This window comes from Echinicola rosea (assembly GCF_005281475.1).
Taxonomy (GTDB): Bacteria; Bacteroidota; Bacteroidia; order Cytophagales; family Cyclobacteriaceae; genus Echinicola; species Echinicola rosea.
In genome coordinates, this window is the sequence record NZ_CP040106.1 from 4,087,282 (window position 1) to 4,144,952 (window position 57,671).

General features: G+C 45.0%; 32 protein-coding genes (2 of these 32 only partly in view). 5 read left to right on the plus strand and 27 right to left on the minus strand.

Translation table 11 applies throughout. The features are described from left to right. The 15 genes from FDP09_RS16080 to FDP09_RS16150 all read right to left on the minus strand — a co-directional run. Positions 1 to 2,041 carry the 5' portion of a glycoside hydrolase family 2 protein gene (locus tag FDP09_RS16080; RefSeq protein ID WP_229683414.1) on the minus strand. Its footprint begins 887 nt before the window's first position, so the window shows 2,041 of its 2,928 coding nt (coding positions 1-2,041); its start codon is at positions 2,039 to 2,041; its stop codon lies beyond the left edge, outside the window. Positions 2,042 to 2,272: 231 nt separating this feature from the next. Then, the gene (locus FDP09_RS16085) at positions 2,273 to 3,823 is read right to left on the minus strand and encodes a sulfatase-like hydrolase/transferase (protein WP_137403643.1); all 1,551 of its coding nucleotides are present in this window, start codon (positions 3,821 to 3,823) and stop codon (positions 2,273 to 2,275) included. Further along, positions 3,813 to 5,222 carry a glycoside hydrolase family 28 protein gene (locus FDP09_RS16090; RefSeq protein ID WP_137403644.1) on the minus strand — a complete coding sequence of 470 codons (1,410 nt, stop codon included), beginning with the start codon at positions 5,220 to 5,222 and terminating at the stop codon, positions 3,813 to 3,815. The genes FDP09_RS16085 and FDP09_RS16090 overlap by 11 nt, the downstream gene beginning before the upstream one ends. Beyond that, on the minus strand, positions 5,219 to 6,613 hold the full coding sequence (locus FDP09_RS16095; RefSeq protein ID WP_137403645.1) for a glycoside hydrolase family 28 protein: 1,395 nt from the start codon (positions 6,611 to 6,613) through the stop codon (positions 5,219 to 5,221). The genes FDP09_RS16090 and FDP09_RS16095 overlap by 4 nt, the downstream gene beginning before the upstream one ends. Then, positions 6,610 to 8,007 carry a sulfatase family protein gene (locus tag FDP09_RS16100; RefSeq protein WP_187328695.1) on the minus strand — a complete coding sequence of 466 codons (1,398 nt, stop codon included), beginning with the start codon at positions 8,005 to 8,007 and terminating at the stop codon, positions 6,610 to 6,612. Before FDP09_RS16100 ends, FDP09_RS16095 begins: the two co-directional genes overlap by 4 nt. Before the next feature lie 7 nt (positions 8,008 to 8,014). Continuing rightward, a complete protein-coding gene (locus FDP09_RS16105) occupies positions 8,015 to 9,688 on the minus strand; it encodes a sulfatase-like hydrolase/transferase (RefSeq protein WP_137403646.1) in 1,674 nt (557 codons plus the stop codon). A gap of 111 nt (positions 9,689 to 9,799) precedes the next feature. After that, positions 9,800 to 11,380 (minus strand): alpha-L-fucosidase, encoded by a 1,581-nt coding sequence (locus FDP09_RS16110; RefSeq protein WP_137403647.1) that lies wholly within the window; start codon positions 11,378 to 11,380, stop codon positions 9,800 to 9,802. Positions 11,381 to 11,641: 261 nt separating this feature from the next. Next, complete coding sequence (locus tag FDP09_RS16115) at positions 11,642 to 15,805, minus strand: hybrid sensor histidine kinase/response regulator transcription factor (RefSeq protein ID WP_137403648.1); 4,164 nt, start codon at positions 15,803 to 15,805, stop codon at positions 11,642 to 11,644. 178 nt (positions 15,806 to 15,983) lie between these two features. Further along, a complete protein-coding gene (locus FDP09_RS16120; RefSeq protein WP_137403649.1) occupies positions 15,984 to 18,107 on the minus strand; it encodes a thioredoxin domain-containing protein in 2,124 nt (707 codons plus the stop codon). 11 nt (positions 18,108 to 18,118) lie between these two features. After that, entirely contained in the window at positions 18,119 to 21,418 is a 3,300-nt protein-coding gene (locus tag FDP09_RS16125; RefSeq protein WP_137403650.1) for a VCBS repeat-containing protein, read from the minus strand. Between the two features lie 148 nt (positions 21,419 to 21,566). Continuing rightward, positions 21,567 to 23,126 (minus strand): RagB/SusD family nutrient uptake outer membrane protein, encoded by a 1,560-nt coding sequence (locus FDP09_RS16130; protein WP_137403651.1) that lies wholly within the window; start codon positions 23,124 to 23,126, stop codon positions 21,567 to 21,569. Between the two features lie 20 nt (positions 23,127 to 23,146). Further along, on the minus strand, positions 23,147 to 26,221 hold the full coding sequence (locus FDP09_RS16135) for a SusC/RagA family TonB-linked outer membrane protein (protein ID WP_137403652.1): 3,075 nt from the start codon (positions 26,219 to 26,221) through the stop codon (positions 23,147 to 23,149). 198 nt (positions 26,222 to 26,419) lie between these two features. Further along, complete coding sequence (locus tag FDP09_RS16140; protein ID WP_137403653.1) at positions 26,420 to 28,063, minus strand: sodium/sugar symporter; 1,644 nt, start codon at positions 28,061 to 28,063, stop codon at positions 26,420 to 26,422. Positions 28,064 to 28,092: 29 nt separating this feature from the next. Continuing rightward, a complete protein-coding gene (locus tag FDP09_RS16145) occupies positions 28,093 to 30,648 on the minus strand; it encodes a glycoside hydrolase family 2 TIM barrel-domain containing protein (protein WP_229683413.1) in 2,556 nt (851 codons plus the stop codon). 5 nt (positions 30,649 to 30,653) lie between these two features. Continuing rightward, positions 30,654 to 33,185, minus strand: coding sequence for a glycoside hydrolase family 2 TIM barrel-domain containing protein (locus tag FDP09_RS16150; RefSeq protein ID WP_137403655.1), 2,532 nt, complete (start codon positions 33,183 to 33,185; stop codon positions 30,654 to 30,656). A gap of 39 nt (positions 33,186 to 33,224) precedes the next feature. Between FDP09_RS16150 and FDP09_RS24210 the strand changes: the two genes are divergently transcribed. Next, complete coding sequence (locus tag FDP09_RS24210) at positions 33,225 to 33,359, plus strand: hypothetical protein (RefSeq protein WP_262710625.1); 135 nt, start codon at positions 33,225 to 33,227, stop codon at positions 33,357 to 33,359. Between the two features lie 150 nt (positions 33,360 to 33,509). On the opposite strand, the gene FDP09_RS16155 is transcribed toward FDP09_RS24210, so the two are convergent. The 7 genes from FDP09_RS16155 to FDP09_RS16190 all read right to left on the minus strand — a co-directional run bounded on the left by FDP09_RS16155 (position 33,510) and on the right by FDP09_RS16190 (position 44,916). Then, positions 33,510 to 35,285, minus strand: a complete 1,776-nt coding sequence (locus tag FDP09_RS16155) for an arylsulfatase (RefSeq protein WP_229683412.1) — start codon at positions 35,283 to 35,285, stop codon at positions 33,510 to 33,512. Between the two features lie 7 nt (positions 35,286 to 35,292). Further along, positions 35,293 to 37,776, minus strand: a complete 2,484-nt coding sequence (galB, locus tag FDP09_RS16160; protein WP_137403657.1) for a beta-galactosidase GalB — start codon at positions 37,774 to 37,776, stop codon at positions 35,293 to 35,295. A 177-nt stretch (positions 37,777 to 37,953) separates the two neighbouring features. Continuing rightward, a complete protein-coding gene (locus FDP09_RS16165; protein WP_222840291.1) occupies positions 37,954 to 38,940 on the minus strand; it encodes a LamG domain-containing protein in 987 nt (328 codons plus the stop codon). A 709-nt stretch (positions 38,941 to 39,649) separates the two neighbouring features. Further along, the gene (locus FDP09_RS23840) at positions 39,650 to 39,886 is read right to left on the minus strand and encodes a hypothetical protein (protein WP_187328696.1); all 237 of its coding nucleotides are present in this window, start codon (positions 39,884 to 39,886) and stop codon (positions 39,650 to 39,652) included. Between the two features lie 760 nt (positions 39,887 to 40,646). After that, positions 40,647 to 42,944, minus strand: coding sequence for an FdhF/YdeP family oxidoreductase (locus FDP09_RS16180; protein WP_137403659.1), 2,298 nt, complete (start codon positions 42,942 to 42,944; stop codon positions 40,647 to 40,649). 26 nt (positions 42,945 to 42,970) lie between these two features. Then, on the minus strand, positions 42,971 to 43,795 hold the full coding sequence (locus FDP09_RS16185) for an alpha/beta hydrolase (protein WP_137403660.1): 825 nt from the start codon (positions 43,793 to 43,795) through the stop codon (positions 42,971 to 42,973). Next, on the minus strand, positions 43,795 to 44,916 hold the full coding sequence (locus FDP09_RS16190; protein WP_137403661.1) for a Zn-dependent alcohol dehydrogenase: 1,122 nt from the start codon (positions 44,914 to 44,916) through the stop codon (positions 43,795 to 43,797). The genes FDP09_RS16185 and FDP09_RS16190 overlap by 1 nt, the downstream gene beginning before the upstream one ends. A gap of 193 nt (positions 44,917 to 45,109) precedes the next feature. On the opposite strand from FDP09_RS16190, the gene FDP09_RS16195 reads away from it, so the two are divergent. The 4 genes from FDP09_RS16195 (at position 45,110) to FDP09_RS16210 (ending at position 48,939) form a co-directional block, all read left to right on the plus strand. Next, positions 45,110 to 45,952: an AraC family transcriptional regulator gene (locus FDP09_RS16195; RefSeq protein WP_137403662.1), complete on the plus strand. Its 843-nt coding sequence runs from the start codon at positions 45,110 to 45,112 to the stop codon at positions 45,950 to 45,952. A 201-nt stretch (positions 45,953 to 46,153) separates the two neighbouring features. After that, positions 46,154 to 47,305, plus strand: a complete 1,152-nt coding sequence (locus tag FDP09_RS16200; protein WP_137403663.1) for a cytochrome P450 — start codon at positions 46,154 to 46,156, stop codon at positions 47,303 to 47,305. Positions 47,306 to 47,398: 93 nt separating this feature from the next. Further along, positions 47,399 to 47,707, plus strand: coding sequence for a 2Fe-2S iron-sulfur cluster-binding protein (locus FDP09_RS16205; protein WP_137403664.1), 309 nt, complete (start codon positions 47,399 to 47,401; stop codon positions 47,705 to 47,707). An 8-nt stretch (positions 47,708 to 47,715) separates the two neighbouring features. After that, a complete protein-coding gene (locus FDP09_RS16210; protein WP_137403665.1) occupies positions 47,716 to 48,939 on the plus strand; it encodes an NAD(P)/FAD-dependent oxidoreductase in 1,224 nt (407 codons plus the stop codon). Between the two features lie 35 nt (positions 48,940 to 48,974). On the opposite strand, the gene FDP09_RS16215 is transcribed toward FDP09_RS16210, so the two are convergent. The 5 genes from FDP09_RS16215 to FDP09_RS16235 all read right to left on the minus strand — a co-directional run. Beyond that, positions 48,975 to 50,447 carry a vanadium-dependent haloperoxidase gene (locus tag FDP09_RS16215; protein WP_222840292.1) on the minus strand — a complete coding sequence of 491 codons (1,473 nt, stop codon included), beginning with the start codon at positions 50,445 to 50,447 and terminating at the stop codon, positions 48,975 to 48,977. A 116-nt stretch (positions 50,448 to 50,563) separates the two neighbouring features. Continuing rightward, complete coding sequence (locus tag FDP09_RS16220) at positions 50,564 to 52,342, minus strand: arylsulfatase (protein ID WP_137403666.1); 1,779 nt, start codon at positions 52,340 to 52,342, stop codon at positions 50,564 to 50,566. Between the two features lie 16 nt (positions 52,343 to 52,358). Continuing rightward, positions 52,359 to 54,161: a sulfatase-like hydrolase/transferase gene (locus FDP09_RS16225; protein WP_137403667.1), complete on the minus strand. Its 1,803-nt coding sequence runs from the start codon at positions 54,159 to 54,161 to the stop codon at positions 52,359 to 52,361. Positions 54,162 to 54,278: 117 nt separating this feature from the next. Further along, entirely contained in the window at positions 54,279 to 56,378 is a 2,100-nt protein-coding gene (locus FDP09_RS16230) for a T9SS type A sorting domain-containing protein (RefSeq protein ID WP_137403668.1), read from the minus strand. A 169-nt stretch (positions 56,379 to 56,547) separates the two neighbouring features. Beyond that, positions 56,548 to 57,671, minus strand: partial view of a VPS10 domain-containing protein gene (locus FDP09_RS16235; RefSeq protein ID WP_137403669.1) — the end only. Its footprint extends 1,663 nt past the window's final position; only the last 1,124 of its 2,787 coding nucleotides appear in the window; the start codon falls outside the window, past its right edge; its stop codon occupies positions 56,548 to 56,550.

Sequence of the window (57,671 nt, forward strand, 5' to 3'; positions counted from 1 at the left end):
TATCTGATCCATCTGCGGTAAAATCCCTTCCTACAGTATCCACCTCCAACACAATCTTGCTTGCCTTTTTGGGTGTCCTCCGGACAAAGGAAACAGGGTCTCCATCGCTATTGGCTGCTACTGCTTTTAATGTTCCCTCTTCATACGTGACATCATTGAATACAAACGGGGCATGGTGCAGACCAATGAAGGCAGTGTCCTGAGAAGGCTTCTTTCTAGCTATTTCTTTTTCATTCACATACAGCACCACTTCAGACGCATTACTGAATACGGTGATACTGTCCGTTCCCGCGGTCCAATCTTGTGGAATATAGATAAAAGGCTCCTCTTTCATCTCTGCTTTATACCAATGCAGATCTGGCCGTGGATACCTAAAAATGGTCATAGCTCCACTTCGTGTCCTGTCTATGGGGTCATTGGCCTTATCATGGCTAGGGTGAAAAGTATAGTAGGCATGCGCCGTCCAAGAAATCAGTCCCGTCATCAAGGAATCAGCCCGAAAAGGAGCCAGGGCTTTAGGACCTGCATGGCCTTCCATCGCAAACATCGGTTCAGACCGGTCCCAAATAAAAGGCCCATACAGCATATTGGCATTGATATCTGTAAGGCCAGAAGACTGCCATCCGGTCCACCGGGCTCCTTGTGAGGCCGTTAAACGCGTAGGGTCTTCTTGCTTTGCGGTATTGTGCACCCTTGGCACATACCCGCGGTGGTTGATCCCTCCTCCCCAAATCACTACGGATGGATGGTTGCGGTGATTACGGATCATGGTCCGCTCGGCTTTTTCGAAATTCTCCCACCATTGTGGGCTTTTGCTCATATCAATCCAAGAAGGAGCCTCCTCATACACCAAGATCCCTAACCGGTCACAAGCATCCAAAATAGCATCATCCTGTGGGTAGTGGGCCGTCCTCATGACATTAAAACCAAACTCCTTGAATTGGAGCATGTCCTTATAGTGTAGAGAATTGGGCACCGCATCACCGACATACGGGTATTGCTGATGGCGGTTAAAACCAATGAGCTCTATGGGTTTTCCATTGAGGATAAAACCCTGCTGCGGATCCAGCTCGAATTTCCTAATGCCCAGATTATTTTCTACATAATCCACCGTCTGGTCATTCACCACCACCACGGAGTTGACCCGATATAGGTAAGGGTTATCGATATCCCACAACTGAACATTATCTTCCAAACTTCCTATTTGATTATACTGATAGGATTGCCCTGCAGGAATCTTGGCAGTTTGGGTCAAACGCATCACGACCATGCCTTCTTGATCTATAATCCTTGTCAAAACCTTGGTTTCTACAGGTTCGGGCAGGTCATTTTTTACGGATGTCTTTACATTGATCGTGGCATTCCTATTTACAGGATCCACTGTAGGCGTGGTAATGGTCACCCCGGAAGTCATCGATTCCCAATTGAATCCTACGTGAACGGAGTGGGTCTGGACAAGGTAAACATCCCGATACAAGCCACTGAACTTTACGTAATCAAATGGCCCTGGATCTGGCGGAACCGCCTCGTTGCGGCGGTTGTCGACCAAAAGGGTAATTTGATTGGAAGTCCCCTTCTCCACATGATCTGTAATATCAAAATGAAACGGTGTATATCCGCCTACCTCATGTTTTCCCACATGCTTTCCATTCACCCATAAATCCGTCACCTGATGGGCTCCCTCAAACTCCAGGTACACTTTTTTGTCATTTTCGGGAACATTGACCTGCCTTCTGTACCAGCCCACTTCCCGGTGAAATTCCAACTGTGTTTTTTCATCCTGCATCCCATCCAATGAAAGGGAAGTCAAGGATAAGGTGTGGGGCAAGGTGACGGTTTCCCAAGAGCTGTCATCATAGCTTGCTCCGTAAAAACCTCCCTCTGGATCACCTAAATGAAATTTCCAATCCTGATTGATAGTGCTTTTGCTGCGGTCAGTGGACGGAAAGCCATGGGGTAGGGTTTGTGCCTGAACACCATTGTCCCAAATACCCCAGGTCAATATCAGCAAGACCAGCATGCTATTTTTCAAATCTTTCATCTGCCGTTTTATGTTAACTCGTTTATTACTTGTTTTTTAAACCCGGATTATGCGTTGGGAATCGTAGTGAGAGCTGAAAGTGCAAGAAAATCAGTTAGTTTGGAGGCATTAGCGTAGCACCGCTACGCTAATGCCGAAAACTAAAGTGAAACGACTGATTTTGAAGCAGTTTCAGGTCGCAACAGATAGGCTAATGCATATTCCGGGTTAAATCCTTTCTTCTGGCCGTATTCACTGGTAATAATCCCAAAAATCATATTCCATACCCAGCTGGGATTTGTTGTCATTCAGCTTTTCGGCCATTGCTTTCATTTCTTTTTGAAGCTCTTTGACTTTATCAGAATAGTTGGGGTTTATCGCTAAATTATTTATCTCCCAAGGGTCTTTGGCGATGTTGAAGAGTTGGGTCACCTTAGACCCCGCCTGAAATCCCCCTAATTCCTTATTGCTATCTCTTGCCCTGACATACTCAATTAATTTGTAATCGCCTTTTCTGTATGCCCTTTGAAATTGCCGATAGGCATGGTAGGTATGATCCCGCACACTTTCTTCTTCTCCTATGATGATAGTGGCTAAACTTTTGCCGTCTATGTTCTTTGGTACGGGGACGCCTGTAAGCTCTCCCAGGGTGGGTAAGATATCATGGATATAGGCAAAGGCCTGCTCCCTTCTGCCTCTTGCCCGAACTGCCCCTCCGCTGAACACAAAAGGCACGTGAATTCCATCTTCATCGTATAGATTTTGTTTTCCCATCAAGCCATGATTGCCTACTGCCAATCCACTGTCACCTACCAACACGATAATCGTATTCTTATACTTTCCATTGGCCTTTAAGGCATTTACTACTTTCCCTATCTGGGCATCCATGTGACTAATGATGGCGTAATAGTCCGCTAGCTCCTCTTTCATCCTATCCTCTGTCCTTGGCCAAGGGGCCAATTCCTCATCCCGCAAAAACATATGGCCATTATCAAAGCCATGCATGGGCATATAAGAGGGAAGGAGATGGATTTGATCAGTAGGATAGGCATTTCTGAATTCCCTAGGTGCTTGTCTTGGGTCGTGGGGTGCATGAAAAGCCAAATACATTAAAAAGGGGGGCTTTTTATCGTACTCTTCCAAGAACTTTTTGGCTTCATGTGCATATATCTTGGAAGTATGGGGACCTTGATCCTCGGTAGCAATAGGTCCACGAGGCCCTACCCCTTCCAGCCCTTTCCGGTACCACTTGCCTTGATGGTCGGTCTTGATCACATATCCCTTCTCAAGCGGGTACTCTCCACTAGGATCCCAGTCCCACAGGGGCATACGAAAGTGGTCTTCCAAATACATGCCTCTGCTCATCAATGCCGCCCCACTATCAAATGACCTTACCAAAGAAGCATTGTCTTGGTGCCACTTGCCTATGATATAGGCATAATAACCTGATTTCCTGAACACCTCTCCTAGGGTGGGATGATTTGCCGGAATCGTATGGCCCGCTCCCTTTAGGTTAAAAACATTCCGGCCAGTCAACAGCATGGCCCTGCTCGCAACGCAGGTAGCTCCCGTAAATGCCCCCATCAGGTACGCCCTGTCAAAGGACACCCCTTCCTCCACCAGCCTATCCATATTTGGCGTATCGACCTGCCCATCCATCAAGGCTCCTACCCCAGAATACCGATGATCATCCGTATAGATAACGACCACATTAGGCCTGTTCTGCCCCTGCAAATCGAATGCAACCAGCAAGCCGAAGCTAATCAAGAGCCCGATATAATAACCAGTTCCTTTAGTCTTCATCTTTAATTGTTTTTATAGTAGGTCTGATGACGTTATTTAACCAGACGGCCTCCCTATATTCATACCCTTTCACCTCGAAGGTCAATCTTTTGGCTTTTAGGGATTCCACATGCTGCGCCACCAGCCCAAATGAAGGAAGTACCCCGAAAAAACTAAATTCCGGATATCGCTCTGGCATAGTGGGAATTTCCAATTGGCGCTGCGAATATTTTCCACCTCCAGGTGTGGATATATGTATATTTTTTAATTTGACTGATTCTATTAGGTGGTCTTTTGTGCCAGTTATAAAAATTGCCGTTGGTGGGTCTATCCTTAACGAGTCATTTGACCGTATTCCTGCTTCAATATTCTTGATAGATACCTTCCTTACACTTCCGGTAGACTGGGGCGGTGCACCCCGATAGGTACGGCTGCGCTCGCCCAACCTTATAAAAACCGGCATCTCGGTATTGATCATTTTTACGCTATTGATATTGATGTGGTGAATATTGGCGCCATCTACTGATAATATTTTTATTCCACCACCCTTGGTATCAGCAATGGTACAGTTTTTAACTGATATATGATGAAAATCCCCCATGGACTCAGTACCAAATTTTAAGGCTCCCCAATCGCTCTTCAACCAACAATCTCGTACTTTGATATGATGTGAGGGGATCAGACTGGTAGACTTTATGCAGATAGCATCATCCCCTGTATCTATTTTACAGTTTTTTATCTTCACCCTATGGCTAGAATCCAAGTCAATTCCGTCGTTATTTTTATGGGCATGGCTATAGATGGTTACATCCTCTACGTGGATTTGGGAAGACTGATAAAAATGGCAGGTCCAAGCAGCTGGCTGTCGCAGGTGCACTCCTTCGATTTGGATATGCTTACTCTGTACAAATCGCAAAAGAAATGGTCTATTCCCCATTAACTTTCCAAAATCAACTCGATCAACTCCTTGGTCCGTCATGTAATTTTCCAAAATTGTTTTTTGGAAATTCTCTCCCCTACCATCAATGGTCCCTTCCCCCACTATGGCCACATTCTCCACCCCAAGGGCTCCAATCAAACATTTCCCCCTGGTCTGTCCAGTGGCGTCTACAAAAGTATCGATGCTTTTGTAATCCCTTGGATCTTGGCTACCCCATATTTTGGCACCTTCTTGGAGCATTAGCGTAATGTCATCCTGAAGGATTAAAGTCCCGGTGACAAAGTTTCCTCTAGGCACCACCACGATCCCGCCTCCATTCTTTGCCTGATGGTCGATGGCTTCTTGGATAAATACCGTGTTGATGGTCCCACCATCTCCTATCGCTCCAAAATCCAAAATGGACACGATGCCATCAGCATACAATCCTCCGGGGAAATGCATCCATAACAAAACTCCCATTAGCACTTTACAGGCCTTCATCTTATTTCCACTCCTTTTTCGTTGGTCACTAAATCGTAATTTTGATAAACACTATCTATGTGGTAATGCCGGACGTCCTCCAGAACTACCGCCGGTCGCTGTTCGGGTGATTTCACTTGTAGGTTTACCCCTTCCAACCTCACCCCACTTACATGACGCAAATAAAAAGCAGATGCCGGTAAAGTGCCTACCAAGTGGAACTCTGGCCACCATCCATCCAACACTTCCAATGTATATTCTGGCAAATCGACCCGATTGGCATCTTCTTCATTTCCACCGCCAGGGTGGACAAAATGGATATTTGAAAAACTTACATCTTCGATCGGGTGCCCGGGCATCCCCGTAATAAAAAAACATGAATTTTTATCCATTTCAGCATTATCAATGGTCAAATGATCAAATGAAAACCCCTTCATCGCTTCCATAGGGTACATCTCCTCTGGTGCATCCACATAGGCTTTTTGCTGGGCAAAAGTCATAAAAACTGGCCTTGGTACATTTTTCATCACCAAGTTGTTAAACACCATGTTTTTCATGGCACCACCTTCATTCATTTGAATTTTCAAGCCCGCATCCTGGATATTTCTAAAGGTACAGTTGGAAACCGTCACCGATTCAAAATCTCCTCGGGACAATAATCCAATGCGCATTCCCGCCCACTTTGATGTAAACACACAATTGGTAACGGTGATGTCTCGACAGGGGACATCAGGCCGGGACGCTTGAAGGCAGATGGAATCATCACTGGTATCGAAAGAGGAATTGGATACGCGCACATTTTGGCAGCCATCGAAATCCAATCCGTCTCCGTTATGGTTGACTCGGCTAGTGATGGTAATGCCCTCCACCACAATATTTTTACAATATAACCAAGCAGAAGTCCAAGCTGCGGGGTGTTGCAGCGTGACTGCCCTCATCGTAATGTCCTTGCAACTTAAAAACCTGATCAGCATGGGTCTACCTGTCTTCCGGTTGAAGTACCGGGGATGCCCATTTCCATCAATGGTCCCGTTACCTTCGATCCCAAAATCCTCCGCATCCTTTGCAAAAATGAGACAACGATCCATATGAGGTTCGTTTTTGTACATGTTTTTATGGGTATCTTCACTATAATCCGCTATATCAGGACTTCCCAGCAATACAGCCCCCCGCTCTATGTAAAGGGTGACATGGCTTTTGAGAAAAATGGTACCCACCAACACCGTATATCCACTGGGTATAATGACTTTCCCTCCACCATTCTTATGGCAGCTATCTATTGCCGCTTGTACGGATTCCGTATCCAGCTGCTTCCCATCACCAATGGCGCCATGATCTCGTACATCATAGTCTATGGCATAGGCTGCCAAGCACAGGAAAAAGCTGCAATATATTGACAATACCACTTTCATCTCTCCCCGCTTTTTGCCTTATCGATGATCCTCTGTCTTTGGGCCTCTTCCTTTAGCACGTTTTCTGCGTGGGGATCTTGCCACATTGCCGGTACGGTGCCCTCGTTCCAGTTGGCATAACTTTCCTTCAGCAGCTGTGTTTTTTCAGGAAAAATTGCTTTGATATCCTGCTGTTCGTAGGGGTCTTCCTCTAGGTCAAACAGGAAATAGTCCTCCTTGTAGCCTGAATATACCAGCTTATAATTCCCATCTCTCACGGCATATCCTGCCCCATCCGAATACCTCCAGTATAACATTCTTTGGGGCTTTTTCTCCATTCCGGTGAGGAAAGGCAGCAAGTTCACGCCGTCAAGTGGCTTCGAAGGGCTAGGGATGTCTGCCGCTGCCAATACCGTGGGGAAAATATCCAACGCAGAGATAGGATGATCGTAATGTTGGCCTCCTTGAATGCCTGCTGGCCAGGATACCAAAAACGGCACCCTTATCCCTCCTTCAAACAACATCCCCTTATGCCCACGAAAAGGAGCATTGCTGGCACCATGTAGATGTCCTCCATTGTCGCTGTAAAAAAATATCAAGGTGTTTTCATACTGGCCAGTATCTTTCAGTTTTTGAATTACCCGGCCTATCCCTTCATCCATTCCTATCACCATGGCTGCATAGGCGGCCCTGTCTCCATCTTCGATATGGTTGACCTTATCAAGGTACTTGGACGGAGCTTGTATGGGGGCATGGGGAGCATTATAGGCCAAATACATAAAAAATGGACGTTGGTCTTTACTGAATTGGTCAATATACGTTGCTGCCTCCTGCGTAAAGTCATCGGTAAGGTAGCTCAGCTGCTCCTTTGGTACTATTTGACCATCCCTCAATACCCCATGGTTTTCTGGCTTGTTACCGGTATCTCCCCAATAATTCAACCCTCCACCAAAAAAACCAAACCAATGTTCAAAACCACGGTTGATCGGCCAGAATTTTTCATGGTCTCCCAAGTGCCATTTTCCAATGGCAGCCGTGGAATACCCTTTCTCCACGAGGTACTCGGACAGCATCTGCTCACTTAGCGGCAGGCCATCATCATCAGTGGCAGACTCATAGGGAATGTTGTTTTCATGACCAAAACGCTGTTGGTATCTTCCCGAAAGTAAGCCCGCCCTGCTGGGACTGCAATAGGGATGGGAGGCATAACCCTGGTCAAACACTACCCCATCTGCAGCCAAGGAATCTAAATACGGAGTAGGGATATCAGTACCGCCGTTAAAGCCAACATCATTCCAGCCCTGGTCATCCGAAACGATGATCAGGACATTGGGTTGCTGAGCATTTACTTGCCCATAGAAGTACATGCAAATAAATAGAATTTGAGGGGCAAGACGTTTAATAGATTTGGTCATGGATTGGTTATTTGGAATTGTATTTTCGGTTATGTTCGATTTCACTATCATAGGTATACCTCAGCACCCGGGGATATCCGGTGCCTGCAGCTTCTATAATCTCCTCGCTCCACACCTTCCTAAAATGCCTCAACACTTCCTGTGCTTCAGGATCCCCGATCCGGTTATAAAGTTCATCCGGGTCTTTGGCAAGATGATAAAGTTCTTCATAGACTGGTGCTTCCGATCGCTGGTAAGCTGTCGCAAAATAGCCGTACTGTACCATATCAAAATCATGCACTTGGTACAGCAGTGGATTTAGTGGCATATCAAATTTTTTGGCCGCCTTTACTTTTTCCCTAGCAGGAATCGTATTGTTTTCATAATACCTGATGTATTTCCATTCCTTATTCTGGACAGCTTCACATCGTGGATTACCGAATTGGGTAGACCATAGATTTTCGGTAAAAATATACTTTCGAATTTCCTCTTGGCCTGCCAAAAGAGGCCCTAAAGATTTCCCCTGATAGCTATCAGGCACATTAATTCGTGCCCGCCCCAACATCGTCGGCGCTATATCAATGGTTTGAACCAGTGCATTGGACCTCATGCCAGCAACCTCATTTTTCAGCGATGGATCATAATAAATCAAGGGGACATGAGTGGTCTGTTCATAGCAAAGTGCCTTTCCCCCCAGCCCATATTGCCCCATAAACAGTCCATGGTCTGAAGTGAAGACAATAACCGTATTTTCCGACAAACCCTCCTTTTCCAATACTTGGCGAAGATTTCCCACAAATCGATCTATGCCTGTGAGCGCCTGGAGCTGTCGGGTATAGATCTCCCGCGTGTCGGCTGGTGTATCCACATAGTCATAGCCGGATTGCCTGTCCTCCGTCCTTAGGAGTTCTTCTGGTAATTTAGGCTTGGTGATGTCTTTTTTTTCTATGTAGTGATCGGGAAGAGGGATTTCTAACTCCCGATAAAGGGACTTATATAGATCATCATCAGTTGCACGCATCTCCATACTTCTGGTCCCAGCACTGTGGGGCAAATTGAAGCATACCGACAACATAAACGGCTGATCTGCTGGCCTGTCCTTCAAAAACCGCATGGCACCATCTTCCTTTTCGGAACTGCTTAAAAAATAATCTACTCCTTCTCCGATGATTTCTATTTGGGTATCCTGCTCTGCATTGCTGAATATCTCATGTCTGTCCTTGGGATAAAATCCCAAATGGCCATGACCGGCATACCAAAAGTCAAAAGACTTTTCCATCACCCCACTTTCATAGCCGCCTTCACCGACGGGAACGTGGTTTTTACCTATCCATCCAGTAAAATATCCGTGGTCACGAAACCGTACAGGGTAACTGTCCTCCCAGGCAGCAGGAGAAAGGCTCGTTCCGGAGTTGAAGTTGATCCCGTGCTGCCGTTCATATTGGCTCAGTAGGATACTGGCGCGGCTCGGTGTACAGATGGCACTGGTCACATGGGTGTTGGTAAAAAGTACTCCCTCCGATGCCAACTGATCTAGATTTGGGGTATTGACGATGTCGTTGCCCGTACAGCCCATGTATCCATATGGCTGGTCATCCGTCAGGATAAATATAAAATTGGGCCGAGTAGTGTTTTGTGCCTTGACTGTCTGGCAAACAAACCATACACTTAGCGTCAGAAATAAAATCATCCGAATCTTCATGGTGGCTATTGGGTTATCGTTATCAAAGATTGGAATTGGGCAACAAAAAACCCCAAACAAATGTTGAAGTAACTACTACAAATGTTTGGGGAATCATTATTAATGGAAGTCTTAATCTATATGGTCTTCCACATCTCCTCCTATGTCATTTTCGACATACCCTTCCAGGGTCAATTTAAAACAATGGGCATAACCTGTAGGAAGTTCAGCTGGTTTTTTAATTATCAGCCCCTTTTCATTTCTCTCCCATTCCAACTTTTCTTCTGATCCAACGAGGGATACCTCCAGAATTTTGGAATTGAGCGCTCCAATATCAGTACTCAGTGTTTTCAAGACGATGTCTCCATCAGGTTTGTCCATTACAATAGCATAAACCAGCTGATCGGATTTCTTCACGTATCGTATATCTTCGGCGGTATAGGAAATTTCCAGCTTTTCTATCTTGTGCCCACCTTCAGGCAATCTGGTAGGTCCCTCACCAAATACTGCCCAAGGCCGGGTTCCATAAATCGCTTCACCATTCACTTCCAGCCAACTTCCTAGATCTGTTAATAGGTCTACCATTTCTGATGGGATACTTCCGTCTGGATCAGGTGGTACATTTAATAGCATTACTCCGTTCTTTGCCACTATATCCACCAAGATATCCACCAATTCATTGGGAGATTTGAATTTGGCCCCTGGACGATAAAACCAAGCACCCGGAGATGTATCTGTCAGCCAAGCTGGGCTTTTGGGCTGATTGGGTCGGCCACGTTCATAATCCTTCACTGCCGTACTGGTGGTAAAAGTACTCTCTTTGTAGGCTACAGCCACTTCCTTGCCCCATTTCTCGGCTTGGTTATAATAGTAGGCCAAGAATTTTAATCGGGTTTCTTCGTCCATGTTTTCCAGCCACCAATCAAACCAAATCAAATCAGGTTGGTAGGTATCAATATATTCTTTGAGCTTAGCCCACCAAGATTTATAAAAGTCCTTGTCCGGTGTGTCATCATCCAGTTCATGAGGATTGGTATATAGGTCATAATCCTTTGGATCAATATCCCCATAAGCATGTGCCGGGCCAAAATATTTCCAGGTAAACGCATGGTGAAAAGAAGCCATAAACCGCATACCTCTGTTCTCAATGGCCTCCTTTAGTGCTGCAGAAGGATCAATTCCTCCATAGTTCATGGAGTTCCAGCGGGTGGCCTTACTGTCCCACATCGCAAAGTTATCATGGTGCATCGCCACAGGCCCCGCAAATTTAGCTCCGGATTTGGCAAACAATTCTGCCCATACTTCCGCATCAAAGCCACTTGGGTCAAACTGTTCAATGATATATTTATATCCGTACTGTTCAGGATCTCCATATTTTTCCGCATGGTGCAGATAATTATTGGAAGGTTTACCGTTTCCGTTCAGGGAAACTTTTTTTCCGTCATCATACATGATCATCCCATGCCATCCACGATAATATTTATCCGGATCGGTTCCTTCAAATGCCGAAGAAACAGGTCCCCAGTGAGCATAGATCCCAAACTTGGCATCTTGGAACCATTCGGGGATTTCATATCGCTCCAGAGACTCCCAAGTAGGCTTGTAAGGTGACTGGGCATTCAAGAGAGGTGAATAAGCCATTAGGCAGACAAATACTATGGCAAGAATTTCTTTTTTAAAACAAATAAAATGACGAGTGTTTATATTTCTCATGTTTAGCAATAGGTAAATGGTTATAGCAAAGGCCAAACAACGAAAGTCCATGATTCCCAAAACAAAAATGTTTTTTGAAAAGGCCTTTTATTATTTCGCCCCGATTATCACAAGTAAAAGTATTTAAAATACAATCAGACACTTATCACAAATGTTTTTGATTGTACTACAAACGCCCAAAATGTAATAAAGGCCAAAGGGATATTGCTTCCTTTGGCCTTTATGGTTACTGGTTTGCCATAAACCGATAGCTGTTTCCCGCTAATTTAAATGATCTGTTATTGATTGGTTTTTCTTCTTATTGAGATAATCCGTAGGTGACATTCCAAACTGCTTTTTAAAGCATTTGGAAAAGTAAGAGGCCGTATTAAACCCAGTTTGGTACATGATTTCCTTCACAGAAATATCACTTTTTTCCATCAGTTGCACTGCCCGTTTTAACCTTACCGTCCTGATAAATTCACTTGCGGACTGATCAGTAAGGGACTTCATTTTTAGATGGAGCTTAGACCTGCTCATGCCCATTTCTTTCACAAATTCCTCCACGGTAAAATCGGGATTGTCCATATTGGCTTCCACCACTTCCATTGCTTGGGTCAAAAAGGAATTATCTGTAGAATTTACCGTAATCTCCGATGGCTGCAATAAAACCTCATTGGTAAAACGCTGGCGCATTGCTTCCCTGCTCTTTAACAAATTATTGACCCTGAGTACTAGTTTTTCCAGGTCAAAAGGCTTCGTCAAGTACATATCAGCTCCATGCTTGAGTCCCTCCAGTTCTCCCTCTTGGGTGTTTTTTGCCGTGAGCATTAAAACAGGAATATGACTGGTTTTAATATTCGTCTTAAGGTGCTCACAAAACTCCACCCCATCCATAACTGGCATCATGACATCTGTAATGATCAAGTCTGGTTCCTCTTTCTCTGTAAGCGCCAGTCCTTGCTCACCATTGATAGCCTCTACTACCTCGTATTGTCTATAGAAGGCCTCACGGATAAGTTCCCTGATTTCTGCATTATCATCGACTATAAGCAGCTTCAGCAGCTGCTGATGCTTGCCTTTGGCTGCCGGCACAGGGCTTTTTTCGGTAAAATCCTTCTCCAAGTCCACATCTATCCATCTCTCCGGCAAAAGGTCAAAGCCCGTCTCCATATTCATCACCACATTATCGGCATCCTTGTACGCCTGTTTATGGAGGGGAAGTATAACTGTAAACGTTGTCCCCTTGCCTTCTGTACTCTCAAAGGCTATCTTCCCTTGATGGATCTCCACCAGGCTTTTTGTATACGACAGTCCGATACCTGTACCTACATATCTTCCTGATTTTTCATTGCCTTGAAAAAAGCGTTCAAAGACTTTACCTATCCGATCGCTAGGAATCCCCACCCCGGTATCCACTACTCGGATGCTTACAGCCTCTTCGCCATCCCACTCTTTTGCGGTAAGTGGTGTTACCGACAAGGTCACTTTCCCACCTTTTGGGGTAAATTTAAAGGCATTGGACAAAAGATTGTAGAGGATCTTTTCTACCTTATCTGTATCCAACAGACCGTGGATTTCGCCTTGCAGACGAACGTCAAATTCCACTTCCTTGCTCAAGCCTACAAGGTGGAATGGCTCTGCTAATTCTTGGACAAATTCACTCACATTTTGCTCAGAAAGGAATAATTTCATCTTATGCTGGTCAATCTTCCGAAAATCCATAAGCTGGTTGACCAACTTCAACAGCAAACGTGCATTTTTTTGCATCAGGGTGTACATTCTATCCCTTTCGGATTCGCTGAATTGCATACTTGATTTCATCAATTGCTCCAAAGGCCCCAAGATCAACGTAAGGGGTGTCCTGAATTCATGGCTGATATTGGTGAAAAAACGAAGCTTCATTTGATGCAGTTCCTCGGTTTTTTCACGGGTAAGGTGCTCCACTTCCAGCTGATGCTTTTTAGTGATTCCTATTAAGGTATATTTTCTTACGCCGATCAGGACAAGCACCACCACAGCCACATACAGCAGGTATGCCCACCAAGTAAGCCAAAACGGAGGAGCAATGACCACCTTAATGGCCGCTACCTCTTGTTCATTCCACAATCCATCATTATTGGCCGCCTGGACTTTCATGGTGTACTCTCCATGACCAATATTGGTATAGGAAGCAAATCTCCTTTCTGCAGAAGTCTCGGTCCACTTCGTATCAAAACCTTCTAACTTATAACGATATTGGTTTTCACTTGGCGCTGCATAGTGCAACGCCGCAAATTCGAAAGTGAAGTTGTTTTCCCAATATTTCAGATCGATCTCCTCACTTTCATAAATGGCCTTTGGAAGGACTACTCTACCATTAAATTCCTGACCCAGCGGCACCGATTTATTGAAAATTTGAAAATCGGTGATGGCTACTTTGGGCTTATAAGGATTATCTTTTATCTCGTGGGGATAAAAAGCATTGAACCCATTCACTCCACCAAAGAGCATTTCTCCATCATGTCGTTTATAGGCAGCCAGTTCACTGAACTCATTACTCTGCAGCCCATCAGTCACATCGTAGGTTTTAAAACTCTCCTCAAAAGGATCAAACTTATTGAGCCCCTTATTGGTAGATATCCACAAAAAACCATCGTTGTCTTCCAAGATACCCTTGACGACGTTATTGGATAGGCCCTCTGTCTCTTTATACGACTTGAAGGACAACTCCCCGTTTCCATCCATCATGACCTTGTTTAATCCTCCTCCGAAAGTCCCAATGTACACTTGCCCCTCTAGGGTCTCGTACATATCCAATATATAATCATAACTCAGGGATGTCGTATCTCCGGGGATATTCTTATAGACTTCTATGGCAGGATGGGGCTGGTATAACTGATGTTGTCTGATCAGGTTCAGGCCTTTGCCCGTTCCGACCCACAAGTTGCCCAGCTTGTCCTGCATAAGACTTCGGATCATTTGGATGGACAGTCCATCACTTTCGGTAAACTGGTCTACTTGATAATCTCCACCCGGTCGTGGTATCAGCCGATAAAGTCCCTGATGATAGGTACCGACCCAGAGCACCCCGTTCTTATCACTGTGAAGATCAAAAACAGCCCCGTAAATCCCGTGCTTGGTCCCAAAATCCCAATCCACTGTGGCTTTTCCATTTTGGTCAAAAATTACTCGTGACAACGCTTGGTCCTCCGAACCTAGCCAAATGATCCGATTGTCGGACAGAACGGTCTCTTCAATACTGAAGATGCTTTTAATATCATTGTCATAATGGGTAAATGACTGGTATTTTTCACCCTTATTATTGTCCCAATCCACGTTTAGCCCACCACCCTGCGTGCCTATCCAAACAGCGTCCTTGGAATCCTCAAAAATACTACGAATCTTATCATAACTGATACTGCCCTCCTTGATATTTTTCCGGTAAACTCTAAAGGCCTTTTTCTCTAAATTAACCTTATTGACCCCTCCTCCGTTGGTACCAATCCACATGATGCCAGAAGTTCCATGATAGATACACCTTACATTGTTCTTATTTAAACTCGTCGGGTCTTCTACATGGACGGTAAACTTTTCCTTCTCCAGTAAAAATGGGGATGTACTTTCCTCTTCCATCAATTGGATCCCTTGGCTGGATCCACCCCAAACACTGCCTTTTCCATCCGAAGTCATTGACAGGAAGTTTCCATGAACTGTAGGGTAAAATGTTCCATCCACTAAAATATAAACGGTATTATCGGCATTGGCGAGCAACTGTCCCTTTGAGTTTTCACCAAGAGAGCGGATATTCTGGTTAGAGAATCCAGGATGTTCCTTCACCGAATACTCCTTGCCATTGCGCACCATGTAAAACAGACCACTTGTAGTGCCAAACCAAATTTTGCCATCCCGCCCCTCGTAGATGGCCTGAATTGGGTTTTTCGATGCTGTACCTACTAAGAACTTCTCAAAAACCGGAGATTTAAGAGGTGTGTTCCTGATGAGGTTGAGCCCATTTTGTGTCGCTATCCACACTTCTTCTTTGCTGGACACCACGACTTGGGTGATGAAGTTATTGGACAGCCCTTCTTTATTTTCAGGAGTATGGTAAAACCGTGTGAATTTTTCGGTACTGATATCCAGCAAGTTTAACCCTGCCCCTGTCGTCCCCACCCACAAATACCCCCTGGGATCTTCTTCAAGGGCAAATATCAGATTACTACTGATCGTGGAGCTATCGTTGGGATTGGATTGGAAAACTTGAAAATTGTAACCATCGTATTTGTTCAGCCCATCATGGGTGCCAAACCACATAAACCCATTTTTATCTTGGGCAATGGCGTTGACATCATTTTGGGACAGGCCTTGCTCTGTGGTCAAGTGCTCGAAGGTAATATTATGGGTCTGTCCATATCCATTGCCCCAAATCAATATCAGGAATAAGAAAGGTATATTAAGCAGTTTCATTTTTCTTATTTTGGGCTAAATGTTATTTTTTCAGGTAATTACTAAAATGTAATCGACCTACAAAACCTAATTCTAGTGTTTTCTACACGTGTTTAATTAAGCAATTTAACAGTAATTATCATTCCATCATGAGCAAAGTCGGCTTATTGTCGAAGTATTGCCTATTTTTTATCCTGTATCACGGTTCCTTAAGCTGACGAACCGCCAGCTCTAGCTGGTCCACCGGTAGCTTGCAGGTCTTGTTTCTACATACATATATCATGGTTTTCCCTGTGACCTTTTTATGCTTCAGCAAAGGCAAATTCTCCTCTTCACCTCCTATGAACAAGGTGTTGGGATAATATCTTTGCTGTAATTTCACCGCCCAGTCTTGGGCTTTATCTCCAAGTAAGGCCACTTCGGTGATGTCTTCTGAATGGAGAGCCATCAATTCCCACCAAGAAGCTTTTTGGAAGATATTTTCCATACCTGTTGATGTCACTTCGTCAAGCATTGCCTTGGACCGTTCAATGTATTTGGAGTTGCCAAACAAGGTCCCGACCAAAAATAAATTTTTGGCCATCAATGAATTAGGGGAAATCATATCTCCATCCAGCACAGGTACTTCACTCATGTACAAGGTACTTTCATTACTCTCAGAGTACGTAAATAAGGGCGATCCGGGGTCATCAAAATGCGCTAAAACATACCTGGTGGTTGCTAAGGCCATGTCCAGCCATTTCTTATCCAAACTGGCTTGGTAAAGTTGGATCAAAGCGGCTATCCAGTTGGCATAATCATCCAAAAAGGCATTTCCTGGGGCGGCATTTTTATCAGTAGCAAGCCGGTGCAGGCTATAATCCTCTATCTGTAGTTTTTCGTGAACAGTAGTGGCCAGCGAAACTGCCTCGGTAAATGATTCTTCCATCCCAAAGGCCAAGTACATTTCTACCAAGCCCTGTACCAATAGCGCATTCCAACTGGCAATTTGCTTCGTATCTACATCCGGCAGCTTTCTTTCCTTTCTTCTTTGGTGAAGCCTTAACAAATTGCTCTTGATAATTTTTTCGACCTTATTTTCTGGTAGATTATACATTTCCGAGAGCTCTTGATCGGTATATTGACGATAAAGGACATTCTTGCCATCTTGCCAATTGCCGTCTCTGGTAATGTCAAAAGCACTAAAGAACAGCTCCCTGTCCTCACCACTCATGAGCGCTGTCAGCTCCTCCCATGTCCACGTATAATACAATCCTTCTATCTGCCCGGAAACAGCACTCATAGAACAATGGTATAATCCATTTGCCCCCTTCATTTCTTCCCTTAACCAATCGAAGGTCGCAAGGGTCCTATCCCTCAACAGCGGCTGCTTTGTAATCTTATAGGTTTTAGAAAAAAGTCCGAGCAGCTGGGCATTATCGTAGAGCATTTTTTCGAAGTGCGGGATCTGCCACTGCGCATCAGTAGAATACCGGGAGAAGCCACCTCCTACATGGTCATAGAGCCCTCCTGTAGACATCTGGAAGAGGGTCTTTTCCACCATTTTCTGGGCATTTTTATTGGATTTAAGCGCTGCGTAATCCAATACAGCACCCCAAAGCGCTACCCGCGGAAACTTCTGCTGTTCCAAAACACCCCCAAATTGACCATCAAAGTGCTGCGCTAAAATAGGATATACCGATGCATATCCTGACATACCGGAAGACTCTCCCGTATGCTCCTTGGCTTTATTGGTCAATTGAAAGTCATTGGGATCGATGATTTTTTCCACGATATTTTGCGCTTGTCTTCTCAGCGCTTCTGGCTGTTCCCTGTACAGGTCACTGGCCTTTTTTAACAATACCAACCAGCGGTCTTTCGGCATATATGTGGCTGCCACCAAGGGCCTGCCATCAGGTAAGGCGATGATATTAAGTGGCCAGCCAGTGGATCCGTTTAGGAGAACGGCAGCTTTGGAGTACACTTGGTCGATATCGGGCCTTTGTTCTCTATCTACTTTTACGGAAATAAAATCCCTGTTCATCTCCTTGGCCACAAGTGTATCCATAAAGGTCTCTTGCTCCATAACATGACACCAGTGACAAGAAGCATATCCAATGCTTATCACCAATAGTTTATTGGAGGATGTCGCCTTTTCTAACACCTCATCAGACCATTCATTCCACCGAATCGGGTTATCACTATGTTGTTGCAGATAAGGGCTCAATGCATCAGCCAGGTCATTCTTGTGACCCTCTTTTTGATTTTTGGAAGTACATGCCATCACCAAAAGTGATACCATCAACGCCAAGCAAACCCCGAAACTACCCACTTTCTCCTTCATCCTGTTGTGCCCTATGGTTTATCCAACGTTACTACCTTTAGCCTACCGCAATTAATGCCAAACACCAACGCCTGCTGTCCCCCCTCAAGTCGAATGCTGGAGGATGCCATTACCTCCCCCTTGATATAAAGCCCGGATTCGGACGAGGGCACCGGCAAGAGCGCACCCTCTGTGGTTGTCAGTAGCATTTTTCCATAACCTGCATCATTTCTCGGGGTTTCTACCTCCGACTGGTACAGGTTACCTGTAGCAATATAATCAGGCTTGTCATCATCATTTATGAAAACCGGCAAAAAATCCCGAATGGCCGAAAGCTGTAATGCTTGAGGCAATGGACTCAACTGCCATTTACCCTCATCATCCCTATGCAGCCAAGAGCTGGCAAAGGTATTTATATCATAGGACAATGAGTTTTCAAGCATCTTCTTCCCGTAAATATCTTCCAAGCTGGCAGAAGCAAAAGCTGAATAGGTCTCAAACCTCTTGGCAATCGCGGGTACTTGCTGGGATGAGCACTCCCTACCCCTGACAGGCAATTGCTTCCCTTTCTTTTCATAGCTAAGGACGATGTCAGAGGTACCGTTTTCATCAAAATCATTGAGGTAAACCGTAAAGGGTGAAGCTTCACTGGTCTTGTACTTATAGTTAAGGCCCAGATTTCCGAGCAGGAAGTCGGCTTTACCATCTCCATCCAAGTCGGTCTTTTCTACGGTGTACCACCACCCCCGTGTAGCTCCCAGTCCCTCATCCTCCGTAACGTTTATCATTCCAGTCGGGGTATTGAGCAGCATGGTGACATTCATCCACTCACCCACTACCAACAGGTCATCCCTTCCATCATTGTCAAAATCAGAAACCACAGCATCTGTTACCAAACCCAGATGCTCATTTTCTATACCGTCTGCCAATACTTTAAATTCCAAATCTTCGTCCCGTTGACCATTGTTAATCAGGATTATGCTTTTGGCAGGTCTGGGGTATTGCCCCGGAAGTATCCTTCCTCCAATAAATAAATCCAAATCCCCATCTCCGTCAAAATCAAATGGACACACCACTTTACCACTTATTCCTTGGGTCGCCGCTGTGGCTTTGGAATGCTTTTTAAAACCAGCAGGCAAATTGACATACAACCTATCCTGATAATAATCGGCAGGTTTATTCTTATCATTTCCGCCACTAACTACATAGAGGTCAAGGTCTCCATCTTGGTCTGCATCAAACCATATCGCTCCAGTATCTTCTTGCTCTTTATCCATCTCCCATGGCCCCTGCAATACCTGAAAGTTGCCTCCTGCCTTTTGGACAAAGACATGAGATGTGTATCCTGCCCCATTACCGATAAACAGATCATCCCTTCCATCCTGGCCAATATCTCCTACTGCTAGTCCCGGCCCCATCGCCGAATTGCGATGCGGCAAAAGTGGCTCATATTGGAAGTCGTCATATTCATCCTCCTGATGGACAAAATCCAATCCTGAAGAAGAGGGTAAGTCACTCACCCAAGCAGCCCTTTTTTTGGGGGTTGGCTTCTCTCGCGCATCTGAATGGTTGACAACGAGCTCTTGACTAGACTCTAGGCCGGTTAGCTTCTGTACTTTTCCGTCCGGCCATTTGACTACCAATGAATCGACTTCCTGAGTCCCTTTTCCCAAGCCAAAGTGAACGATAGGTTCCACACTTGATTGAAATCCCCTAGAAGTGATGTGCTGTATATATTGTTGGTTCCCTTGGTAGTAAATTTCTAATTTGGCTCCTATCCCAAAAAGATTGTTGGCGGCACCCTGTAGTTTCACTCTTAAAAATGAATTTCCAGTGCCTGAATTTTCGTAGATGGATGCCTTATCGCCAAGGTTATTGATTACCAAATCCAAATCTCCATCACTGTCCAGATCGGCATAGGCTGCACCATTGGAAAACCCCGGCTGATCCAAGCCCCAGTCTTTGCTTGTTTTTTGGAATTTCAGTCCATCCAGATTTTTAAACGCATAATTGGAAATGGGCGTACTGGGTAGTTTATTAATATCCAACACCAGGTCATTTCCAAAAAATGATTGCTCATCGATTTCCATGTTGGCATCGTTATTATTGACGTCCCTTTTCATGCCATTGGTCACAAACAGGTCGGTGTAACCATCATTATCCAAATCAGCCCACAATGGAGCCCAGCTCCAGTCCGTAGTAGCTATTCCCGCATACCGTGCAATGTTGCTGAACATGGGTATTCCATTGCTACTCCCTTGATTAAGCTGGAGACTATTCTGCATGTACTGGTAATGAAACCCAAGTTCAACTGCCTCATAAAAAGTCCTAGGGCTCATACTCGCCATATTGGTTTTGGATCGTAAATGGTCTTCGGGTGTCATGTCCACTTGCACCAGGTCCAATAGTCCATCCCTGTTGATATCCCCGACATCTATGCCCATTCCAAACATACTGGTTTGGTTCATGGATTCACGGGACACCTCCCTGAAAGTCCCATCTTGGTTATTGATATAAAAATAATCAGGGACATTAAAGTCATTGGAAAGGTAAAGGTCGTCCCAACCATCATTATTGAAATCTGCTGCCATTACCCCTAAAGTTAGTCCAAAGTTTTGTACTCCGGCCTTGGCTGTCACCTCTTGGAAGTTTCCATTTCCCAAGTTTCTGTATAAGTGGCCTGCATCCTCCCAGCTATTTTGATCCATCAATTCTTTATAGAACAAGTTCCCTTGGCTGACAGGTACCAAAGGATAATTGGCCACAAAAACATCCAACAAACCATCTCGGTCAAAGTCAATCGTAGTGGCATGAATAGAGTTTCCTAGGTCATCTAGGCCATAAGTGGATGCCATTTCAGAAAAAGTACCATCTTGGTTGTTTATAAAAAGCTGGTTATCGGTACGCCCGTTTTTTCCGGATACACAGGCATAAATATCCAGCCAACCATCTTGGTTAAAATCGGCCATTAAAGTACCTGTATACCATCTCCCATCGCCCTGTACTCCAGCAGTTTCACTTACATCCTTAAAAGAGAAATCACCTTGATTTAGGTACAGCTTGTTGGGTTTATGATTCCCTGTAAGGTAAATATCGGGCAGGTCATCGCCATTTACATCTCCAATGGCCACGCCCCCACCCATGTACAGGTAAGGGAAGTTGAAATAGTTAAGGGTATCGTTTTCAATGATATCGTTCGAAAAATGAACATTACTGCTTTGTGGCACAACCTGCGAAAACAGTGGATCAGAACTTTTATCAGATGAAGACCTTGTACAGCTTACAATCACTGTACATAGCAATAATAGTAATGTTGGGTAGCTGTTTTTCATAGAATATATTATTGGGTTTATTAGTCGGGGAAAATAGCGATATCAGCAAATCCCTCTATTAATTCCGAGGTCTTTTATTCCCTAAAAAAAGGCACCCTACTGCTCCAATCCATGAAACAATAAGGTACCATATTAGGGTCAATCAACTTTATTCATATCCCGGATTATGCTCAAAGTTCGAGTTATTGTTAAATTCATTCTGGGGCAGGTCAAAATATTCTCGACCTGGTTTGTAGGCACCGGTACCACCACTTTCAGATTTGACTTCCGGATTATCCACGATTTTTTCTTTGACCAATCCCCATCGCAGCAAATCAAAATAACGTACCCTCTCCAAAGCGAGTTCTTTTACACGTTCATCCCTTACATCCTGAATGGTCATTTCCAAACCGAAGGGAGGCATATCAGCCCGGGACCGGACTTCATTTACCGCATCCACTGCTGCTTGGGTGGCATTACCTCCATTGGTCATCATATCTGCTTCAGCAAACATCAACAAGACATCTGCATAACGTATCAGTCGGAGGTTATTGGGTGATTGTTGGAAATTAGCTGTAGTGACACCTTCATCTAGGCCTAGATATTTCTTACCCCAAACCCTGTTTTCATCAGAGTCGTACACTTCATCATAGCGTTTTCCTTCATAAATTGTCGCCGCAAGCGTTTCACCTTCATAGGTGGTCGTTTCATCGGTTCTCCAAAACAAGGTATTGAAAGCTCTTGGGTCGATTTCCCCGTTGACCGTCCTTTCGTCCAAAAACAAGTCGAGCACCCAGTCGTTTATCCGCATGCCATCCTGTCCTGTAAAGCCCCTTGGTGCTAAATCAGGCGTAAAGGAATTGGTCCGGCCTACACCTGCTGCATCACCGCCCCATCCTCTGTTATCGTCCAGCACAAACTGGATTTCAAAAACGGACTCTTCATTATTTTCTGAAAATGAGCTGAAATTATCTCCATAATCATCGACCAACTGGTATCGCCCATCCATAATTTTGGCAAACTCATCACGGGCTAGGCTATACTGCTCTGTATAGAGATAAGCCTTTCCTAGCATGGCAGTAGCAGCACCAGAGGTGGCCCTACCGATGTCTGCAGGTGACCAAGAAGGAGGTAGTAGCTCTTGGGCATTCTTTAGATCTGTTATGATCTGGTTCCAAACGTCCTCCGGAGCAGCCTGCAATATTTCCTTGGAAGCCTCAATCGATTCAATGGGCTCTGTAATCAGCGGGATATTGCGCCAATTGTTGACCGCATTAAAATAATTCAACCCTCTAAGGAAATGTGCCTCACCAAGGATATTGTTCTTTTTGGTTTCATCCATATCTATGGCAGGTACATTAGCCAAGATTTCATTGGACCTGGATATGATTTTCCATATTACGGTCCACAGCCAGATATTAACGTTGCTAATTTCGGTACCTTCAAATCTACCCGGATTGGTACGGTCGGAGGTTCCGAAACCATTGACAATATCATCCCTATAATCAGAAGCAAAGATTTCCATTCTGCTATAATACCAAATATCGCTGAACGGGCTATATGCCCCGACTATCGCCTTTTTGGCATCACCTTCATCCCTCCAGAAGGTATCAGGGGTTATGGCATTGGGATTGGTCTGATCCAACAGGTTTTTATCACAGCTGGACACCATGATGAGCGAGATGCCCAATGTCAGTGTGATTGCTCTTTTATTTATCGTAAGTTTCATTGGATTAAGCTCTTGTGTTTTTAAAATGATATCTGAAGTCCAAACTGATAAGTCCTAGGCGTAGGATAAGCACTTTCATCTACCCCTTGGTTGAAAATATTCTGATCTGATCCCCGATCTCGATTACCCCTCCCTACAATCGGGTAATATCCCGTGTAGTTAGTAATGGTAAACACATTCTGCAAGGAAGTGTACACCCGCAAGCGCTGGATCTTTAACTTCTCGGTCAATACCTCCGGTAAGGTGTATCCAATCTGAAGATTCCTCAACCTAAAGTATGCACCACTTTCCAATACATAATCGGACATTCTCCTGTTGAATCCCAAATCCAGTAGGCTCATACGAGGCACATCAGTATCGGTATTTTCGGGGGTCCATGCATTTTGGGCATCTGCCAAATAATTTCCTTCAGTATCAAAGTATCCTCTGTATCGATTTCCGTTCAGTATCTTATTGCCGGAAACACCATTGAAGAACATGCTGAAATCAAAATTCTTCCAGCTCGCATTCACATTAAATCCGTATTCAAAATTAGGGATGGAACTACCCAAAAAGACACGATCATCCTCTGTAAGGGCTCCGTCACCATTGGTATCCTGAAAGCGAAGGTCTCCTGCCCCAGCACCGTCAGTACGGCCATCTTGGGCCGCTTGATCATCGGATTGATAAATCCCCAAAACTTTATACCCGAAAAATGATGCTACTGGCTGTCCCACATCCGTAAGGGTAGCACTTAGTCCATTTGAGCTATACCCTCCACCAAATATTGGATCAGGTATTCCAAGTGCGGTCACCTCATTGTCAAGTACGGTAAAATTGGCCGCCAAGCTCAAGTTCACATCTCCTAGCACTTGGTTATATACGGAACTGAATTCGAACCCACGGTTTTGGATGGTCGCCACATTACTGGGCACCCTTCCGTCCAAGCCCGTGTATCTAGGTACGGTGATGCTTAGGAGAATGTCCTCGGATTTTTTGTTGAAGTAATCCATCGTAAACTGTAGGCGGTTATTCAACATGCTAAATTCAAGTCCAATATCCGTGGTTTTAGTGGTCTCCCAACGGATATCCCTGTTGACTGGTTTGGTAATGGATGTTCCCGGCACCCTATTTTGCCCTTCTCCTAAAATGGCCTCACTAAAAAGGTTCATTTCCGGATCTATGGAATAAGCAGCCACATTATTGGATCCCAGCTCACCATAACTTGCCCTGATTTTTAGATCAGACAGAAAAGTAATGTCCTCCATAAAGTCTTCCTCGCTGATATTCCAACCCAAGGCAACAGATGGGAAGGTCCCCCACCTGAGGTCTTCCCTAAAGAGAGATGAGCCATCCCGACGAATGGTAGCAGTAAGTAAATACCTGCTGTCATAAGAATAATTCACCCTACCAAAATAAGAACGAAGGCCAGTGGTAATATCCCTGGACGGAGCTTGTGCCCTATTCTCAGCAGCAGAGGCGACGCGCACATCGTTGTTTGGGAAGCCAGTGGCAACTATTCCAAGTGACCTGGAATGGGTCTTCTGCGTAGTATAACCTGCCAACAAATTCAAAGAATGATCGCCGAATACCCTAGAGAAATTCAAGGTGTTTTCTGCGAGAGTTGAAAGAAAATTCGTATTGGATTCCCGTAGTTCTGCAAAATCCTGTCTTCCCAACAGCGTGGCATTAAAGAAAAATGTAGGGGTAAAGGTATAGTTATTTTGGCTATACTGGTCCAGTCCCAGATTCAATTTATAGGTAAGCCCTTCTATGATTTCAAAAGAAGCGGCGATATTACCCAGAACACTGTTCCGTGTAATGGTCCTATCTTCTACCGTGGCAAGACCAAGTGAATTGGTAATATTCCCAACTCCATATATGGAAGTACCACCATCGGGCATGGAAGAGGCCGTAAAATTTCCTTCCTCGTCATATATGGGAATTGTCGGTAGTAGGTCACGCTCTTGGTTAAAGTAATTGTTCGGGTTATTTACGGTCCGGGTAAGGCCGATGGTTTCTTCCAGTTTAAACCTGCCTTTAGTAAAAGTGGAATTGGCACGGATATTTGTCCTGGTGTAATCAGACTCCTCCACGATCCCTACTTGGTCCAAATGGTTGGCAGAGATACTATATGTCGCATTCTCACCGCCTCCCGACACCCTGACATTTCCATTGAAAATGGGTGCCACACGAAGATTGGCAGCTTGGATATCACTATCAATGGTGGGGTCAAACTGACTGTCATTTGCGGGTGCCCTAGGGGTACCATCGTTATCATTGGCCATATTTCTGATCGCAGCATATTCACGGGCATTGGCCCAATCTATGGTATTGACTGCTTTTTGCCATCCATAGCTGAAATCGGTATCTACCTTGATTTCTCCTTTAGAGCCTTTCTTAGTAGTCACGATAATGACACCATTGGCAGCTCGAGATCCATAAATAGCACTGGCAGAGGCATCTTTCAAAACACTGACCGATTCTATATCTGCTGGGTTGAGCATATCCATGCTATTGGTAAGCATCCCGTCTATCACATACAAAGGACCGGAGTCGGACATGGTACCTGTACCACGGATGGTGACGATGGAGTTGGCACCCGGTGTACCACCATTGGCATCTACCCTGACTCCCGGTACCCTACCTTGAATCGCTTGGGTGGCGTCAGCATTTGTGTATTTATTGATTTCTTCTGATGAAACTGTACCCACGGATCCTGTCAAGTCACTCTTCTTCTGTGATCCATAACCGATTACGACCACTTCATCGAGCGATTTTACGTCCTCCTCCAAGGCTACGTCTATGGTCGTTTGGTTTCCGACAGTGATTTCTTTTTTTAGGAAACCAATTGAACTGAATACTAAAACAGCTTCTGGGCCGCTGACTTCTATGGTATAGCTCCCATCCATATCTGCCACAGCTCCGTTAGAAGTGCCTTTTTCAAGGATGTTTACAATGGGCAATGGTTGGCCATCAGCAGATGAAGTAACCTTTCCCGAAATTTTTTGGCTTTGCCCATAGGATAGTAGAGCAATGAAATAAATTGGCATGCAAAGCAATAGCTTGCTTTTACGGGCAACTAACACCTTCATGGTGCGTAGAGCTTTTTTCATACTGAATTGGGTTATTAGGTTTATTTAATTAAACTGACTCCTTGATCAGAATACCATCTTCGGAAGGATTCAGCATTATAAAGGTATATCTAAGGCATTCTATAGCTTGCCCCATATGTTTTTAGGATTAAAACAAATGTTTCTTTATCAAAAACAAGGACAATCACTCATAGGGCATATACCTAGCCTGCATGGTTATCACCAAAACACTGCATATAATACTACAAGTCCCAAGATGATTATAGCTGCTCCTACCTTGAAGGTTGAGCTCGTCTTGAACAGCTTCTTATCGATTTCAATGGCATTGGGACTGTCTTTTCCTTTGCCCTGTACCAAACTGATAACCACCATCAATACCGCTAGGATCACAAATACCACCCCCATTCTATCGATAAATGGAAGCGAGGGAGTCAGAAACTTGAACATCGCCGATAAGGGAATCGTGAGTATCGCTGCCGTCATCGCTGCATCGGAAGTGGTTTTCTTCCAAAAGAACCCAAACATAAAAATGGCAAATACTCCTGGGGACACAAATCCCGTATATTCTTGGATATACTGGAAGGCCTGATCTAGCTGTCTTAGCTGTGGTGCCACCAATGCCGCCACCACAAAAGCCACTAGGGTCGTTAACCTCCCTACAGTAACTTGTTTGCGCTCTGTAATTCCCTTATTGATATAGGATTTAAAAATATCAATTGTAAAAATAGTGGAAGTACTGTTTGCCATGGAAGCCAATGAAGAGACAATAGCAGCTGTAAGGGCTGCGAATGCCAATCCCTTCAAGCCTGATGGCAATAACTGAAGCAATGCGGGGTAAGCTTTATCTGACTTTATGGTGGACGTAGAAGCATCCGTCATGGCCTGTACAAAGGGCGCATCGATCCCTTCTTGGACGATGACATAGGCGGCAATCCCCGGAACCACTACGATCAAAGGCATCAGTAGTTTCAAAAACCCTGCAAAGACCATCCCCTTTTGGGCTTCGTTTAGGCTTTTTGCGGCCAATGCCCGTTGGGTGATGTACTGGTTACAGCCCCAATATGTCAAATTAATGATCCACATACTCCCTATCAGCACGCTAAGGCCTGGCAGGTCAAGGTAGGCATCCCTTGTCCCTCCGTCCCCATCAGGAATCATCATTTCCCCTTTTTGGACAATCATCGAAAAATGTTTTGGAGCAGCCTCCCTAAGCTTACCCACTCCATCCCAAACACTGCCCTCACCGACCATGGACAATGCCAAGTACGTAGTCGCCAAGCCACCACCGACCAAAAAACACACTTGAACCACATCTGTCCAAGCTACCGCTTTCAGTCCCCCATATATGGAGTAAACCAATGCAAAGAATGCCAATCCATAAATCCCGTATTCCAGCGGACCCCCCATGATGGTCTGTAAACTCAGCGCTCCCAGATACAACACTGACGTAAGGTTTACAAAAACATAGATCAAAAGCCAAAATACGGCCATCAATAGTCGAACCCTACTGTCATACCTCCTGTGCAGAAATTGTGGCATCGTGTAAATGCCCTCCTTAAGGTAGATGGGCAGAAAAAACACTCCTACCACCACCAAAGTGGCCGCTGCCATCCATTCATAGGTGCTGATCGCCAGACCAAGCGCAAATCCAGACCCTGACATCCCTATGAACTGTTCAGCTGAAATATTGGAAGCAATCAGTGAAGCCCCTACTGCCCACCATGGCAATGCCTTGCTCGCCAAAAAGTAATCTTGGGCATTCTTTTCATGTCCTTTTTTCTCTCTGGACACAAAAAGCCCCATCCCAATAATCAGCAGACAATATCCCGTAAAAATTATGATATCAAGCGTATTAAAATCCATTTGATTGTTATTTATAGTATGGTTTTCTCTTAATCTATCGTGATAGACTGCCTGAACGACTGGTCGTTTACCTTAATCTCCACGGTGCCTGTGCCTTTTTGGCCTTTTATACTCTGGACAATTACCAATGCCTTTCCTTCGGAAGTTTTGATCCGCGATGAAGACGGGTGGGTAAAGTTGGTAGGGCTCCCATTGTCCACTCCCAACAGTTCCAATGGTCCATCTACGGTTACTTCCAGCTCCTCATCACGGTGATATACTGGAAACCCTTTCTGGTCCTCAAGCTGAACCTCCACGTGGGCTACCGAACTGCCATCATCCTCCAAATATCGCTGGTCCAACTGCAGCCGAACGTTAGCGGATTCTCCAGCGGTATGGAGAAATTGGGTCGCTAATTGTCCGTTATTTCTGCCTTCCACTTTGAGGGTTCCAGCACCGTAAGGCACCATCCACTTGTATATTCTATCATCAAAATCCTTCAAATCCTTCTTGCCCAGAGATTGACCGTTTAAGCTCAACTCCAGGGAAGGAAGATTGCTAATGACCTCGACAATGACACTGTCCCCTTTTTTATAATTCCAGTGCTGATTGGTTTCCGGCCAATACCATATCGCGTGCTTCCAAGCACCAGGCTTCCTTTCTACTACCTTCTTTTTGTTACCATCATACTTAAAAGTAGATTTATTTATCTTTTGGGTGGCGATATGGATGATTGGCTCTTCGGTCCACAGGGACTTCATCATATAATACGCTCTCTTTTTGAATCCTGCATAATCCAACAATCCACTTCGCGCACCGCGAAGGCGTGGATTTTTACTTCCTTCACGATGATGTCCCTCTCCCATATAGTCCACGCCAGTCCAAAGGAATAACCCCGCAACGAAAGGCCGTTCAGCTACTGCTTTCCATTCATGCCACTGGGGAAGGTTTTCAGTACCCATGATGGGCAAATCAGGGAAATTCTTGTGACCATAATCATACATTACCCGTCTATAGCTGAACCCAATGACATCCAAAGCCTCAGCATAACCGGTCACATAACTGGCCGATGGCAATATACAGTTGGCCGTGACCACCCTTGTGGTATCCAGCTCCTTGGTCCAAGCAGAGAGCTTCTGTGCAGTAGCTCCAATAGTATGGTCCTTTGCAGGAAGAGAATCGTAGCGGGCCTTGATTTGTTCAGGACTAAGACGGGTAGGATTCCAAAAATAATTTCCTCCTGCATCGGCATCCCAGAACCCCGTAGCGAGTTTATTTCTGGGATAGGTCCATTCGATTTCATTCCCTATGGACCACTGAAAGATACTGGGGTGATTTCGATGTGCCCTGACAGTAGCTTTGAGGTCTTTTTCTGCATTTTCCTGAAAGTACGCTGCCGAGCCCCTGCTGATATAGTCGTCATGCTGCTCATTCGTGTTCAGCCGCTTGTCTTTTGGATAATCCCACTCATCGTAAAATTCATCCTGCACCAAAAACCCCATTTCATCACATAAGTCCAATAACTCCTCAGCAGCGGGATTATGAGAAATCCTAACAGCATTACAGCCCCCCTCTTTCAGATAGGCCAGTCGTCGTCTCCATACATCTTTAGGCACTGCCGAGCCTACCAATCCACCATCATGATGCAGGCATACTCCCTTGATTTTCATATTCTCGCCGTTGAGGTAAAACCCGGTAGCTGCATCAAAATGAAACTCCCTAATACCAAAACTGGTAGCATACTCATCTTGCTTTTCCCCATCTACACTCACCGTAAGCGACAACTGATATAAATTAGGTTGGTCGATCCCCCATCTTTTTATATCGTGCAGTGTGACTTTCTTTTGATGGGTCTCCTTGCTTCCGCTGCTTTGGCTAATGCTCCACGATTCCTTCTTCACCACTTCGCCACTGGGTCCAGCTATTTCCAAAAGCAGCCTTGCTTCTTTCGTTTGGGGATGGTCGTTTTTCAATTGATATTGCACCGCCAAGCTGGCTGTGGCACCATCGATCTCCGGTGTAGTGACAAAGACACCCCAAACGGGAATATGGAATTTTCCTGTCTGGATCATTTTGACGTTCCTATAAATTCCAGCCCCGGGGTACCAGCGGCTATCTGCATAGCGACTGCGGTCCACCTTTACAGTCAGGGTATTCTTTTGGCCAGGAGGATTTAGATAAGGACTTATATCAAAATAAAACGGACTGTATCCATAGGCCTGATATCCCAGCAGCTGACCGTTGATGTAGGTCTTGCTGTGGTTATAGACACCATCAAAAAGCAAATACGAATTGATCTCATCTCCTTCTTCGGGAGAATAGAACTCCTTCTTATACCAGCCTATCCCGCCTGGCAAATAGCCCGTTGCCCCTTCAAGGTGAAGGGTGTCGTAAGCTTGACCGATACTCCAGTCATGCGGTAAGCGAACAGCCTGCCAATCTTCGGATATTGGTTTTGATAGCATGTCCTCTTCGGACAATTTGAAGAACCAACCTTTGTTAAAGTCCATTTCCCTTTTTCCTTGACCTTGGACAGGTCCAGCAAACCATATCCACAATACAGCCACTATCGAGCAGGCTAAGAAAATGTTGTTTTTAATTGTCATGGTTTTCATTTTTGGATAGTATACTTTTCTAGGTTTATCGTAAGGGGTTTACTTTCGATCCCTTCTGCAGTTACTTTTATTTGGACCGGCTGGTCTTTCCCGTTCGGAGCAATGATCCCAAGAGCTCTTCCCTTGTGGGTATATAATGTCGGCTTATAGTGATCCTGGACGTTCTTTTCCCAACCATTATCAACCGCTACCAATGCTGCCCCTCCAGATACATGAAAGGTGACGGGCAAGGACAAATCCCTGATTTCATTACCATTACTGTCCAATACCTTAGCGGCAATATGAGCACGATCCCCCATGCCCCTACCTAAATTTTCTACATCAGACTCCAGCACGATGCTTGTAGGAGGGGAATTTGTGGTCAGGTCAAACCGGGTTTCCTCCTTTCCTTCATCGTAACCAATGGCCTTTAGCGCTCCAGCCTTGTAGGGGACTTCCCATTTTAGGATATGATCATCCAGGTTATTCGCCAAAGCTTGTTTCCCTAGGCTCTGGTCATTTAAAAAAAGCTCCACTTCTTCACAATTGGTATATACCTGAACGATTACCGTATCTCCAGCCGAATAATTCCAATGCTCATTTACAGGATACCACTCCCATTTTCGGAGCTCACTCCATACTGGTGGTGGCGTTTTTTGCATTTCAAAATCCCAATTGCCTTGGTTATCCACCGAGAACTCAGCATCCTCCTGCTTGGTGGTCACGGCATACACCTTTGGTGCTGGCTTCCATAATGTTTCGAAGAAATGCCCACGGGGTGTTTTGAAGCCTGCAAAATCAAAAAATGATAGATTTAGGCCTTTTCTCGGCCAAGGCCCAGCTTCTCCCATATAAGCAAATCCCGTCCACGCAAATATCCCCATGATGTAGGGTTTATCCTCCACACTTTTCCACTCTTCATATGTCCCCCAGTTCTCCGAACCAATCAGGGGTTTGGTTGGGTAAGTGGCATGTGCAGGTGCATAGCACATCGCCCTGTAATTAAGTCCCAAAACATCCACTGCATCGCCATATCCGCTCACCATCGAGATCGAGGGCCGGACACTCCCACAGGTCACTGCCCTGGTAGTATCCACTTCTTTTACCCATCTGCTGAGCTGCTGAGCGACGTAAGCAAGTGAATCAAATCCCCCTGTCACTTCATCAAAAACAGATTTTACCTTTGATGGCTCAAACACTGGCACTTCGGTATGCACATCCAACTCAGGATTAAGTTGGTTAAACACCTCTGTGTATGCAGGAAAAGTCCACTCTATCTCATTGCCAATACTCCACATGACCACAGATGGATGGTTATAATCCCGATGAATAAGGTCTTTAAGGTCCCTTTCTGCCCATTCCCAGAAGTGGTTGGAATACCCCGAAGCTATTTCTCCCTTGGCGGCATTGTCACCGAGATAAACCAGGCTCTTGCCTTTTGGTCGCTTCCATTCATCAAAAAACTCGCCCATCACCAACAATCCCATTTCGTCACACAAGTCCAACAGCTCCGGACTATGGGGATTATGTGCCAGACGAATGGCATTCACACCGACCTCTTGGAGTCTGCTAAGCCGGTATTTCCAAGTATCTTTGGTCACTGCAGCCCCTAGTGCTCCTGCATCATGGTGGATGTTAACACCTTTTATTTTGACAGGTTTTCCATTTAGGACAAACCCCTTATCGGCATCCATGACTACCGACCGGATACCGAAGGTGGTGCTGGTCTGGTCTAGGATCTTTTCATTTTGTTTTACCTTGGTCACAAGGTCATAAAGATGGGGACTCTCTATGGACCATAACAGTGGACGACCCAACTTGGTCTTTGCATAATAGCTGCCTTTGTTGGGATCAGCTGAAAACCTAGAAATGGATGTTCCGGATGGATCAATAATTTCGTAAACCACCTCTGTCAAGGAGTCTTTGGACTGGACACCCTCCACCTTCGTGGCAACATGGATGTCTGCAGCACCATCCTTGAGTACCACTGTAGTGACTTTATTCCCCCATTGGGCGATATGTACCGGGTGTTTTTTTACAAGACGGACGTTGCGGTAAATCCCCGAACCTGTGTACCACCTGGCATCTACATAGGAAGAATGGTCCACCCTGACCAAGAGCTCATTGGTTGCTTTTATATAAGGTGTCAGGTCGTAAGAAAAAGAGCTGTAACCGTTTGGTCTAAAGCCAAGTAAATGACCATTAATCCATACGGACGAATTGCAATACACCCCATCAAACTCAATGGAAATAGTCTTTTCCCTGTCTTCATCAGTTACCTGAAACTCCTTCTTATACCAGCCTATCCCACCGGGCACAAAACCTGTACTCGCCGCAGTATTGGATACGGAATACCCTTTTCGGATACTCCAGTCGTGGGGCAACGTGACCGATTGCCAGTTTTGCTCGGGAGGGTTTTCCATGTCACCCATCGCAAAAAGCCACGACTGATTAAAATGGATGGTTTCTCTATGGTGCTGCGCCTTGGACACAAAACATAAGCATAAAAAAAATGTCACCAACAGGAAACGACTTCTAGTATTAGGCATTTTGGTTCATTTTTTAAGGTTAATTAGGGCTTGGGTACTATGGCTTGGCAACTATCCCATGGGTCATTGAACCCAGAATATGCGCTAGCCGATCTACGCCACGACGCACAGGTAGTGCGGCCTGAAATTGCTTCAGGCCACTACGAAGCGCCCAATGCAGATGGCGGATGGTAGCATTTACTCATTACCGAAGCCAAGTACAATATTGCTCAAAATGTATGGGACATGCTTTGCCTATTTTAACATAAAAACATGCTATCATGTACTTGATTATTGTCCTTTCTCTATTTATTAAACAATAAAGGATAAACACTGACAATAGCGCTACCTTATTTTTTCAAAGTACACATAATAAGCGGGGTAGAATTTTCCTGCCTTATCGATCAAGCGTGCTTCTAGGTCATATTTTCCCGGACTTAGATCAGTAGTGAATACCACTTCCTTTGCATTAGTTGGAATAGCGGCCGTCTCTCTAAAACTTGCAAGGGACAGGTAGGCTTCCGAAAAATCATCTTTTGTACTGGCTGGTGGTGCTTTCTGAATTCGCCTTTGATCTTCCGCTTGGGGAAAAGTGGCATTAATGGGCAAATCAGCCTCTTCAGCAAATCTCCTCAATTTAATTTGATAAGTTCCTTTTTCCATGACCTCCACTTTCCAGACCCCTGCTGCCGGGCTAGGCTCAATGGCCCCAAACTGGTGCCAGGCCAAGCCCAAATTCCCCGTCAATATATCATGTGACATTAGCCTGACGGGGTTTTCATAAGGTGTCCCTACTTTGATATAGGCATATTTTTCATCGGATTTTTCAGCGATTATAGACTCCCACCATTTTTCGTAGCCCAAGGCCAATCTCTCGGCCACTTCAGGGTGATGTTCGATCACATTGGTAGTTTGCTTTAGGTCTGTATCCATATCATACAGGGCATCACCATTTACCAATCTCCACTTTTCGTCCATCACCGAATAATCCTTGTATTTAGTAAGGTTAACTTTCCGCTGCGTATCCACATAAAGTACCCGATTGGGCCATTCCGGTTTTTCGTCGGTCATCAGGGGCTCCAGACTCTTTCCATCCAATTTCTTTGAGGGTGTATAGTTAAGGTCTAGTAAGTCCACTAAGGTCGGAAGGACATCAAAATGCGCGGTCAACTGTCCGACGTCCTTTCCGCCTTCGATGCCTTTGGCTGGCCATTTTATGTAAAAGGGAACGCGGTGCCCACCTTCCATCACAGATCCTTTGGCTCCACTCATGCCTGCATCATAGACCTTGTTTCCACCTGCAGTACCATTGTCTGACATGAATATCAAAATGGTGTTTTCACTTAGCCCCAACAGTTCCAGCTTGTCCCGTAATCGTTTAAAATTATCATCGATATTGGAAATCATCCCATAAAACCGCTGATGACTTTCTGAAAGTCCCGCTACGTCCTTATACATATCGAGATAGTCTTCTGGGCAATTGAGAGGGCCATGGGGTGCATTCGTGGAAATGTAGCAAAAGAAAGGGCTGTCCTTGTTTTCTTCGATAAATCGAAGTGCCTCTGAGAAGAAGACATCTGTACAATAGCCTTCATATTCGGTCAGAACCCCATTATGCCAATAAGTATCATCAAAATAATCATTGCCCCAATAATCCGGCCCTTGGGTAATCCCTCCTCCCCCATGCCTCACTACTTCCTGAAAGCCTCGATCCATGGGCCTGAAAGGATAATTATCGCCTAGATGCCATTTCCCAAAATGCCCATTTACATAACCGTTCTGTGCCAAAACTTGGGGCAGAATCTCCTCATCTTCAAACAACAGAGACCTGCCTGAGATGGTATGGTAAACGTTTAAGCGATTGGTATGCCTTCCTGTCATCAAGGCTCCTCTGGACGGCGCACAGGTGGTGGATACATGGAAGTTGGTCAACCTTATGGATTCCTCATAAAACTGGTCAATATAAGGTGTTTTCACTATTGGATTTCCTTCACAGCCAAGGTCATTCTTGCCTTGGTCATCGGTAATGACGACAATAATATTGGGCTGCTTATCGGATTTTTGGGCAAAAACAACCGTCGCAAAAAGACTCAGTAAAAGGCACAGGGCAATTGGTTTCATGTTCATATTATTTGGAGGCTCGGGGCTTGGTAGAAATAGTTACTTGGGCTTTTTTCAAGGACTTGGAAGTAGCCGTCAGCTCGATATTTCCCGGTTTCTCTGTGGCCCGGATGATCGCTAAGCACATCCCATTAAAGGCCTTTCTGTAATCCGCCTGAAAGGGGGAAACAGACGTGGGATCTCCATTATCCACCGCGATAAGCTCTCCTTCTCCCTTCACTTCAAACTTCACCAGGTTATCTGCTATAGGACAGGTATTGCCCTCTTTGTCGGTCACCGTTACAGTCACATAAGCTAAGTCCCTGCCGTCAGCATCAATCTCTGTCCTATCCACATTCAAAGAGATACCGGCAGGTTTTCCGGCCGTATTTATCGTCTTTTCCTGAATTGCTTTTCCATCCTTATAGCCCACTACTTTTAGCTCACCCGCCTGGTACGGCACATCCCAGCTCAGTCGATATGGGGAAGCAAAGGTCTTGGGCTCATACCGTAAAAAGTCCACTATTATCGGTGTCTTGTCCTTTCCTTTTACCTTCTTGCCCAGTGATTCACCGTTCAAGAACAACTCCGCCTCATCACAGTTGGTATAGCAATACACAGGGATAGTCTCGTCTTCCATTCCTTCCCAGTTCCAGTGGGGCAATAAATGGATCATGGGTGCTTCCGTCCATTGGCTTTGGTACAAATAGAACCGGTCTTTTGGGAACCCACATAGGTCCACTGCTCCAAAATAGGAACTCCTTGCAGGCCAATCATCATTCCAATAACCATTGGTCGAATTATCCTTTCCTCCGTAAGGAGTCGGCTCGCCCAAATAATCAAAACCTGTCCACATAAACTCGCCCATTACATACGGGTTTTGCTCCTGAAAGTGAAACTCTATATCTGGTGGATAAGCCCAAGGTGGTCCTATTAGGTCATAGCTGGTCACCTGCTTGGACTCATGGGTCTTATATTTCGCTATGGGTAGATGGTACACCCCTCTACTACTGGTCACACTGGACGTTTCGGAGCCATAAATGGGCAGTTGCGGATAATTGCCCCTTATTTCGCTATATTTTGATGGTTTGTAATTTATCCCGGTAATGTCCACTTGCTGGGCCAGATTATGATCATAGGGTGCGGGATAATAATTAAGACCAACAGTGGACGGACGGGTAGGATCGGTCTCCGCACACACTTGATGCAGCATTTTGGCCACCTTCCAGCCATTTTTGGCATCCCGCTGTTCTATGATTTCATTGCCTATGCTCCACATGATCACGGAAGGGTGATTCCTGTCTCGCAAAATCATATCCCTCATATCGGTGGCTCCCCACTCATCAAAGAATTTATTATAGCCATTGGCCACCTTTTCCATTTTCCATACGTCGAAGGCCTCATCCAACACCAACAGCCCCATTTCATCACATAATTCCAGCAGTTCCCTTGAAGGAGGATTATGGCTCGTCCTGATGGCATTTACTCCCATTGATTTCATGATCTGGAGTTTTCGTTCATCAGCCCTACGGTAAACCGCCGCTCCCAAGGCTCCATTATCATGGTGCAGGCAGACCCCGTTAAACCTTACTTTCCTTCCATTAAGGTAGAAAGCATCTTTGTCAAATTTGATGGTACGTATGCCGAAGGTAGTGCTGTATTCATCCATCACACGACCGTTTTTATCCAGCACCGTAGTGATGGCTTTATAAAGTTGGGGAGTAGCTAAATCCCACCTTTCCGGTGATGGAATATCAGCATATACTGCGGAGTATCCGGATGAATTTGCTGCGATGGTCACTCCCTCACTTACTTCCCCCACTTGGATTCCACTGGGATCAAAATAGGTCTGTTTCACGACTACTTCGGCAGGATCGCCAGAATCATTCTGGATAACTGTTTCATGCTGTACTACTGCTTTTTTATCGGTTACTGTAGGAGTGGTAATATAGGTACCCCACTGTTCCACATGGACTTTTTCATCTACCTTTAGCCATACGGAGCGGTATATGCCAGCTCCGGGATACCATCTGGATGATAAGTCTTCCGGGCTTAGCCTGACTGCGATGACATTATCACTTCCATCATATTTCAGGTATTTGCTTATATCAAATTCAAAACCGATATAGCCAAAAGGACGATTACCGACCAATTCACCATTTACCCAAACATGGGCATTGTACATAGCTCCTTCAAACTCCAGCCTTACCGCTTTGCCCTTAGAAACTTCCGGCATGGAAAAGTGTTTTCTATACCAACCAGTGCCGTGAAAGGGCAATCCTCCGGCACGTGCATTGTACTGTTCATCAAACGGTCCTTCTATCGCCCAGTCATGGGGTAAATCCAACTTTCTCCACTCCTCATCATCAAAATCTGCTCGGGAGGCAGTTGCTGCATTGCCTTTATAAAACTTCCAATCTTTATTGAACAAAATATCCTTCGCCTGAAGGCAGTCCAACATAAAAAAGCCCAGAATAAAACTAAGTAGCGCTGTAGTAAATAGTTGTTTCATAATGAATTGGTTACATTGAAAAGTACAGACAGTCCAAAGGGTCTGCCTGCACTTTTGCTGAGGTAAAATAAGGTGGTTTGGTTTTCCACACGCTTAATTTATTATCGAAAGCTATAACCTATCCATCGCAAAGCAGTCTACGCCAAGTCACGCAGATAGGTAGATCCCTGCTCGGGTTTAGGGAGCATCGTTCAGCTTCCAAGTTCTGATCCACTCATATTGGGTTTTCCTGTCAGAAACGGGTGCGCTGGCGACTGCTCCACCATTTGCTGGTACAGGATTCCAATCATACGTTTCTATGGCCATTTGCAAAAAGGCAGGCATGTCCCAGTCCACTTCCGGATGTATTGAATACACGTATTTCCCATCCAAAAAAAACTGGATTTCGTCTTTTGACTTCCACCAGGCAGCATAGACAAAATACCTCTGGTGGTTTTCGGTAAAGGGCTTGACAGAATTCTGCAACTGCAACCTGTCCACACAGGTCGTCTGTCTATGAATGCAGTTGGAATGGAATATACGGTCCCAGCCAGTGGCCCACTGATCGGCATCTGGACTGACCACTCCCACGCACTCCTGAATATCCAGCTCCAATTTTTTATGGCAGTCGTATTTGGTCATCAACCAGAAGGTGGAAGACATCTCCGTCTTGTTGGCTTTCATTTTAGTTTCATAATACCATCCTACCTGTCCGGGGTTTTTAGAACGAACGATGGCTCCTTTGTACTTAAATTCTTTACCGTTTATGGTTTGGGGCTGATCGAGCACCCCAACGGTCACTGTCATTTTCCCATTTTCAATGGATACATTTTCTGGCTGGAACAGTCCAGGAGGCCTGCCTATCCAGTTCCACCCATTACCGACTGGCTCTAGTTGCCATTTGGCGGTATCAATTGTGGCGGTCGAAAATTCGTCAGACATGTTGTCCACTGACTCCCACACCTTGCCAGAAGGGGTAATGTCTTCCCCCGGCTGAAAATATGGTCCAGTGGCCATGGTCATGTTTACGACATCCTCTTCGTTGTCTTGACCGGGCATTTCCTCCCCTGTAGAGGTACAGCCTACCAAGCACCCCATAATGGATGCCGAAAAAACGAAAGAAAGGATAGAATTGACCCGTCCACCGAAGACGGGTACACCGAGTAGTTTAATAGTGTTTTCCATGTTGTTTTGGGTTATTTATTAGGGTTTTTAATTTTCCAATACCAAAAAATGGATCAAGATTCACGCTTTAAATTTTCTGGATACAGACAATATTCAGGTACTAAAAAACTCGGATTGCACTTCAGTGCAAATTTTCCAAAATTCATCATACAGGTATCCAAAAAGGTCAAAATCGATCGGTAATTTAACATGCTCATCTTTAGGTTATGATGTGTTGGGAATTATTGTAGCTTAAAATTCAGGTTAATTTCCCCTTTCCTTTACTTCAAATGTTCTTAGTATTGGATCAAATGTTCAGGCATTGTTTTTTCGGGTGTTTTTTACCCTAATTCCACTACATCGAAAAAAGTAACATAAAGTAACTGACTTATTTGGCAACCACATTAAGCACATAGGAGGGCACAATAAGGAAAGTGTCCAAGAGCATTCCCCTCATCCAGGTTGTAAGCCCAGTTCAACACCTCCCTCTCTCTACCCATACAAAACCCACGATATAAAGGCTTTATGAAGTCAGAGGAGATCATTGCCGTTTAGTTAAGAGTATCCCCGCTTTTATGTGCCTGTGTCGCCCTTTTTTGATTGCCTTTGGCCGCGCCTCCTGATCATCTTGGTTTATTTTATCCTTTTCCTTTTTGCCAATGATGAAAAAAGAAAGAAAAAAATCTAGGCCGGTGGTAGGCCTTTTAAAATGGAACATGGATTTACCCTGCTACCGAGATCCGTCACCCTTTTTAATTTCCACCCGATGGCTACGACCTAAAAGTGAGTGGGTCTCGCTGTTCCACGACGCGAGCCAACTCACTTTCTTAACGGCCTCCACCATCGGCTGGAAAACAGGCATACCAAGGGCCGTTATCAGCAGGGCAAACGCATATAAAAAAAAAGTGTCCCTATTTGCATTTATATCTGCCGTTCCTACGGAACTTACCCTTTTGTGTGTAATCATTTTTGGTACAGGTTGTCACCAGCACCTTCTATATGACCCTCCGCCAAAGGCGGATTAGGCAGGATGCTCAGTTGGTAACGCATATTCAGGGTTTAACCTCAACCAAGCCAACCACTATACATGAGCAGATAGCTTCGACGGCTTGTACGATCCAAATCAACTAATCATTCTTTCAGCCTATCCCGCCATTCGGTAAGGTAGGCTACTGCGGTTTCCAATGTTCAAATCGAGGCAAAGTGCCAGCGGCACGATAAATTTAGTAACCTGCGGATTCATCCGCAGGAACTTAAGCTCTCCTCAACCTCCCGAAGGAGTGCCAGCGGCACGGATGATAGTTATGCCTACACGAAAATTGTTTCCCTTCAAAACACTAAACGCGCTTGCCCTGCCGTTATCAGGAGCCGATACCTTTTTTGGACTCAGAAAGACTAATAATGATGACCAAAAAGAATGTTGGCAGCAAAAAACGGAGGTATTTACCGGTATGATGGAAGGTTTATCCCAATACCGGGATAAACCAAGTTAAACGCTCTTGCCAGTAAATTTTATTTCTCACAGAACGAACAGGACACCCTGAATGAAATAAAGCTTTTCTGAGATTTCAGTGGTTTCTGTGAGCACCTTTTTGCTATCCCTGTGATTACTGGTGTCATTGGGGATATATAGTGACTGCAAAAAAGTGACAAAGGTGATAAGATGAATATCACGCTGGCAGTGCACAAACGACGTAAACGTTACCCACTGTAAATCATGTAGAACCTTACTTTTTTATAATATCCACCTCGATTGACTTACTGATTGGGGTATTGCTTTTATCAGCAAAATGTGCATTCGGCACCAGGATATTTGTTTCTGGGAAATAAGCAGCCAAATTACCCCTAGGTATGTCATAAGGCACCACCAGGAAATTTTCCGCCTTTCGGACCTGACCATCGTATCGGCTTACCAAATCGACCCGGTCCATTTTCTCCAAGCCCTCCCTTTTGGCATCGCCATGATTCATAAAAAGTACCCGCCGCTCTCCAAACACTCCTCTATAGCGGTCGTTAAGGGCATAGATGGTGGTGTTAAATTGATCATGGGACCTAACGGTCATCAATAAATACCGAGCTGAGGTCAATTGATGATTGGGAAGTTGGCAGATGCTAAACGATGCTTTCCCATTTGGAAGGCCTGAAAAATCTCCTTCCCTTGCGTTATTGGGCAAGTCAAAGCCGCCTTGGGCAGACCGAGATGAATAGCCAGAAAAACCATCAAATACCGCAGCTATTTTTTCTCTGATCAATCCATAATCGGCTCCCAACTCCTTCCAGTCTATCGCCGTTTTGGTGCCAAAAAAAGCAGCCCCGATTCCGGCTATTATTTCCGGTTCACTTTTTAGCATTGATGATGAAGGAGGTAAACTCCCTCGGGAGCGATGAACTCTTCCCATGCTGTTTTCCACGGTAACATACCTCTTCTTGTCTCCCTTTTGGTCCATTTCCGTACGTCCCAGAGTAGGTAGGATGAGTGCCGTCTTTCCCGTTACCAAGTGGCTCCTGTTTAGTTTGGTGCTGACCTGAACCGTTAAATCACAGTTTTGTAGGGCATGTGCCGTATACTCCGTGTCGCTGGCTGCGGACACAAAATTGCCTCCCAAGGCGATAAAAACTTTGGCCTTGTTTTCATACATGGCCTTGATCGAGTGCACCACATCAAATCCCTCTTTTGTCGGTGGATCAAAACCAAACACACGCTTGTATGCTGCATTAAGCTTAGTGGATACGTGATGGGTAATGCCCACGGTGCGGTCTCCTTGGACATTACTATGGCCACGTACAGGACATGTGCCTGCTCCAGGCTTACCGATACTTCCTTTTAGCAATAATAAGTTGACACATTCTTGAATATTATCCACTCCGTTTTTATGCTGTGTCAGCCCCATTGCCCAACAGACAATCACCCTTCTTCCATTTGCCAACCACTTCACGGCTTGGTCTACTTCGGCTTCGGCTACTCCGCACAGTTCCAAAAGGTCTTCCTGAGCATACCTGTTCAGGTCTGTTAACATTTCCTCTAGGCCATGCGTATTCTTCTTGATAAAATCCCAATCAAAAACTGACCCTTCCTCCTCATCGAGGATGGCTAATTTTTTAATGATCAGCTTTAACAAGGCCACGTCTTGGTTGATCCTGACCTGAAGGTACAGGTCTGCAAGTCCCGATCCTTTTCCGAGCAATCCAACCATGTTTTGGGGATTCTTGAACCGCAACAGGCCTGCTTCTTTAAGGGGATTTACCGCTATGATCTTCCCACCATTTTCCTTGCATTTTTCCAGTGCAGATAGCATCCGAGGATGATTGGTACCGGGGTTTTGTCCCAATATCATGATGACCTCGGCATGGTACATGTCTTCCAATATCACGGACCCCTTTCCTATGCCCAGTGTCTCTGTCAATGCCACACCAGATGATTCATGACACATATTGGAGCAGTCGGGCATATTATTGGTACCAAAAGCCCTGATAAAAAGTCCATACAAAAAAGCTGCCTCGTTACTCGAACGTCCAGAGGTATAAAATATGGCCTCATCGGGATGGGCTAGTTTTTTAAGGTGATCGGCAATAACCTTAAATGCCTCTTCCCAGGAGATGGCGCTATAATGGGAACTTCCTGGCTTCAGGATCATGGGATGGGTAAGCCTTCCGCTTTTGCCAATTTTATAATCTGACCATTGGGACATTTCCTCTACTGAAAACTGCTCTAGAAATTCCCTTCCCACTCTTTCGGTAGTGGCTTCCTCAGCAATGGCCTTTACACCGTTTTCGCAAAATTCACCAAGCTTACTTCTCTTTTCTGGATCTGGCCAGGCACATCCGGGACAATCGATACCTTCCTTTTGGTTCAATTGGGTAAGCGTAGAGGACGTCCGGACAAGACCCATCTCCTTCAGCGCATGCTCCAAGGCCACTTTAATGGCCGGTACTCCCGCCGCAAACTCCTTAGGGGCACTGACATCCCCTCCATCAGGCTCCACGGGGCCTGTAATAGATACTTGTCGATATGGGCCTGGCTTCATTGACTCTTGGTGTTTTGATTGGTAATTTAGTATTCTCTGGGCGCTTCTGATGCGCGACTTAGTAGCGTATCAAAAAACAATAATGTATCCCTTAAATGGTTGTTCCAATAGGACCATTCATGCCCCCCCGAAAACTCCTGGTAATCATGCTTGACCCCAAGCTTCTCCAGTTGTCGATGGAGCAATCTATTCGCCGATAACAATTCATCATCTACCCCACAATCAAACCGCAAAGGAGGAAGGGTATCCATGTACTGCTGCATCAATTTAAACACATTTCCTTCACCAGCCAAGGAATTTCTGTCTGTCCAGCTTTCCTCGGCAAACAGGGCCATTTGATCAATATCCGTTATGGAACTATGACCTGATATCCCGCTGTACCGCTCACCGTACCTCGCTCCTATATTCATGGCGCCAAAGCCCCCCATGGAAAGCCCGGCGATAAAACGGGGCGAATAAGGCGAAAAGCATTCGAAATTTTCTATGGCCGCCAGAGGTACTTCCTCCGCAATCCATTTGTCGAAACTTTTGCCATGGTGTGTCAAATATGCCGATCCATCCCCCCACAAACCATCCGAAGGCATTACCAGTCCCATAGGAGCTATTTGGTTTTGCTGGATCAATTCCTCCAACACCAAATGAGCACCAGCCTTAAGCGCCCAGACCCAAGCGCTCCCATAGACACCATGGAGCAAGGTGACCATCGGAAGGTCAGTATACTTCCCCTCGGGCACATACAAACAGATATCGGCCCTTCCTTCTAGATTTTTGCTCTTTACCGTCAAAAAACGAAGACCATCCATCGAATAGGCATCGGAATTTTCGGTTGTTCTAAATTGTGATTTTTTCATCATTCAAAAGTTACCACACCTTTTGCATTTTTCCCTTCTATCATATCGGCCATTGCTTGGTCCAGCGCTGAAAGCGGATAGGTATTGGTGATCATTTCGTCTAGCATCAGGTCACCTTTGGTATATAAGCTAAACAATTTTGGGAAATCGATGGCTGGCCTGCATTTCCCATAAAGAGGGTTGATATAGATCTTGTCCCATTCAAAAAGCCGCATATCTATGGTAATCTCCTCCTCAATCCCACTTACTTGTACAGCCGTACCCGCATTTCTTATCATCGCCAAGGGAGCCGCTCCCAAGGCTGGAATGGCGGTGCATTCAAATGCATAATCAGCACCTCTTCCCCCAAACAGTTGTTTTACCTCTTTCGCCACTTGGGTCAACCCTTGGTCTTCTTTCGAAGCTTGGATGGTATCCGTTGCGCCGAACTCACGGGCCATCTGAAGGCGCTGGGGATTGATATCCACCGCCACAATATGAGAGGCTCCAGCGATCTTACATGCTTGGATGACATTCAGGCCAACCCCTCCAGTGCCCAAAACCACCGCCGAACTCCCGGCCTGAAACCTTGCGGAATTCACCACAGAACCATAGCCCGTCATCACGCCACAGCTCAGGATACTCGCCGAAGTAAATGGAATCGATTTGTCCATTTTTACACATGCGCTGGACTTTACCAACGTATATTCCGACAAGGTTCCGATATTAAATGACCTCTCTATCGGCTGTCCCTTCCAAGTAGTGGAAGAAAGTGTGGCGTGTCCAGGAGTGTATCCATTTCCCCCCGCTGTTACGGGAGAGTTGTTCTCACAGATGTGTTGATTGCCTTCTTGGCATTGAAAGCAGTGCATACAAGGAGTGGCCCAGTTGAGCAGTACAGGATCCCCCTTTTTGAGGCCTGTCACATCTTCTCCACAGGCCACTACCTCTCCAGCTCCCTCATGGCCCATGACGATCGGTTTTCCCCAAGTGAGGGAATCATAATCAGTATGGCACAATCCTGCCGCTTTCATCTTTACCAATACCTCATCAGCCCCTGGTGCTCCCACTTGGATATCACTGATTATAAACGATCCATCTCCTGTGGCTATTGCTGCCTTGGACATTATACTGTTGTTCATCTATCACACTGTTTTTAGTTCCTGTTTTTTTTGAGCCAAATCGGAGTGTTGGCCTTGCACTGCTTCTCGATTGAGCAATACAAACTTGCCATCTATGCACGGCATAATCTTCCCTTATTTTGACCATATTATACACTATTATGTAACCAAATAAATATTTACCTATATTTGTAGTACCTTTTAGCATATTCATATGAAAGCAATTCTAGAAAAAGTCCTCTTGGAGGAGCAGGATCCAGTGCTCTCCTTCAGTTATAATAAGAAGGACTTCGAAACTCCGTATCATTTTCATCCCGAGTTTGAGCTGACATACATCATGGAGAGTTCTGGGATCAGGTATGTAGGAAACAATATATCTGACTATCAACCTGGTGACTTGGTCATGCTGGGAAAAAACTTACCCCACTGCTGGAAAAATGAACACAGTGAGCACCAATCAAGCAGGTCCCTTGTCCTCCAATGGAGGGAAGAAATCATCCCTGAACTACCTTGGTTTGAAAAGATCAGGCAACTACATAAAGATGCCGAAAGGGGCTTGTACTTTTTACCAGACGCCAAAGAGGACATTTTAAGAGCTATGCAGGCAGTCCTTCACAGTACAGGCTTGGACAAATACCAAGCAATGGTGGGGCTTCTGGACCTGATGACCAATAAAGGCAAATTCATAAAACTGGCCGGTTCCTCTTACAGCTCCGACCTTAGCCATGACACCAACGACAGGCTCCAAGCAGTCCAGCAGTACGTCAATAACCATTACCAAGGGAAAATCAAGCTAAAGGACATCGCTGATCATTTACATATGAGTGAACAGTCATTTTCCAGGTTTTTCAGCAAGACTTGGAAAAAACCCTTTTTTGTGTTTCTCAATGAGTACAGGATCAATATCGCCAGCAGGGTGATCTTGGAAACGGACAAGCAAATGACAGAGATTGCTTTTGAGTGCGGCTATGAGAGCTTGGCATTTTTTTATAAGCAGTTTAAAAAATTTAAAAAACACACTCCTCTGGAATTCAGAAAGATGTTTCAAAGGATCTGAATCACACCACGACAACTTATAAATCAAGATTAATTATATTCTTTTCGGTCATATTTAAAAATATATTGAATATTTCATCAACATAATAACATATAAATCAAACAAAAAACAGGAAGAAGAGAAAGCGTATTCTTCTCACATTTGTATAACAGCAATTAACCTATTGCATTATCCTAAGGTGAAACCCGAAAAGGCAAAAAAATGGAGAAGTTTGAATTACCCGATCCCTTTGAGGGAGCCAGAGAGCAATGTGGATATGGAAAAGTAGAAGACCAGGATGACCCTGTCACCATGTTATTGAGGCTGAGAGACGTTAGAAAAACAGCCAAGAACACACAAACTTTCCAATCCGGTGCACAGCCTGGCCGAATAGTCGTACCCTCTGAAGTAAATATCCGAAGTACACGGCAAATCCCCTTTGAGGTGGATCCTCCCATGCACCGTCTATACCGGGACTTATTGGAAGATTGGTTTAGAAGGCCTGAAAAGGACACCTATAAAGCCCAACTTAGTGATATAATCAGCAAGCTTGTACAGGAAGCCAAGTCCAAGGCCCAAGTGGAAATAGTCAATGACATTGCCCTAAAACTTCAATCCCGCGCATTGACGTTGCTCCTTAATGTGCCCTTGGAGGAAGCCGAAACGTGGATATCCTGGGGGACACATGTATTCAGAAGCGAAGACAATCCTGTGGACGGGGATAAAGCAAAAATCCTCTACGACTATATCGACAGACAAATCGAAAAAGCCCTATCCAACCCGGGAGATGACCTGTACAGTATTTTGCTCAATAGTGAAATAGAAGGCAAAAAGCTCAACAAAGAAGAGGTAAAAGGGGTCATGATCCTGACATTCGCCGGTGGTAGGGATACGGTAATCAACGCTGTCACCAATACTTTAGCCTACCTGTCCAGCAACCCCAAAGCCCTTCCTGCCATCAAAGAAGATCCAACCATGCTCAATACGGCCGTAGAGGAATTGGTCAGGTATTTCTCCCCCTTGACACATATGGGAAGAGTGGCTACCGAAGATACAGAAGTATGCGAACATGCAATCAAAGCAGATAGTAGGGTCTCCTTATGCTGGGCTTCTGCCAATAGGGATCCAAAGACTTTTGAAAACCCGAACACCATCGATCTGGAAAGAAAACTAAACCCCCACGTGGGATTTGGATTTGGCATCCACAAATGTCTGGGAGCCACCCATGCACGGCATGTACTCAGGACACTTCTATCCGTCCTGGCCGAAATGGACGTGAAACTGAAAATGGTCAAAGGAGATAGTAATATCGAAGATTGGGGGGAATTTAAAAGAAAAGTAGGCTATGACCGATTGGAGATGAAATTTTCCTAAACCTACGATAGGTTAATTGAGCTGTCCTGCTTCTAAGAAAGACCAAACTAATCTTTATTATATAACCACATCATCAATACCAATAAAATCAGAATGAAAAAAGTCACATATATCACCCAAAAAGAAGAAGCAAAAACAGCATCTGCCAGTTCTGGAAACCTTATGGAGCTGGCCATAGCCAACAATATCGAAGGCATCGAAGGCGATTGTGGTGGTGTGTGCAGCTGTGCGACCTGCCATATCCATCTTACTCCTGAAGATTTCGAAACAGTCGGTGGCCCTGGTGAAATAGAAGAGGAAATGCTGGAGCTGGAAGACAATGTGTCCCCCTACAGCCGATTGGCATGCCAAGTCCCTATCTCATCACTACCTGAACAGATCACCGTCAAAGTAGCCAACTGAACCGTACCATGAGCAAAACAGCTGTCATTATCGGTGCCAGTCATGCTGGCGTCAACTGTGCCTTTGCACTGAGAAAAGAAGGTTTCGAGGGGAAGATCCAGTTAATCGAATCGACCAGTTTCCTTCCTTATCATCGGCCACCGTTGTCCAAATCTTTCCTCAGTGAGGACAAAGATATAGCTGACTATTGCCTAAAATCAGCAGAAGCTTATGAGGAAGCGGAAGTCGAGTTGTTGTTGGGCAGACGGGTCCTGCATATTGATAGCCAAAATCATGAGGTCCACTTGGAAGGTAACCACAGTATCCATTACGATCATCTCGTATTGGCCACCGGTGCCTCAGCGGTAATTCCCGCCCTTCCCGGTATGACTGTAGGTGAAGGGATATTTCCCCTCAGGTCTGCCGAAGATACGCTTGCCATAAAATCCTTTATTAATGCTAAATCCCAACTGGAAGTAGTCGTTTTGGGAGGAGGTTATATAGGATTGGAAATGGCCGCTTCCCTTCGCAAAATGGGCCATCAAATAGCCCTCTTGGAACGGGAAAAACGGATCTTGGCCAGGGTGGCCGCAGCCGAAACATCATCCTTCTTTACTGCCCTTCACCAAGAATCAGGGGTAAAAATACATACTGGCCAAAACATCACCAATATCGAACACCTCCACGATGGGAGATACCAGCTTGACTCGGATACAGGCGATAGCTTTGTAGCCGATATGGTCATTGTAGGTGTGGGGATAAGTCCAAACACAGCCTTGGCCCAAAACATCGGCCTAACGATTGAAAATGGCATTTTGGTGGACGCACATTGCGAAACCTCTACTCCTGACATATTTGCCATTGGGGACTGTGCATCATTTATCCACCAACCTAGCGCTAAAATCATCAGATTGGAATCGGTTCAGAATGCAGTGGACCAAGCCAAAATTGCCGCAACAAACATAATGGGAAACCCACAAACCTATGATAGTATCCCATGGTTTTGGTCTGACCAATATGAGACCAAACTACAAATAGCCGGCCTGAACCATGGCTACGATCAAGTAGTACACAGAATAGAAAAAGAGCAGCCTCAAAAACAAGCTGTCTGGTATTTCAAAGAAGGGAAACTATTGGCCGTCGATGCCATCAACCATGCAAAAGCGTATGTCTTGGGTACCCGGTACCTAAAAGAAGCCAGACAACTCCATCCTGACGAACTTGCCAACCCTGAAATACCGCTTTCAAAGTAATATTACTTTTAAGCAAGAGGAAATGGACGGAATTTTTAATCTACTTTTCCTTCCAGGTGATCAATATAGAATTTCCAAGCATGCCTGGCGACTTTTCTACCAAGCGTAAGGCCTTCAATATTTTCACTTTGAATATGATAGCCCCCCATTACCCTGGAAATGCCAGCCATTTCGGCTGTTTTTGTAAATGTCGGGAAATCCAAGCATACAGTGTCTCCCAAATGCTTGGGCTCTGTCATAGCACCTGCCACCAATTCTACGGATACACCAAAGTCGTCGCTTCCTGTCCACAGTTTCAAGGCTTCTGCACAGCCACCACTGATGGAACTGTGGCCTGAAACATAACTGGGAAATGGAGGACAAAGAAAGGTTTCCGGGGAATAGGGTCTCCATTTGCTTCCATCCATCATGACCATTCCCTTGTTAGGCCCTGCCCATGCTTTTATCAACTTACCCCCAAAATACTTATGAACCAAGGCAATGGGACGGGCAAAATCATAGTACATTTTAGAGTCCCAACAGGCTATAAATGCATCCATGGCCACCATTTGGACATAAAAATACATTTTAACATCTTCATCCAAAGTATGTTGGTCCCTTTTTGAGACTTGCTGGGAAAAGTTCAACCAATGTCCTGCTTGCTGGACAGACTGGGGACCGTCTCTCATGAATTCAACCAATGCTTTATTTTCATCTGTCAGATCGGCCTGTAGGGAAACAACTTCCCGAACTTCTCTTAAAAGTTGAGGAGAGTCTAGGCTTGGCGGAGGCCCGGGGCGAAACTGATCGGCACTTTCCAGGGATATTGGTTTTACCAAATACCAATATGGGGTAAGACAGCCTGGGGCAAACTTGTCCCCATTTAGATCCAGAAAGTATTTGGGTTGCCACCTTTCAACATCGTTGGATTGATCGGCACTATTGGCAGGCTTGTATCCGGTATAATCAAAATAGGGCTGGCCATTGGGTCCTGTCTCCTCTCCGTATTGATTGGCTCCGTCTCCCCTTCTTGCATCTATCACGGCCTGAGCTGCCAAATTGCCTATACCTACTGGGGTAGACGGGTCTTGTCTTCTGTCATTTGGATCCAGTCCTATCTCTTTCATGAAAGAACGAAATAATACCGTATCGGAATAATAATACTCACTCAAGGTCCTAAAGGCGGCATAGCTAATTGCTACTTTTTTGTTGTCCAAGGTTTGTTCCGTTACTGGTCTTCTTTGGACACTGTCCAGATATACCGGAACTGCCTTCGTATCATACCTGCTCCAAGCATCGAAGACCGCAGTAAAAACCAAAGCCAAATACCTAGAAGTAATGGTGGGTCTGGGCTTGAAATTATCGGTATCCCTAGCTGTGGCCTCAAGGGACAGTTCAGCCCATTTGTAAGCAATATTTTCATTGCCCCTGTGCTGCTTTATTCTATACTCTTGGGCCTTGGAGATATTGGTCACAGTCGTCAAAACCATGATAATATAGAGAATTCCTTTAGGAAAATTGAATCGCATGGTATTTTGGGGTTAAACAAGTATAACAATCTAATGGTGCCAAGGTAAGTTTATATAACAAACTTTTATGCCTCATATGTTGAAAGTCGTTGTTCTCAAGTTTCACCGTAAAATGATCAATCCATTTTTACGATATAGGTATAATACACCCCAAATAGCTCATCGCCTGTCACAAAATCATTCACCAAAAACGTCTTCCCCTGCTCCAGGTAAACATCAAAATCCACCGCGATCATTGACGCGTCTATTTCCTTTTCCATCATTTGGTTGGCAATGGATATTTTCACTTTTTCTGGTTTTATGGGCAAATAGCTGAATTGACCTTTTGGATTTTTTTTGGGAATGCCCCAAATGGGCCCAATGCATTCCTTTGGCCAGCGCTGACAGGAGATTCTGTACCATCCTTCCGATGCTACCTGAATGGCATGCTTATTATTGGTGTTTTTCATTCCTTGGGCTACTTGTTCACTTTTCCAAATCCCACTGCTCTCTCCTATCGCATGCTGGATGGTCAAGGTCACTTCTTGCTGATCCCCATGGCCTATTATGTTCACCGGCATTTCCTTAAACGTTCTTCTTTGGGAAGCCTGCTCGTAAAAAGCTGCATTCTCTGCCATCAGTCGGTCTTTGATGTGAGGATATTCATTCGAAAGGTCATGGGCTTGGAAGCGATCTTTGCTGACATCATACAAGGACCTGCCATTTACCAACCTCCATTTCCCATTCATGATACATGTTCCTGTAATCGGTCTGGGCACTCTCCAGTCTTGATTATGATGAATAAAAAGCGTCTCACCGTTTATTTTATCCTCCCGTCCGGTCAGCAACGGAGAAATATCCCTACCATCCAGCAGCTTGCCTTGTGGAATTTCCACATCACATAAACCTACCAAAGTCGGTATAAGGTCGACATGCTGTGTAGGACTGTTGATGTCTTTTCCTCCCATAATCCCACGATGAGGCCATCGAATGAAAAAGGGAACGCGATGTCCTCCTTCTGTTGGTTGGCCTTTTTTCCCCCGAAAGCCCATGTTATATCCTGTCTTTCCATCACGGCTGATGCCAGCGGCACTTCCATTATCTGACATATAGATCACGATGGTATTTTCATACAAGCCTTCTTCCTTTAGGAAAGCCTCCAATTTTCCCATGTTCTCATCTATATTGGCGATCATCCCATAAAAATTAGCGTTTACGATTTCACCTTTTTCTTCCAAATCCCGATAAGGGTCTGCGTATTCATCCGCTACGATATGGGGAGAGTGGGGAGCATTGGTGGCGAGGTAAACAAAAAACGGATCCTCTTGATGCGACCTGATATAGTCCATGGCTTGGCCAAACCAAACATCCGTACAATACCCTTCAAATTTTTCAGGTTCATTGTTAACAAAATAAGTATCATCAAAATAACTGTTGCCCCAATAATCCGAAAGCTCCCCGACGCCTCCTGCTTTATGGTGCACCGCAAATTGAAACCCCATGTCCGTTGGCCGCGATGGATAATTGTCTCCCAAATGCCACTTACCGAACATGGCCGTTTGGTAGCCATTGGTTTGAAAGATGTCGGCCATGGTTTGGGTATTGGGGGGAAGCATGTCTCTCCCTTTATAAGTAGCCCAAGTACCATTGTGAATAGGGTATTGACCAGTCATAATCGATGACCGGGTGGGTGTACACATGGGGCTGACATGAAAATCAGTAAGCCTTACTGCCTCTGCATAAAACTGATCGATATGGGGTGTTTTTAGCCATGGATTTCCATGGCAGCCCAAGTCCCCTATCCCTTGGTCGTCAGTAAGGATAAGGATCACATTGGGACGCTTATCTTCTTGACCAAAAACCGGATATGTCAATATGCTTAATAGGATAATCAAGATCGAAATAATAGTATGCATGGCTTAAGGATTGTTTCTATTTTTGATGGTTTCTGAACACTGTGGTTCCGTCGGCCTTTAAACCACCCCAGTTTACTTCCACCCGGTCTTCACCAAGTACTTCGGAGACTAACAGTTTTCTTAATCGGTCAGCTACTTCTCTATACGCTGGGTCAAAAGCCAGTTCATTTTTCTCTTTTGGATCTACACTGTAATGGTACAATGAAGGGTCTATATCTTCATATGAAGCACTTTTTGCCCAATTCATATTTTTCCCCCGGATTTTATCGGGTCTGATCTGCATGGAAAAAAGGAACTCTTCTGTGCGGATGTATGCCCTTGGGCCTGTGACGGCATGACTCTCTCCGATAATATATTCCCTGGCCGGTAGGGATTGGTCTGCTACCTTGCTAAGGTCATATCCATCGAGATAGGCGTATCTTTTTTGGTCCAAGTCTGCTCCTCCCGCAGCCAAAATTGTCGGAGCAATATCTACAAATTCGCTAAAATCATGGACCACTTTTCCTGCTGGAAAAGCTTCCTTGTCCGATGAGATCACCACCACTGGATTATGGGTATCCACTTCCCAAGGGCTAAACTTGGAAACCGACCCGTGGTCATTCAGTTTCCAGCCATGGTCCCCGCAGACCAAGACGATCATCCATTCTTGGTTGTGCTTTTTGCTATAGGATTTAAAATCGGCTACTGCCTCACCAATCAAGGCATCTCCGTAAGCACAAAAAGCATAGTAATCCTGTGTCATCTTTTGTTTTTCTTCTTCTGAAAAATGATCTGAATACCCATTGGTTACTTGTCTTTTTATTTGGTCGGGCAACTTGTCCCACTCCTCTTCGTCAAAATCAGGGATGTTGTAATGCTGTTTTTCGAAGCGTTTTCTATAATCCTTAGGAGGCAAGACTGGCGTATGCGGAAAATCAAAACCTAAATTACAGAACAAAGGCTTGTTGGGATCTACTCCTCCAAAAGTCAAATCGCCCATGCTAAACTCACCATTCGGAGCCGCCAAATAGTTTGCCAAAGCCTTGACATAATACCCGTCCCTTGTAAACCCTGCCTCACGGGGACTTACCCCCGAAAGGATCATCCCTGATGCGATGGACTTGCCTTTTTTTTCATTATAATGCCTCAGCAGGTCGTATTTGCTTACCGTAGCTAGGGCAGTTCCTGAAGGGCTGTACCCCTGCTCTTCCATCTCCTGTGAACAATATTCTACCTCTCCTTCCGAGTTCACAAAAAACTCCACACTTCTGAACGGTTCATCGAGCCGCTGTCCATTCATTTGAAAAATCCAGTCTTTGCCCCAATCACACAAGCCTTCCTTCGCCAAGGTTTTCGAATCGATACTCGTCTGATAGATGGGAGCAGGCACCATTCGGTTTTCACCTTTTGTTTTTAGCCTTACTCCCAGCTTACCAATGTGAAGCGTCTGATAGCCCAGGTCTTGCATCTGCTCTGGCAAAGTAGGTGATACATGGTCGGCAAGATTATTATGGTATTCAAATTCATACACGCCGGACTTATGTGGATACCTGCCAAAATGCATGGCTGCCCTTGATGGTGCACACCCGGGGGATTGACAATAGGTATTGATAAAAGTAGTCCCTTCGGTTACCAATTGGTCAATATTTGGCGACTCCACATACCCTAGCTCACTAATTTCACGATCATGCAAAATCCTATTGAAGGCCCTCACCGCATCATACCGCTGATCATCGGTAATGATCCACAGGACATTTGGAGATTGCCTAGAATCCTGTCCAAATGCCTGTCTTGAAAATACCGTTAATATCAAAACCAATGAATACAGTAACGTCTTCATTCTTTATTTTTTTAAAACTTCAAAAGGTGACCATGTGCGCTTTAAAAAAAGGGCATGTATGCTCACAGGAAACATACCCTTTCCGCTCTCTTGGAGCCTTCCTGCAACATCCAATTGCTAACGCTTTATGATCTTTCCATACCCTGCCACATCACCGATCTGGATATATGCTGTATAGAGCCCCGGGGAAAGTGTCCCCATATCGACCAGCACCTTTCTCGATAAAATCTTTGGTTCGGAGATTTGCACCTCAGTACCTTCTTGGGAATAGATATCCACCATGGGTGAGGCATCTGCAAACTCTCCCTTCCACGATATGGACAGCATTTTTCCAACTGGGTTGGGATAGAATCTAAATCCATCGGAATTGAATTTGGTCTTGTTCTCCATTCCTACAATTACATTTTCCCGTGAATGTTCAAAACTATGTACTTGCAGTATCAAAGAACTAATATGTCCCTGCGAATCAGGAAATGTCACTTCCACCTGATTTTGCTCTTTTATAAATGCATAAGGAACAGGGATTTCGATCATGCCAAAAAAGTCATCGCGATTGGCTTGGTCATATCCTTTCCAATTGTCAGGAACCTGCACGATTTTATCGTTGACTTTGACTGTCGGCTGCTTGCTCTTATCGTGCTTTCGCCCTATGCTCATTCTTAGTACGGCGTATCCATCAGCCTTCTTCTCTACCCCATCAAAGGAATAAATAACAGGGGCATTTGCCGAAATAGCTTCTAGGTAATTTTCCGCATAATATTTTTTGGAGACCATGGTGTTGGCCACTTCAGGGGCCGCTTTCATGTCCACTTCCAGCACTACTGTTTCTCCCGCAATGAGGCTTAGGGATCCAGGTAAATTCTCCCACTGCTCAACCGACATCTCATGGGCTTTATCTGGATAGATTTTTAGGCTTTTGGCGGTAATCTGGTTGATTTCAGGAAGAGAAATACCCTCTAGCATTACATCTTGGGGTAGATCATCCAAGTTATTAAAAGCAAGGTACAGTACATTGTTGTCCTTAAATGCTTGGACTTGGACGTCTGGATTATCCGATTTTATCCAGACTCGTTGGCCCTTGACATTTTTCCAAAGTTCGTAAAAATTGATCCGTGGTGTGTATTCCCAGCCTGCCGGATCGGGCTCGCCTATATTGGTTGGCTTCCAAAGCACCGCCTGATAGGGCTGGTAATTATTTGCCTCATTGATGTGCCACTGTGCCTTTCCTGTGATAAAAGGGATGGAAATCTCCATCAGGTCTTCCCTCTCCAGCAAGCCAAACAATATATGGTTTATGGACCTTATTGTCTGGATACTGGCCAGATCACTGTAATTTTCACCGTAGCCTTTTTCAATGGCACCATATTCGGAGATGGCATGGGGCTTTACCTCATTCCATTTGATATAGCTATAATTTTCGATCAGGTCAAGGATCGCCTCGGCATTACTGCCACTTCTTTTATTATCTTGTCCTTCTACGTTTACACCATCATACAGGTGCGTCGCAAAAGCGTCCATATGCTCTCCTGCTACATCCATGAACATCTTCATATTTTCCTCCCAGTGACCAAAGTCCTGAAGCTCCAGTGATGGCCATGCACTGGAATATCCTATCACTTTCATATTTGACAAGGCAGGGGATTGGTCAAATCGCTCTCCCACTTTTCCATATAGCGCTGCCATCTGCTTTTTGATGCGGATATTTTCTGCATTGTCCCAGCCGCCTTCATAAAAGTCCTTGGCATGAACAAAGGGTTCGTTCATCACTTCAAAATACTCGGGACGCTCATTTTCATTGACCCAATAGGTAAAATAATTCACTGCCCAATCCGCCGCCAAATCCACATCCATTCCATCCACAAAAACATTATAAGGATGCTCTGTACCTATTTTCCGTGTGACCGGCAATAGTGAAACCTCACCGGATTTTGGTGTAGGATATGCTGCCACCTCACCGGTTTGCTGCTTTGCGGCAGAAAATGCCGCCCAAAATCCCCTGCCCTGCCCCACTTCATACTCTTCATAAAGTGCAGTATGTTCTTGGTCATTACCTGATGAGTGGATGTTAAAATATTTGCTGCGATCCAACGCACTAATATCATTGATGTACCGTTGGCAGGTGGGGTCAAATGTGACTTGCGTTTGCCCTATACACGGCAGGGATGACGAAAAGAATAAAAATCCCACATAAAGGGCATATCGTAATTTTATAAACATAGGTTATTTTGTTTTGGTTATTGTTGTTGGTTAAACCACATGCAAGTTTGTCTTCATAAAGGTATTTACTCCATGGAACTAAAACTTGTCTCCATGTTTTGGGCTGTACCACTTATGTTTTATTTGGAAAATCCAGAATGGGGATAATGTATGTACCAATATTACTTCCTCACTCCACCGTAACTATCACATAATCCGTAGCGCCGGTCAGGCCTCCGGCAGTAAGCCAGATTTTTGTCTGGCCTCTGCTGTGAAGGGTAATTGTTCCGTCAGTACCCACAGAGGCTATGGCTTCATTTTCGGAATAAAAGGCACGTTCCTTACTTCTCCAACCGGCCTCTAATACTTCTACTTCCACGGAGTGGTCGGTCCCCACCTTTCCAGTAATCGTCCTTGGGACAGCTTTTATTTTTTGAACCGGATTTGGGACGTTGATACTTCCTTCATAAAAACCACTGCCTAAAGTCGCCAGCCAGATTTTGGTACCATCAGTAAGGTCAAACTTCACATCTTCTATCCGATGGGGAGCAGTAATTCCCCTATTGTTCTTGTGCCATGACTTTCCCCTGTCCCAGCTAATATATATCCCGGGGTTTTTGGCCTCATACCCCACCGAAACCACCAGTAATTTAGGGTCGAATGGCGATATATCGATACATTCCACTCCTCCGATCGGAAACATTTGTTGCCAAGTAAGTCCATAGTCATCTGAATACCATAACCCCTGCCCTCCCGTATGGTGGCCAGTGGTAATGTACATTCTACCCGTAAGGTCAAACTTGATAAACTGCACCCCTTCCACTTCAGCAGGCAATTTTACCTCGGACCAGTTTTTCCCACGGTCAGCCGAATGGTAAAGTCCTCCTTCAGCAATAGGGAGAAAATAGGCCTTGTCATTTTTCTGAGCAGCAATAAAAAGTGATTTCCTGCTTTCGTCCCTAGGATCAAATTGGATGTCGTTGATCCGCGCAGGAACGGGCAATCCATTGTTCCTTTGCTGGAAGGTTTTGCCAAAATCTTCTGAATAGAAAAACCCTCCTTGGTCAGCTTTTTCCCGATCCACAATCCGGGTGATTCCTACATACATAAACTGGTTATTTATAGGATCTATGGTAAGGCCATTCGTGTAAAAATCATCCTTCCAGCGTTTGGTCGCCGGAGTAGCTATACCGTAGTTTTCCCAAGTATCCCCACCATCCGTACTGCGAAAAACACACTCTTTATGCGCTTGGCGATTGGAAGTAGCATAAAGAATTTGCGGATCATAGGGATCATAAACTATATTACTCACCG

What these genes read in the sequence shown, in the direction of transcription:
- FDP09_RS16195 (WP_137403662.1), top strand. Translation starts at nt 45,110, where the DNA reads ATGAAAGCAATTCTAGAAAAAGTCCTCTTGGAGGAGCAGGATCCAGTG.
- FDP09_RS16150 (WP_137403655.1), bottom strand. Translation starts at nt 33,185, where the DNA reads ATGCCTAATACTAGAAGTCGTTTCCTGTTGGTGACATTTTTTTTATGC.
- FDP09_RS16205 (WP_137403664.1), top strand. Translation starts at nt 47,399, where the DNA reads ATGAAAAAAGTCACATATATCACCCAAAAAGAAGAAGCAAAAACAGCA.
- FDP09_RS16180 (WP_137403659.1), bottom strand. Translation starts at nt 42,944, where the DNA reads ATGAAGCCAGGCCCATATCGACAAGTATCTATTACAGGCCCCGTGGAG.
- FDP09_RS16165 (WP_222840291.1), bottom strand. Translation starts at nt 38,940, where the DNA reads ATGGAAAACACTATTAAACTACTCGGTGTACCCGTCTTCGGTGGACGG.
- FDP09_RS16200 (WP_137403663.1), top strand. Translation starts at nt 46,154, where the DNA reads ATGGAGAAGTTTGAATTACCCGATCCCTTTGAGGGAGCCAGAGAGCAA.
- FDP09_RS16155 (WP_229683412.1), bottom strand. Translation starts at nt 35,285, where the DNA reads ATGAAACCAATTGCCCTGTGCCTTTTACTGAGTCTTTTTGCGACGGTT.
- FDP09_RS16230 (WP_137403668.1), bottom strand. Translation starts at nt 56,378, where the DNA reads ATGTTTATAAAATTACGATATGCCCTTTATGTGGGATTTTTATTCTTT.
- FDP09_RS16215 (WP_222840292.1), bottom strand. Translation starts at nt 50,447, where the DNA reads ATGCGATTCAATTTTCCTAAAGGAATTCTCTATATTATCATGGTTTTG.
- FDP09_RS16140 (WP_137403653.1), bottom strand. Translation starts at nt 28,063, where the DNA reads ATGGATTTTAATACGCTTGATATCATAATTTTTACGGGATATTGTCTG.
- FDP09_RS24210 (WP_262710625.1), top strand. Translation starts at nt 33,225, where the DNA reads ATGGCTTGGCAACTATCCCATGGGTCATTGAACCCAGAATATGCGCTA.
- FDP09_RS16225 (WP_137403667.1), bottom strand. Translation starts at nt 54,161, where the DNA reads ATGAAGACGTTACTGTATTCATTGGTTTTGATATTAACGGTATTTTCA.
- galB (WP_137403657.1), bottom strand. Translation starts at nt 37,776, where the DNA reads ATGAAACAACTATTTACTACAGCGCTACTTAGTTTTATTCTGGGCTTT.
- FDP09_RS16130 (WP_137403651.1), bottom strand. Translation starts at nt 23,126, where the DNA reads ATGAAACTTACGATAAATAAAAGAGCAATCACACTGACATTGGGCATC.
- FDP09_RS16190 (WP_137403661.1), bottom strand. Translation starts at nt 44,916, where the DNA reads ATGAACAACAGTATAATGTCCAAGGCAGCAATAGCCACAGGAGATGGA.
- FDP09_RS23840 (WP_187328696.1), bottom strand. Translation starts at nt 39,886, where the DNA reads ATGATTACACACAAAAGGGTAAGTTCCGTAGGAACGGCAGATATAAAT.
- FDP09_RS16090 (WP_137403644.1), bottom strand. Translation starts at nt 5,222, where the DNA reads ATGAAGGCCTGTAAAGTGCTAATGGGAGTTTTGTTATGGATGCATTTC.
- FDP09_RS16110 (WP_137403647.1), bottom strand. Translation starts at nt 11,380, where the DNA reads ATGAGAAATATAAACACTCGTCATTTTATTTGTTTTAAAAAAGAAATT.
- FDP09_RS16100 (WP_187328695.1), bottom strand. Translation starts at nt 8,007, where the DNA reads ATGACCAAATCTATTAAACGTCTTGCCCCTCAAATTCTATTTATTTGC.
- FDP09_RS16120 (WP_137403649.1), bottom strand. Translation starts at nt 18,107, where the DNA reads ATGAAGGAGAAAGTGGGTAGTTTCGGGGTTTGCTTGGCGTTGATGGTA.
- FDP09_RS16085 (WP_137403643.1), bottom strand. Translation starts at nt 3,823, where the DNA reads ATGAAGACTAAAGGAACTGGTTATTATATCGGGCTCTTGATTAGCTTC.
- FDP09_RS16185 (WP_137403660.1), bottom strand. Translation starts at nt 43,795, where the DNA reads ATGAAAAAATCACAATTTAGAACAACCGAAAATTCCGATGCCTATTCG.
- FDP09_RS16125 (WP_137403650.1), bottom strand. Translation starts at nt 21,418, where the DNA reads ATGAAAAACAGCTACCCAACATTACTATTATTGCTATGTACAGTGATT.
- FDP09_RS16095 (WP_137403645.1), bottom strand. Translation starts at nt 6,613, where the DNA reads ATGAAAGTGGTATTGTCAATATATTGCAGCTTTTTCCTGTGCTTGGCA.
- FDP09_RS16210 (WP_137403665.1), top strand. Translation starts at nt 47,716, where the DNA reads ATGAGCAAAACAGCTGTCATTATCGGTGCCAGTCATGCTGGCGTCAAC.
- FDP09_RS16115 (WP_137403648.1), bottom strand. Translation starts at nt 15,805, where the DNA reads ATGAAACTGCTTAATATACCTTTCTTATTCCTGATATTGATTTGGGGC.
- FDP09_RS16135 (WP_137403652.1), bottom strand. Translation starts at nt 26,221, where the DNA reads ATGAAAAAAGCTCTACGCACCATGAAGGTGTTAGTTGCCCGTAAAAGC.
- FDP09_RS16220 (WP_137403666.1), bottom strand. Translation starts at nt 52,342, where the DNA reads ATGCATACTATTATTTCGATCTTGATTATCCTATTAAGCATATTGACA.
- FDP09_RS16145 (WP_229683413.1), bottom strand. Translation starts at nt 30,648, where the DNA reads ATGACAATTAAAAACAACATTTTCTTAGCCTGCTCGATAGTGGCTGTA.
- FDP09_RS16105 (WP_137403646.1), bottom strand. Translation starts at nt 9,688, where the DNA reads ATGAAGATTCGGATGATTTTATTTCTGACGCTAAGTGTATGGTTTGTT.